Origin of the sequence: Microbulbifer elongatus, assembly GCF_020524885.1 — a bacterium.
Classification (GTDB): Bacteria; Pseudomonadota; Gammaproteobacteria; order Pseudomonadales; family Cellvibrionaceae; genus Microbulbifer; species Microbulbifer elongatus_A.
In genome coordinates this window covers 510,414-568,084 of record NZ_JAIVKJ010000003.1, presented here as the reverse complement: position 1 = coordinate 568,084, position 57,671 = coordinate 510,414, and the positions used below count along the sequence as shown (strand labels likewise).

Genomic DNA, 57,671 nt, shown 5'->3' with positions numbered 1-57,671 from the left:
GAAGAAATCGATCATATTGAGCTGTTCTCGCCGCCCAGCGACCCGGGTCACGCAGATAGCAAAAACTTTGTGCTCTGCCCGGGCAAGGCCTACGACCGCTCACCCTGTGGTACCGGTACCAGCGCAAAACTGGCATGTCTTTACGATGACGGCCTTATAGAAGCGGGCCAGGTTTGGCGACAGGAAAGTATTATCGGAAGTGTGTTCGAGGCTAAGCTTCAACCGGCCGCGACCGCCCGAGATGGCTGTGCTCGTATCATTCCCACAATCACCGGCAGCGCGTATATCAGTGCGGAATCCACAATCATTCTCGATCCAGAAGATCCATTTGCCCACGGCTTCTGATGGAAAAAAGGCTTGCCGGGAGTGGCAAGCCTTTTTCGTGCTGCGAGTAGTTGCCCAGATTTTGCGGGGCAATTACGCCGGTTTTTTCTGATTCAGGTATTCAATCATTCGCGACACCGCATCACGCTGATCCCTGATATGTGTACTCAGCGCCTTACGCGCGCCCTTCCAGTCCTTGGCCAGTAAGCACTCCACAATCTCGCAGTGCTCACGCGCCATTTCCCTTTTCACTTTCTCGTCGATCACCGCGTAGTTAAACAGTGCGTTGTAGAAAGGGCTGTAGCGCTTGAAGAACTCTGAAATGTACCGGTTGCCGCAGCGTTCTATCCAGTAATCATGCAGATCAAAATCCAACTCGGACTTTGCACTGCCCCTTCCCGGCTTGTTCGCTTTTAGCAGTTTCTGCAGTTCGTCATCCGTAAAGTGGCCGCGGGCCAGGTCCAGCGCTTTCAGTTCCAGCATCTCGCGGATATCCAGGTAGTCGTGCATATCCTGCTCGCTAAACGGATGCACCCGCCAACCGCAACGGGGTACATGCTCGATCAGCCCCGCGCCGGCCAAGCGGGAAAATATCTGCCGGACCACAGTGCGCCCGGCACCGTACTCCTCCGCCGTCGCCTGTTCACGAAGGTACTCGGTATCCTGGTTCAAACTGCGCGCAATCACATCCTGGCGAATAATGTCGTACAGTTTCTTTTCAGTGGCGTCCTCTTTTGGCGGCTCCAGCTTGACGCCTTTCAGGACCTCCGGCTTTGCCTCCAGCCGTCCGTTATCCTTCCGGTGGATTACCCCCTCGTCGACCAGCTCATCCACCGCATGCCTGACCGGCGTCAGGCTGACCTTGTAATGCTCAGACATGGCCCCCAAAGTCAGTTTGTACGGCAAGCGGCCCTCGGCCTGAAGGACAGCTTTTACATCGGATTTGATAAATTCAGTAATGGTCATTTAGCCAGCGCTTGCTATTATTTTCGGTCCGCCTCGCCACAAACGGGCATCGGCGGCGCAGTATTCAAGTAAAAATTTTACACAAGACAGGCAGTATCGCCCATGTTGGAAAAGTTGAGCAAGCTCCTCGATGTCGAGCAACTGGACACAAATCTGTTCCGTAGCCGGGAGCATGTCGAGAATTACCGCAAAGTGCTCTTTGGTGGACAGGTTCTCGGGCAGGCACTGATGGCTGCCGCCCGCACGGTGGAAGACCGCCTTCCTCACTCACTACACGCCTACTTTCTCCGCCCGGGAAGTAGCGAAAAGCCCGTCATCTATGATGTAGACCCGATCCGGGACGGCGGAAGCTTCACTACCCGGCGTGTGGTCGCCCGTCAGAATGGCAAAGCTATCTTTAATATGTCGGCATCCTTCCAGATCGAAGAGCCGGGATTTGACCACCAGGCAGAAATGCCGACGGAAGGCCTGGTTGAACCGGAAGACCTCAAAAACACCCAGCAGCTGGCAGAAGAAGCGGGTATGCAAGGTGCCGCACAGAACCAGCGCCGCTACATGGTCGATTTTCGTCCAGTGGACCCAATGAGCTACTTCGACAGCGCTGTGCGCGAACCCCGCTGCATGTTCTGGTTCAAAGTGGATGGCGAGCTGTCCGATAGCCCCATCGAACACCGTAGCGCCCTCTGCTACGCCTCCGACATGGCCCTGCTGGGTACCGCCCTGCAACCGCACCCAATCAGCCTGTTCGACCCGCACCTGATGCCGGCAAGCCTGGACCACGCCATGTGGTTCCACCGCCCCTTCCGCGCGGACGAATGGCTGCTTTACGTGACCGATAGTCCATCCGCCAGTGGCGCGCGCGGCTACTGCCGGGGGCAGATTTTTACCCGCGATGGCAGACTGGTCGCCTCCACCACACAGGAAGGTTTGATCCGTCAGATCAAGAACTGATCGACAAAAAGCCCCTGCGGAGCCCAACTGCTAAATTTAATGAAATCAGTGGTTTACAGAGGCGGAGCGGCTGTTATAATGCCGCCCGCTTCACAAGGAAGCCCAAGCAAATTCCGCAATGGAATTAACGCTGGATAAGTCGGTGAGTAGCGCAGCCTGGTAGCGCACTTCGTTCGGGACGAAGGGGTCGGAGGTTCGAATCCTCTCTCACCGACCATTTCTTAATCTAAGCTCATCCCCAAAAGCCCTACACCCCTCTAATTTCCTAGCTTTCGCCGTCGTTTTCCTCTCGTTTAGTCTAACCTTTACATTGCCAGCTATAGGCATTTGGGGGCTGACGTGGGGGCCGATGAAAAATCAGCTAAAAATCAGCCCCCAGTTACGCCGCAGCCCCCGGGATTATTGAGGATACGGGATGCCGCTAACAGAAATTCAAATCAGACAAGCCAAGCCACGAGACAAGGACTACAAGCTCACCGATGCAAAGGGCATGTATCTGCTGGTAACAAAAGCCGGTGGTAAGCATTGGAAACTCAAATATCGCCACCCTGTCACCAAGAAAGAGCGGAAACTGCCGCTCGGAGCGTATCCAGAAATCAGCCTCAAAAGGGCACGCCAGAAATGCGATGAAGCTCGGCGACTGTTAGAGGAAGGCGTTGATCCAATCGACCAGCGCAAAGCCCGGCTCGCCGATAGCCAGGAAGCCGCTGCTAACACTTTTCAGGCCGTCGCCGACGATTGGTTCAAAACCAAAATGGGCGGTAAATCAGAGAGCTACCGCGTCAGGACAAAGCGGATGCTGGAACGCGAACTCTACCCTTACATAGGTAGCCGCCCCATTGCCGAAATCACCTCACCCGAGCTGCTGGCCGTTCTGAAGAAGATCGAAGGGCGTGGAGTGCTGGAAACTGCCAAGCGGGCCAAGCAGGCTGCCAGCCTTGTATTCCGCTTTGGAATTGCCGGGGGCAAGTGCACAAGCGATCCCGCTGCCGTGGTGGGTGACCAATTGAAGCCGGGGCGCAAGCGGCACTTCGCGGCAATCACTGACCCGGTCGGTGCGGGCAAACTCCTGGCAGCTATCGACTTGTACGAAGGCACCCCGACGGTAAAGGTCGCATTGAAGCTGGCCCCGCTACTGTTCTGCCGCCCGGGTGAATTGCGCGCGCTGGAATGGTCGGAGGTCAACTGGGCCGAGCAACGGATAGAGATACCGGCGGAAAAAATGAAAATGCGCGAACCGCACATTATCCCGCTCTGTCAGCAGGCACTAGAAATAATCCGTGAGCTCCAACCGCTTACCGGACGCTACCGCTACTTGTTCCCTTCACCGCGAGGTGGAAGCCGCTGTATGTCAGAGAATGCCGTGCGTGTAGCCTTGCGCAATATGGGTTACAGCAATGAGCAGATGACAGGCCACGGCTTCCGCGCGATGGCCCGTACTCTTTTGGACGAACAGCTTAACGAGAGGGTGGAGCATATCGAGCACCAGCTGGCGCACTCCGTGAAGGACGCCAATGGCGCCGCATACAACCGCACCCGGCACCTGCCGCAGCGCACGGCAATGATGCAACGCTGGGCTGACTATCTCGACCACCTGAAGGCTCAAGCCACCGGCAAGAACGTGGTTCCCCTGTCCGCGAGAAAATCAGTAGAATCCGAGTTTGTCTAAGGAAATCTACTACCCCCAGCCCGGCGTCCTGCACTGGGGGCGCCACTGGGGGATTGGATGCCCGATACCACAACCGACTATTCCGCCGTCGCGCACTTCCTGCGCATGGATCACTGGCCGCCGGAAGATGCGGCGCTCCTGCTGCTCGGGCTTGATCCTCGATACACGCACATACCAACCTCGGAAGATGACGGGAAACTCTACTGGCTCGATGACCGCCCAACCCGCGATTGCCTTTATGCCGATGAGCCGGAAATGCTCCGTTACATCATGAAGCGCAATGACATTCTCGATGTATGGGAAAACACTACCCACTCAGACGATGCTATGCGAGACGGCAAGATGCGGGTGCCCTACTTCCTTCGTTGGGCCGAATCTAAGGGTTTCACACCGCCGTGGCGGCAGTGGGCCCTTGACCACGAACTATGGCCTGCCGAACCAGAGACTCCAGCGCCCCCCATCACTGCACCCGATGTTCCGGAAAGGGAACGGCACAGTATCCTCAACATAATTTGGGCGCTCAAAGAGGAGTTGCTTGACTGCACAGGGGGAAATCAAGAGGGACTGATACCCGAGCTAATTGAAAAATACGGTCACCTCACCGGCGTCAAGGACACCAAACTCAGGAAAATTTTTGGTGAAGCCAACACAGCGGCCAAGAAAAAAGTTTAGGTAAACTATTTAGCAGTTTACCTAAACTGACAGCCCCGCCCCCAAACCATATCTTTCGAGTCGCCCAATTACATCCGAGGACGACTCGAAAAAAGATGCGTACCAGATGGAATAGGTAGCCCCCGACTACCTTGGGCCTACCCTTTGCCGTCACCCTCCTCGCGCGCATATTTTTCCTGTCGTTCAAAGAAACCAAGGACGACCACAATGCCCACCACAGATACAGCCCCCTTCCCCACCGACCCCGACCAGTTTGTTCGCGCAAAGGAAGCCGCCCGCTATTTGGGCGTTGGACTCAGCTCGTTTTGGAAATTGGTTGCAGACGGCCGGATCGAGCGCCCGATTAAGCTGGCACCCAAAACTTCGGTCTGGCGCGTCTCTACTATCCGGCAGTTCCAGCAACAACTGATCGACAGCTCTGAGAATAAATGACCCGCGCCGGAGTCCGGGGCGGGTCACAGAATGATGCTCTGCACTGGGGGTGCAAGCATATTTTACCACCTACCGCTCCACTATACCGGTGCGCACGAAATGGAAAATGTGCGCATGAATTCACCCACTGAAGATTTTCGGCAGGCGATGCTCGCCGCTGGACTAGAGCCGCCCGACCACATCGACGCCGACGGCGAGCTTCACAGGTTCGGCATGAACGGCGATACAGACACGCCGTGCTGGTACTTGCTGCACCTAGACGATAACCCGGCTGGTGCCTTCGGTTGTCACAAGCGCGACATCGACGAGAGGTGGAGCTGTCGCAACCTCGAGGAGCTGCCCCGTGCAGAGCGCCGGAGGCTTAGCAAGCTGGCAGAGAAAGCCAAACAGCAAACCGCAACTGAGCGCCGCAAGAAGCAAGCACAGGCAGCCCAGAAGGCAGATAAATTCTGGCGAGAATCCAGCCCTGCCGATCCCGATCACCCCTACCTCAAGCGCAAAGGTATCCAGATCCACGTCGCACGGCAGATATACGATAACTTGCTTTTACCGCTGGTCGACGTGGACGACAGGCTTTGGAATATCCAATGGACCACCCCGGACGGCACAAAACGCTACCTACCCGGCGCGGCAAAACAAGGCTATTTCTGCCCGCTGGGGAATATCGATCCTGATGGCCGTGTGCTACTCGTCGAGGGCTTCGCCACTGGCGCCACAGTGCGGGAGGCCACCAACATAACAGTGATAGTTGCGTTTGATGCGGGGAACCTTCTTCTGGTAGCGCGAGCGCTGCGAGCCAAATATCCCAACCTTAGAATCGACGTCGCTGCCGATAACGACCACCAGCGACGTGACGGGAATATCGGCATAAAGAAAGCTGTCGAGGCCGCCCGTGCCGTTGGGGGTGCCGTGTTCTGGCCAGATTTTGCTGTCGATGACCCAGGTAGTGATTACAACGATATCCACTGTGCCCACGGTCTAGATGCCGTACGCCAGCAACTCGAATGTCCGCGCGCTAATACCCAGATTTGCGAAGTTCTCGGAATCCGAGCAATTGACACTGGCGGAAATGGCGGATTGGCGGATTCCCAGCAACCCCGCGGGCTTGAGGCGGCGGATGAGGTGGCGGACGAATGGCGGACTAGTCCCGAGCCTTTGATGGAAAGGCCGCGAGTGCCCGATTTTCCGACTGACTCACTAGGGCCAATACTAGGACCAGCCGCGCAAAGTATCGCCTATTTCGTGCAGGCTCCTCTAGCTATGTGCGGTGCGTCAGTACTGGCTGCTGCCGCACTATCTGTGCAGCAGTATATCAACGTGCGCCGTGGGGGTGTTGGCACAGGGCCGGTGAGCTTATTTGTCCTGACCGTCGCCGCGAGTGGCGACCGGAAAACTTCTGTCGATAAGCTCGCGCTCCGAGGTGTACGCGAAGTCGAAGCCGAGCGGATCGAGGCTCACAGGCAGGCGCAGTCGGATTACCGCGCCCAGCTCACCGCATGGCAGACGCGCCGGGATTCTATAGCGGCGACAGGCAAGGGCAAGATTCTGTCGCAGGACGCGCAGACACAGTTAGAGCAAGATTTAGAGGCTCACGAAGTCCAGCGACCGGAGCCACCCCAGCGCCCAAATCTCACATTTTCTGAGCCCACACCCGAAGGCATTTATCGGCATTTTGAGAACGGCAACCCGAGTGCGGGGCTGTTTTCCGATGAGGGAATAGGATTTTTCGGCGGCCACGGCATGACGCCGGAATCGCGGGGCCGGATGCTGGCCACATTATCCAGTTGCTGGGACGGCTCGCCGCTTACACGCACTCGCTCAACTGAGGGGCAATCCGGCATCCTCGCTAATCGCCGCCTGTCATGCCACTTGATGTGCCAGCCTGTTGTCGCCGCCCAAGTGCTTGCCGATCCGGTGATGGTCGGTCAGGGATTTTTGCCGAGATTCTTAATCACTCGCGTCGATAGTCTGGCGGGAAGCCGCTTTATTCAGCCGCGACCAATCGACGAAAATCCCGAGTACGACCCGAATTTGCAAAAAGTCTGGAGACGACAAAAAGCGCTAATCAGCGGCACACCCGAGGTGGACGACAACGGCGGGCTGAAGCTCAAGACGCTGGAAATTAAAGGTGAGGCACTGGCAACATGGCGAGCGCTCCACGACGGCATAGAGAGCGAGATGGGCGAGGACGGCGCATACCGCGATATTCGTTCCTTCGCATCCAAGGCTGCCGAAAACGCCGCCCGCATCGCTGCTGTACTCGCTTATTTCGAGCACGACCCGGAAAGCGGACACAACCCGGAAATTTCCGCTGCGCACGTTGAGCGCGCCGGGAAACTGATTGCCTACTACCTTGCCGTGATTTCCGTGCGCGAGCAGGAGGCCGAGCAGGACGCACAGGAAATCGCCTGCAGTGATTTACTGACGTGGATCAGGGATCACGGCGGCGAGTTGGCGTCAGTGGATTTCAAAAAGCTGCCTCGCGGTTTTCGCATGGCCCGGCAGTGCCGCCCTCTTCTCGGGATTCTGGTTGAGCGCGGCTATCTGAAAATCACCCAGACCAGCGACAACGATCATCCGCAAAAATGGCAGGTGATCGAAAATGCTTGATCTGATTTACCGAGGCCGAGATCTGGCGGATTCACTGTGGGTGAAAGGCTATCCGCCACCTATCCGCCAGCCGTCCGCCAGCCGTCCGCCAGCGCAGCCCCGCATGAGCCATCACTTTCCGCCAATCCGCCAAATCCGCCACCACCTGAGCCGGCATTCCGGATTTGGCAGATTATTTTACCTGATGGGCGGCAGGTGCGAATGACATGCCAGTCCTGTGACTATGTCGAGGCGTTGACAGCCGCCCGCTTTCACTGGCCGGGTGCAACGGTCGAACCTTACCAACCGGGCAAGGACGCCCGTGGTGTTTAAACAGCGCATGGAGGCGCACAAAAGTGAAAAAACCACTCAGCAAAGAGGCAAAACTTCACCTGGCACACCAGCACTATCAGCTAAAGGAAAACTTAACGATACGTGCCGACACATTGATGCAGGAATGGGCTGCGCTAAGAGCTTGCTACACAGATCACTCCCTTGCCGATCTGGAATATGGCGTGGAGGGTGCAATGGCGCTACTGAGAGCGGCAGGGGCCGATCTATGCGCACTGTCGGAAACCCTACTCGCCATGATCCCGGTAGATGAGTCTGAGCGCTACGCCCAGGACGACGTCCGCAATCTTTCCGTTCCTCGCCCCATATCCAGCGCCCTCTACCGTGGAGGGTTACGCACGCTCTCAGCGCTATTTGCGGCAACGGATAAGCGAATCTCAGCCTGCCCTGATATAGGGCCGCACCGCCTCAAAGTTATCAATGACGCCATCAGGAGCTACAAGGATGCCTGCTAAGATTATCCGCTTACCGATCAAGGCAGTGGTGGCGCTGGATTGTTATCTGGAGGACGGGGGAGCGCGAGGTCGAGTGCCGCTCAGGGCACGGGTTCACCAGTGTCGAGAATCGGTATGGAAGCGCTATCAGAAAGCCCGGACAAAAAGAACTGACGACAGGTTTTTACTCGCGCTGGATTTAGCCGCCAGCTTATGTAAACACTCAACCTGATGGCGTAGTGGTTGCTGTTAATTCTGCGAGGACTGGCGGCTTAATGTCGAATTTTACGAAGACGTAAACGCTGGCGCTCAAAAAAACCTCGAAAAGCTTTTCGCCGCCGGGGTAGAACGGCCTAAGAAAGAATTTTTGGGCGACAAATGAGTGTGGCGTATTTTTATGATTTTGGGGTTGGGATCGGACCTGTATCGAAATAAATACAGGCCAAAACCTGATGCCTCAGGATGCCCGTATAGCCGTGTAAATAGTGTTGCGACTCACACCATACTCTTTGGCTAGCCCTGCCACAGGCTCGCCCTCAGCGTGACGCTGGCGCAATTCTTCGACCTGCTCATCGGTCAGCTTTGCCTTCCTGCCGAACTGAACCCCGCGCTCTTGAGCAGCCTTAATACCATCGGCCTGACGTTCAGCACGAATGGACAGCTCGAATTCAGCAACACTCGCGAGAAGGCCAAAGGTGAGCTTTCCGGCTGCGGTCGAGGTGTCCAGGTTCAAGGCGAGAATCTTCAGCTCTACGCCCCGCTTTTCTAGTTGATCCCGAATCTCACACAAATGCGCTACAGAGCGCGCCAGTCTATCCAGACGGGTAACAACAAGGGTATCCCCCTTGCGGACGTGCCTCAGGCACTCAGCCAGAATAGGACGGGCCTTATCCGCACCGCTGCGCTTTTCCGTAAATAGATGATCTTCCGTTACTCCTGCCGCTTTCAGCTGGTCGATCTGGCTGTTCAGGTTCTGGCCGACAGATGAAACTCTGCAATATCCAACCAACATAACTATTCCCCCAAATGTTCAACAAAGTCTAAGACGTTAGATTAAAGGCATTGTTGAACACTTTTTAGGACAAGGCAATACGTGCGCCAGCATATTGCTCAAAAAAGTATACGTTGCAGAACACGCACAGCGAGTGCTCTCGTGGGTGTTCCTTACTCGCAAGTAGGTGGAACAGTTGACTTTGAGGCGGAATCTTGTACGAAACAATAGTGATAATAGAGAAGCAGGGATGTCGCAAACCGAAACGACAGCGCACATTAATGTTACGGTCAGGCTGGGAGTGGTGATGCTGAGATCGATACATTTCTAAATATCAGGTGGGTGGTCAAATAGCATCAAAAGGTTTGAGTGCATTGGTGGAAGGCCCCCGGCCTACCTTGAACTTGGCGGCTTTTGATCAGACCGAATCGATACGCACCTATGGCACCCCAAAAGTTTGGCACATCACTCTACAATATCGATCGCACTACAAGTGGTTAATAAACAAGCTTCCGGTAGCTTTCTGAGCACCGTTTGTCATGAATGCCTATCGAGCCCTCACCAAATGCTGACGAATCCTGACCAGGTACTAACCTGCGTTTCGCTCATGCCGACTACTATTTCGACAATAGCACCGCAGACATAAGAAAATGAATAAATTTCAATAAATTACTGGGGCGTTCTGAAATCGAGATAGTGGTCGCAGTGATCAGTTTGTAGTTCAATACGGGATGGAGATGACCAAGTTAAGTCAATAATCTGTATTGGAACCTCTATGTTTGAGCACTAAAAGGCTGTATGAATAGTATCCATAGAATAGTGCTGTTTAAGACTACGATTAAAATGTTATGCGTCAGAGGAATAGATGGATAGAACTGTTTTTAAATTACCCTTCACGAGAGGCGCAGCAACAAGATATCAATGCCCTTCATGCTCAAAAGGAGGACTTGTTATTGTTGAAGACTCGTTTAGCAGTAAGGAAACTAAAGCCTCTCGAGATATGCATGATCATCCAGCATGGGGCCCGGAATATTATGGTTCCATCTACAGTGGAATTTTGGAATGCTCAAATGCTGCGTGCAAAGAGGTTGTTTCTAGTTCTGGTTATGGCTGGGACGAGGAGGAACATTTTTATGATGAGGATGGTAATCCTGACTGCGATTATGTCTCCTATTTTCGGCCAGTAGTATTTCATCCGCACCTTAGGCCGTTCCCGCTTCCAAAAGGATTACCTGAGGATGTTGAGAAAGAAATAAATAAATCTTTCTCTCTCATATTTACTGATCCACCATCCTCCGCCAATCACATTCGTATAGCCTTAGAGCACCTATTGACCTACTTAAAGGTCAAGCGCTTTACTACAAATAATGGGAAAAGATACTATTTATCCTTGCATAAAAGAATTGATATTCTGCCGGCCAAGTACGACGGCATAAAGGATATATTTTTAGCTGTCAAATGGCTTGGCAATGCCGGAAGTCACAGTAATCACAATGTCACGCTAGATGACGTGCTTGATTCTTATGAGCTAACAATCGAACTTCTAGATGAAATTTTTTCGAAAAAGAGAAAGCAAGCCCAATCATTGGCGAAAAAAATAAACAAGAGAAAAGGACCAAAATAAATGCATAACAAGCGCAGCAAAGGAACGGCTTACTTTGCGCACTCTATATGCAGTCGCTTCGTTCCATGTGTGCACATTAAGTACGCAAAGTATGCCGCTCCTGAGCACGACGCTAAGTTACCGAGTTACCGAGTTACCGAGTTACCGAGTTACCGAGTTACCGAGTTACCGAGTTACCCACAGAGAATAGAGTATATATAAATGCCCTTTCATGATTTACTGATCGATATAGTGAGCGTATTAAAGAAAAACGGGGACGTAATTCCTAGCGTCAAGTCAAGCGTCCAAAAGAATAGAATATTTATTCAAAGATCCGATATCTTAATTGAAGCCGGTGACCTGATTCAGCGAAAAATGAGCAACGGCGCGGAAGAGACGTTTAGAGTAATAGACCCAGGCTTCCATGAAGCATTTCATGGTATTCCAGCTGGTTACCAAATGGATGTCACTAAACTCGGTGTATCTGAGGCAAAAGCGGAAATCCCGCATATCACATACAACATTTCTGGGACTAACAACCGAATTAATCAAAACTCAACGGATAATTCAGTTAATATCGCGAATGCAAATCCAGAGATCCAAGAACACATTGATTCTCTCCGGCGTGAAATTGATAGATTAAAACTTCCCAAAGAAGATACGGATGCATCATATGAAGTTATTGATGCAGTTGAAACTCAATTTGAAGCTGAAAAGCCAAGTAAAGCTGTTGTTAAGGCTCTTTTATCTAGCTTACCTCATGCGGGAAATATTGCCTCAATTGGTTCGCTTATTGTCTCTTTGTTGGTGTAAATAATGAAACTAGATGATTTTGTATCAGAAACACTAAAACAAATTATTAAGGGAGTGGTTGCCGCTCAAAAGTACGGCAATACCCAGGATGCAAAAGTAAACCCCATCACGGCGAGATTCAATAGCAACACGGAAGGTCATGCTTTCTGTCAAGAGACAGGTGTCCCGTTACAAAAAGTAGAGTTCAATGTGGCAGTTACTGTAACTGAAGAGCAGTCTTCTATGTCTGACGGAGGTTCTGTAGGCTCCATATCTGTGTCTCCCGCTAACACAAATGCCTCCCAAAATTCATCGGTCAGTAGAATCCAGTTTGAGGTTCCCGTGCTACTCCCAACAACCGGGAACCAAGTGGATTAGTAACCTAGCCAAGCGCAGAAGGCAAACAAACTTGTGCGCTTTATTCACGATAATGAGAGCGCATAAAGCTGACAAAAGGCACATATTTGTCCACGGGTGAGCGCGGTGTTAGCCATAATATACAGAGAAATAAATAATGGAAGAGATTGTAAAGAACATCAGCTCTATATCGTGGTGGTTTGGAGTGGTTTTCGTTGGAGTCGTCGTTAGCCTGATAGCGGGCTATTTGAAACCACGAATAGATAACTGGCTTGCAAATTATTCAAAATCAAGAAAAAACAGGAATGAGAAAGAAAAGCAAGAGTGGGCGAGTGAAGTTTCTAGGCTGCAATTAGACGATAACTATAGACCCCTCTTTGCCTCCAGAATCACTCACTTACATGGTAGGTCAAACTTTTTCATGCTTGCCGGAATGTCAATGTTCTTAATAAGTAGCGTATTCTCTCTGCTCTTTCAATTCCCTAATATGGGAGACCCAAAAGTCGCGAAGGAAATCGCCACCTTCATCTCCAGTCTCCCAGAAGACAAAATATTATTTTTCATAAGACTGCTCACTTCATTGATTGGATCTATCAGTTTATTGATCGGAATTAGCTATTTTAAAAGTTCCGAAAAGCTACAAAAGCAATTCGAGGACGCTGTAGAGGAAGTGGCTACTAGGTAAATGCAGGTTGACGCACAAATGCGCCACTGTTTTAGGCCTCAGCCAACGAATTCATTTTGATTGAATGTTGATTTAATCGGAGGTTATTAGTTGAGTCATATTGAGTGTTGGGATTGGCGGTACCGAATCGCCTTCGAGCAGACCCTTAGGTCGAAAGTAGACGTTGCCTCAAAAACAACCCGGCATAGTCTACCAAGCCGTATTATGGAAGAATTATTTGATTTTTTCGTAAACCATTTATCAGTTGGCCAGATGATTTCGTACTGTTGCGATGAAGCGGGCGATACTGATTCAGCCATAAATGCAGCCATTGACGTCGAGCCACTTTATACACCTGAATTTCTGGCGAGAAAATATTACTCAAGAGTAAGCAAAGCAAAAAGACTGAAATCTCAGCAAAAAGACGCACTGAATTCGATTATAAAAAAGTCCACCGAAACGAATTTCATCAACCATCATAGAGAAATCTTCGAACCGATATTTGGCGCAGACCTTGACAGATTACTTCGACATTCACAAGCAACGTTAAAACCACAAATTTCTGACAAAAGTATTTTAGATCGAAATCTACTAGAGCTGACGGAAGAAATAATTGATGAGCTGCTTAATACCACTCCAGCCCCGCTGCGTGGACTACCAGAAATTATACCGGACTTTGAAATAGTAATCGCGAAAGACCCAGGTTTTGCAGAATATTGGCCCAGATCGCTCACTGGCAATGATATGGACCAGCTAATTGTTTATGACAATCCGAATCAAATCGGCTATCAAAACCTCCGCGCAACAATTGGTCACGAGGTCTTGGGCCATGGTTTCTTTTACAACCTGATCGAGAGGATCAGACCTGAATTTTTTGATCATGGCGCCTTTGCCCTAGTGGAAGGCTGGGCAACTTGGTGCGAGTGGGCGACATGCGATGCTGATTTAAGAGACCACCTTAGAAGCGCCAAATGTCAAAGCCTCAAACTATTCGACTGCGTAAACCCAGACGAAATACAGGACCAGATTAAAGCGCGAACCTCAGGGTCTGGATATACGAAAGATGTATCTGAATCTAGCATTGAGAACTTTTTCCAATATCCCGGAATGGGTCTTTCTTATACATTAGGCGCCCTTTGGTTCGAAGATAGATTTAAGAGTTCTTCACCACGTGTTTTTTTTGAAGCCATGAGGCAAAGAGAATGGGGAGATTTTTTTTCGGCATGGTAAGAATTGAGCCCGGCTATTATTTTTGTCACACCTTTGACTTAGGAAATAGCCTAATGTCACTCGCAGATTGGAGCAAACGAGCCACACTTCCTCACGCACCAAAAAATCTTCGTTACAAAGAGTTCCAGATCGAATGCGGTACATTATTCGTAAATCAGATGGGATTTTGCGTTGTGCTTCAGAGAATTAATGGCGCCACTAGCCACCGCGAAGCGGTACGACACTACCAGCATAAATTCGATTTTCCGTACGCCAAGGTGGTGAATGAACTGCGGAAGCGCTTTGGGAGCCAACCAATCGGGGACACGTCTTTCCTCGTTAATGTTGGAAACCATGATATTAAGTTAGACTGGAAGGTTTCTCATATCCCTTCAACTTCAATTGCCATCTCGATATTGGTGGAGGCTCTCTTTATAGATGAGCTTTGCCGCGTTCTGGAAAGAAAAAGCGATACTTTGCTAGGCGGCTCGTCTCTAGCCAGTGATCTCTTGGTTGCAGAATATGCCGACAGCTTGTTTCCCCTCGGGCATCCTGCCGGTTTTCTGGTTGCAAGTGAAGAGATAACTCAAATGGAGAATTACTATGAAACTTGGCGCCTGGAAACCCGCGTGGCAACACTTCATCAGCGATTCACCGAAGCAATAATGAATCGTTCTCTCTATCAAGGTCATCTTGAACGGAATCGCCAAAACATCCTAAATGTTCTCTTGGCTACGATTGCCTTCCTATCACTTTCGCAGTCGAGCGAGCCTATCTCGAAAGCACTCTCAGTGATAAATATTTCCATCAGCGAAACTTCGCTAAGTTTTGCTTTTATAAATGCAGCTATCGTTTTTTTGGTATTTGGAAGCTGGAAAAGCCTGATCAAACCCTGGGTCGGGATGAAAATTAAAAACTCAAAAAGATATCGGATGACTAAAGTGATCTATGAGGCGAAAAGTGAAAATCGTCGAGAGAGACGGGAAATAAGTAAATACGGATAGAAACAAATTAACATCCACACCGCTAACAACACCAGCCACTGGGGCCGCCAAATTTTTGCTTCGCTCCGGCTTCGCGGCGCGTGCTGTCGGCGTTATGTGCCATAGAGCCCATGAGTTTGGATTTTTGTCCGGTTTGTAAAAGCAATGCTTACATTCGACCCCAAGAATGGAGTGGCGGTAGAATGCCCAAAGTGTGGAAACTTCAAAACTTCTCCCGAACTATATGCTGAGCTTCTTCCCTTATCTAAAACTGATCCTAAGATTGAACGGCTCTGCCTAGAGCTTTCGCAATCCGTTGAACCTCGAATGATTTGGAAGCCATCTAACACCATCCGAGAATTTGCGACCATCGGTGCTGACAAACCTACGAAACTTGAAAAGGGTTTTCTAAGAGCCAAGGCCGAAAGGAGAACTATAAATGTCGGAACTATCTTTCATCTGGGCGACGCGGACAATGAGTCCGACACATAGCCACGCTGCGCAAGGGAAACTAGGTTGCATAGGAGGCTCCCATTGTATGTCGACACTAGCGGCGATCGCCCCGACGAAATAGACCGATAAGCCACGTACCCCCACAGCTGACAGCAAACAGTTACAGGGACCGGCTAAACCTGAGCCTACGGTGATTAATTTCAGGTGACCGGACCAAATGGTTAATACGGATCAATGTCGATGGGCGAGCCCCCCCGGGCGCGTTATTAACTTCGGCAGGGCTGCGAGCCGATCGGCCCCCTCGCACAAATTCCCTCAAAACTTTGGGCCCCTATCTCGCTCATAAATGCGCCACATACAGGGATCATGGCGTATAATCGCGCGGGAGAGGAATCGTACCTCAGCCGGACGCAGGCAATCGGGGGCCGATTTGGGGGCCTATTAGTGCCGTGCATTGAGAGAGACTCAGGAAAAGCGGTGGTTTCAGAGGGGTATTCGAACTCTCTCTCACCATTTTCTTTCTAATCTATTTCAAATCCCCGCTGCCCAAGCACCCCTCCTTTTAAACACTACCGAGCAGGCTCCACCTACAAGTCCGTCAGCGCCCCCACTCTCATCTGCGCATGCTGGAATTCCATCATTGCGCCCAAAAACAATTATTGACATTGTCGGCAAAAGTAATATTTGCAGGCTGCACGGGACCGCAATGGAAGTAGATGCCCCACTAACCCCCCATTTACCGACGGAACTTACCGAGGGATGGACCAGCATCGATGCTATCGACATGCATACCGGCGGCGAGCCCCTGCGGATCATTTTGAATGGATTTCCTGCGCTGACCGCGTCAACGGTGCTTGGCTTTCTGTGCTAATACATCCATAAGTAAGAACAACCCTATGAATTTCATCTCCGCCGAAATTGTTCGCAAAACCATCCAGTACCCGCAATTAATTGCCGCGCTACGAAAGGCGTTTCGCAACCAGATGATTCAGGTACCCCGGCGCCACCACCATCACTACCAATACACACAAACGCACCACAATGAAAATACCCTGCTACTGATGCCGGCCTGGGAGGCAGACGGGTTTCTGGGTGTAAAGACCGTTGTCGTAGCCCCGGATAATCGGGAGCAGCCCTCCATACAGGGACAGTACACGTTGTTTGATGGGAGCACCGGGACACCACGGGCAATCATGGACGCCGCAAGTATTACGGCAATGCGCACGGCGGCAGCTTCGGCCCTGGCAGCGGACTACCTCGCACCCGCAAATGCACATACGCTACTGATGGTTGGCACAGGGACGCTCGCGCCGGAACTGATCCGAGCGCATTCGAGTGTACGCCCAATAAAGGAAGTGCTTGTATGGGGCCGCTCCACTCAAAAGGCCCAGCGCGTGATCGACAAGATTGCCGACCTGCCCTGCTCGGCCTCAATATGTAGCGACATTCAACAGGGTATGGCACGCGCTGACATTGTGAGTTGCGCCACACTCAGTAAAAACCCCCTACTCCATGGTAAATGGCTAAGACCAGAACAGCACATCGATCTGGTAGGAGCCTACCGACCGGACATGCGGGAAGCGGATGACCAGCTGATCAAACGGGTGGCACTGTTCACTGACGTTTTACCCCATGCACTTACGGAGACCGGCGACCTTCACATTCCCATTCAAAACGGCGTGATCAGGGAAGCCTCGGTACTGGGTGACTTGCCATCCCATTGCCAAGGACAAACGCCGATACACAGAAGTGGTGTGACCTGCTTCAAATCCGTTGGGCACGCCTTGGAAGATCTGGTGGCGGCCAGGCTGGTTTATTCCCAGCTCAAGCGGGCCTCAGAGGCAAAAACCGAGCCCTGCAACGCCTGAACCGAGAATATCCGCAAAGATTGCGCAGGCCAGGGTCGCCCCCCGGCCTGTTGGAGAGTACCCTCTGGCACTGTTACCGTTTTCCGCTGTCATACTGACAAGCGCAATTCACAAACCGGACTAGAAGCTATCCATGCATTATTTTTGGAAAGTCGAATTCTCCAGAATCTCCCTCCCCCACTGCGTGACCTCTGTCACAGTTGCCCTGCTGTTGAGCCTGTGCAGCGTCTTCGTATATGCGACGGAAGACTCGACCTACGACATCCGCTACCAGGTCGCCCTCGCCCCAGGCAATGACCTCGCAAAGGTTCAAATAGCGCTTGCCGGGGATTCCCTGCCAAACCAGCTGACTCTGCACCTGAACCCAGAGCGCCACCTGAAATTGAGTGGTAAAAACCTGACTCTGGAAGGCGATCGCGCGATCTGGACGCCCAGAGGCAAGTCAGCCCAAATCGAATACGAGTTCAAAATCGACGAGAAAAAATCATCCGGTCGTTACGATTCACTAATGACGGACAAGTGGACGATTCTCCGTACGGACAAACTGATTCCTCCGATTTCGGCACGAGCCCCAAAATCGCTCCAGTCTTCCGCTACTCTGCGGGTTGAGGTACCTGATGACTGGAACACTCTGGCACCCTACCTAAAAGACAATGACGGGGTCTTCCAATTGAAAGACCCCGGCCGCCGTTTTATCCGTCCCAAGGGCTGGATGATTGCAGGCCGCATTGGCAGTCGGCAGGACGTTATCGACGGGACCGACACGGTGATCGCAGCACCCCTTGGCAAAGGCGTACGCCGCCAGGACACACTGGCGTTCCTGAGCTGGACGCTTCCGGAGCTTAAAAAAGTATTCCCGGAATTCCCACAAAAGCTGTTGATCGTGATGGCCGGCGACCCCATGTGGCGCGGCGGGCTATCCGGGACACGCTCCCTGTTTATGCACGCGGACCGACCGCTGATTTCTGGCAATCGCACCAGCAGTATGCTGCACGAGCTGGTTCACGTGGGCACAGGCATCCGTGGCGATAAAGAAAGCGACTGGATTGTTGAGGGTATCGCCGAGTACTACTCACTGCAGACACTGCTAAGGACCGGAGGTATCAGCGAACGTCGTTATAACCAGGCGCTTGAGGATCTTGCCAAGTGGGGTAAAGAGTCGCCGAACCTGCTGGTAAAACGCTCTTCAGGACCGATTACCGCGCGAGCTACTGTTGTGCTGCACCAGATAGACCAGGCCATCCAGACATCCAGCAATGGTAAACGCAGCCTTGATGACGTGGTAGCCGCGTTGGCCGCTGAACGCGGCGAGGTGACACTGAAAAAGTTTCGCGGACTGGTTGAAGATGCAGCCGGCACTAGTGTGCCGCAACTGGAAAGGACATTTCTTACGGGCAAAAAAAAGCCCTGACGACGGGGGGGGGAGAGCGTCAGGGCCAAGACCATTAGGAGTGAAACTTGGAGGATTTCATCCTTACAACACACTGGGCACCCGTATGGAGGAAGGCGCCCGGCCGGCACTACTAAACAACACTTGGGGGGGGAGATGTGTGCTAGCCAGCTACTCTCAGTATTGGTCACCACCGGTGGATTACCAGCTTGATTCGCAAAAAGTTTAGAACAATTGGCAATACTAAAAGCTGTTCCATCTCCTCCAGTTATTAAGCGACGCGCAATCTAGCCAAAGATCACTATTTGACCAACTTGCGAGTCTTGGACAAATAGCCTTGACTAATCTCAGACAAACCATAGAATAGCGCCCTCTTACACGCCCTGCGGCACGTAAGTATCAGAAAACACTGGGATTTTTTGCGTTATTCCGCTAAAATCCGCGACGTTTTCAACACCTATGGCTAGGTGGCAGAGTGGTCATGCAGCGGACTGCAACTCCGTGTACGCCGGTTCGATTCCGACCCTAGCCTCCATTTTCTCCCTCCAGTCTCAGCATGAGGTTGGTCCAGTCGGCGGATAATCTACACACCCGTCGATCGCCCTATCCGCCCGGATGGTGGAATTGGTAGACACAGGAGACTTAAAATCTCCCGTCCTTTGGGACGTGCCGGTTCAAGTCCGGCTCTGGGCACCACTATCCTCACTCCCTACCCCCACTCCTCCAGACCTTTAGCCCCCTAACTCATGCGCTATAGCGGCACCAGGACACCCCCGGCATAAGCTTGGCTTGCTGGCTCCAGACAAGGCTACCATTTAGACAGGCACCAACAAGGCCTGGATATGGACAAGCAAGGTAACGGAAGCCCGACAAGTACCCTCGTCTCAATTCGGGAGACATCGGCCAGGCACGCCTTTCTATACGCGGATGTAGCGCGGAAATGAATGCGCCAATGCCCTTTCTGGTTCTGATTGCGCTACTGGGCTTGCTGATTGCGACAGCAACTTACCTGAAGCGCTGCGGCACGCTGAGAACCATGCTAAAGATGAGCGCCAAGCTTGCCTGCTCCGCGCACCATATTTCTGGGTTCTCACCTCGACGCATACATCGCGACCTGCGAAATTACTCGCCACTTTTCCGCCTGGTAACCATCCATCAGGACAGCAATGGGACCTCAGCAACCCTGGCAAATCTGGTTACTGTCCGCGCCTGTTACAACCCAGTGCTCGAAGACGGTTTCCCAGGTCAACACAAAAACGCAGGCTCCCCAACTCTACACGGGGTAGATTTGGCACCCGCGAAAAATACACTCCCTCACCGCCATCGAAAGCTCACCTCCCATCCGCTACAGGCCCTGCTCAAGGATCAGATGACACGGGACAACGCATTGGGGCTCGACACACGCGCTCTTGTGGTAATCCGGGGGAAAGATGTCCTCGGAGAAGCCTACGGTGCGGGTATCGTCGCCGATACGCGACTGCTGGGCTGGTCCATGACCAAAAGCCTACTGGCAATGCTGTACGGGCGTATGGAAGCCCTGGGACTTGCGGAGTCAACAGCCTCCGATCTTTTCCCCGAATGGTCCGCTGATGACCGCAGCGAGATCCAACTGCAAAACCTGCTGCAAATGTGTGATGGCCTTGCATTCGATGAAAGCTACCGCCCAGGGAGTGATGCGACAAAAATGTTGTTCGGTGAGCTATCGCCTTCGCGGTACGCCCTGCAGCGAGCCCTGCTGAACAAGCCCGGTACTCACTTTTCCTATTCCTCGGGCAGCACGAATTTGCTGGCCCGCTGGATACATCGCCGATTGGGTGGCACCGAGCCGACACTGACCTTCTGGCAGCGAGAGTTCTTGCGGCCCCTTGGCTTGACCAACACAGTGATGGAAGTGGATGACGATGGGGTATTCGTAGGCAGCTCATACGGCTACGCCACCGCGCGGGACTGGGCTCGACTGGGCAGCGTCTTTTTGAGTGGTGGGTCGATTTCAGCTATGGGCCGGTCAGCCACCTTACTGGAGAGGGATTGGATTGCGCGGGCAACGAAACCCAATAACAGTAAAAATGATCCTCGCTACGGCTACCAGCTCTGGCTGAACTACGGCGGTGAAATGGCACCGCCCTACCCGCGGCTGCCTGCGGACAGTTTCTTTATGCTTGGAAACCGTGAGCAGAAATTAATGGTAGCTCCTTCCCACAACGCCGTGATTGCCCGCCTCGGATGGTCCGCCTCACCCTACCCGATTGAAGAAAGATTTAGCGAAATCCTGGACACATTGGTGCAGTAACTACAGCGAGCACTGCACTCCCGACGCATCACGCACATTACCCTAACCTAGCCACGATGCGTGTCCAGCATTGCCAGAAATATCTGTGACTCGGATTCGCTGGTCTGCAATCCATATTTCTCCGCAATCGCCATGAAACGCCGCAAGTAGTATTGGCGTACCGGACCATAAGGCGGCATCCACTGGTCTGGACCTCGGTGCCCCTTGCTCTGGTTGCGACCATCATCCACCAGCCACAGATTCTCCGGGTCCTCGGCGAACAGCCGCTTTTTCTCGCGACTCCAGTTTGCGGCACCGTGGTCGTGCGCCCACTTGAGGGGGACTATGTGCTCCACATCGAGATCGGACGCTTTTTCAAAAAATTCGCCGGTGTAGGGATCCAACCACAAGCCGAAGGCGACTTTGCAGTTATCCCGAGTGGTGAAGACAACAGGCGCCAGGGAATAGCGAATCAACAGCTCGTGACGGGTATCCTGGCAGTCCCTGTCAGCGTCGGACCAGCGGGGCAACCACTCGCGCCGCTCATAGTCTTGCGCGTGGCACGCGGAAGATAAAATCGCAAAGAGAACTGCAAAGATTGAACCGAGGGAAAGCTTAAAAAAAGAACAGGTTGATGCAAGACCAGACTGCTGCACAGGTCGCTCCATTGTCGTGTTATTACTTCAATGGAACGATCGTACACAATTGGAGGCGGCGCGAAAATCGCCCTCAGCGCGAAATGCGAACCTGTCCTAGGGAGCGGCTTCTCGCCTTATTACGTTAGCCCTTACCGGTCGCGTCACCAGTAAGCGCAGGCCAGGCAGCGCGGAGGTAAACCACCATGGTGTAAAGGGTGAGCGCGGCGGCAATGTAAAGCAGGATGTAGCCAATAGTCTCCATCACCGGAAACTCTCGCACATCAAAAGCCAATAACACAATAATGGCCGCCATCTGGGCAGTTGTTTTGACCTTGCCGATAAAACTGACCGCAACGCTACTGCGCAAACCCAGCTCCGCCATCCACTCCCTGAGTGCGGAGACGGCAATCTCGCGACCAATAATGACCGCGGCGGCGATGGTGAAGAAGATATAGTTGTGGAGGTCCACCAAGAGCACAAGTGCCGTGGCAACCATAAGTTTATCGGCGACAGGATCGAGGAAAGCGCCAAATGGCGTGCTTTGATCCAGCTTGCGGGCAATATAGCCGTCGAGCCAATCGGTAGCCGCGGCAATGGAAAAAATGAGAGCAGATGCGATGTAGCTCCACTTGTAGGGGAGGTAAAACACCAGCACCAGAACAGGTATCAGCGCCACGCGCAGCAGGGTCAATTGATTGGCGAGATTCATGCTGGTCCTTCTACTTTCGCTGAACACACATCGTCGGCAGTGCGTAACTTAGCAATCTGAGGCAAAAAAATAAACGCCAGAGGCGCAATAAGGCAACTACGCTCTACTCATTGTGCAGGGTCGAGTATATATCCTGCGCGAGCTTGCGGCTCACACCTTCGACACTGGCAAGTTCGTTTACCGATGCGCGCAATATTTCCTGAAGTCCGCCGAAATGGCGCAGCAGTGCACGGCGCCTTGCGGGCCCAACGCCTGGAATACCTTCGAGCGGTGACTCCCTGCGCTTCTTATCCCGCCGCTGGCGGTGCCCGGTAATGGCGAAACGGTGAGCCTCATCCCTTATCTGCTGGATGAGATGCAACGCAGGCGAGTCTGATTCCAGCACCAGCTCTCGTCCCTCGGCGACGATATGCAGGGTCTCAAAACCCGCTTTACGCGTAGTACCCTTGGCCACACCGATGATCTGGACACCGGTCACTCCCAGCTCGTTGAGAGTGTCAACTGCCTGGGTCACCTGCCCCTTACCGCCGTCAATCAGCAGAATATTGGGGAAACGCCCCTCACCGTTGGACAACCGCGTATACCGGCGCTTAAGCGCCTGGCCCATCGCCGCGTAATCATCACCAGCGGTAATTCCCTCGATATTGAAGCGACGATAATCGGATTTAACCGGGCCACCGGTATCAAACACCACACAGGAGGCTACGGTTGCCTCCCCGCTGGAATGACTGATATCGAAACACTCAAGCCGCTCAGGCAGATCGCCGAGCCGGAGTACCTCCTGCAGGTTCTCGAAGCGGTCCTGCAGTTTTTGCTGTGAGGCGGTACGGCTCTGTAAGTTCTGGGCGGCGGCCTGCTGTGCCATCTCAACCCAGGTGGCGCGATTGCCCCGCAGACGGTTTGCGACTTGTATGTCTTTACCGGCCTGCTCTGTCAGCGCCTGCTGCAACGCTTCAAGGTCTTCTAGCGGCTCGGACACCAGTATCTGGCGGGGAAGCTCCCGGCTGGTGCCGAGGTAGAATTGCGGAATGAAAGCAGACAGCAGCGCGGCATCGTCCAGGCCGAGTTTTTCACTGGGGTAATAGCTGCGACTACCCAGAATTCTTCCCTGGCGGATAAACAGCACGTGCACGCAACAAAGGCCTCCAGCGGTGGCAACTCCCAGTACATCCACATCGGCGCCACCACTCTCGGCGACCTGATCAGACTGCAGCCTGCGCAAGGCTACGATCTGGTCCCGCAGGCGAGCCGCCCTCTCAAACTCCAGTGCAACCGATGCTTTTTCCATCTCGTCGGCGAGTTCGCGAATAATGCTGTCACTTTTCCCAGCCAGAAACATCTGCGCGTGGCGCACATCTGCCTGGTAATCCTCCGGGCTGATGAAATCCACACAGGGCGCTGTACAGCGCTCAATCTGGTACTGAAGGCAGGGTCGCGAGCGGTTGGCGAACACACTGTCTTCACATGATCGGATGCGGAAAGTTTTCTGTAGAAAATTGAGACTATCTCTTACCGAAGAGGCGTTGGGGAATGGACCGAAGTAGTCCCCCTTCTTTCTTTTGGCACCACGGTGGAATGCAATACGGGGGAAGATGTCTTTGCTGGAAAGGAAGATATAGGGGTAGCCCTTGTCGTCTTTCAGCATGACATTGTAGGGCGGCCGCTGTGACTTGATCAGGCTCTGCTCAAGCACGAGGGCTTCTGTTTCGCTGCGGGTAACGGTGACTTCGATATCGGCGATTTTCTCAACCAGCGCCATGGTTTTTGCAGTCAGCCCACTGGCACGAAAATAACTAGCCAGTCGGTTGCGCAGGTTCTTGGCTTTACCGACATACAATACCTTCCCATCGGCATCAAACATCTGGTAAACGCCCGGCTTGCGGGTGACCGTGGTGAGAAAGCGTTTGCTGTCGAACATTGCCTTTTACTAGTACCAGCAACAAAACAGGGGCCATATGGCCCCTGCTTCAAAAATCAATTCAGAACATTTATAGAGGATTGTGGAATTCTACACCTTCCTCCAACCAAACGGGTCAGACAGCCTCTTCCGGGTCCAGTATATTGTGCTTTACCGCAAGCAAAGTCAGCTCCACATCCGAGTGCAAACCCAGCTTTTCGAAAATTCGATATCGGTAGGTATTGACGGTTTTGGGGCTGACCGAAAGCGCGTTCGCGATTTCCGATACCTTGCTCCCGTTCACAATCATTACTGCGGTCTGGAGCTCGCGTTCGGAAAGGTCTTCGAACGGCGATGAACCACCACTGACACTGCGCAGTGCGAGTTTGGTAGCCATTGAGCTGCTGATGTAAGTTTCGCCAGCTACAACCGAGCGAATCGCACGCACCATTTCCTCGAGGTCCGCCCCTTTGGTGACGTAACCCGATGCACCAGCCTGGATCAGCCGGCTGGGGAAAAGGTCATCATCCAGTGCACTAACCGCAATTACTTTGGCCTGCGGGAAGCGAGGAATGAGCTTACGAGTCGCCTCAAGCCCACCCATGCCTGGCATCCTTACATCCATAAGAATGACGTCTACTTCTGACTCTCGAACGAAGGCAATGGCGTCTTCGCCACTTTTGGCTTCGCCAACTACCTCGATGTCGTCGACATCACCCAACATGCGCGAAATACCCATTCGCACCAGGTCGTGATCGTCTACCACTAAGACTTTTATCAATTTAGCCCCAACCACGGATTTCCAGACAGCCTTGAGCAAGAATTTCCTATTAAACCTCCCCTGCGCAAAACTGTGTTTTTTGTTATTGCTCAGCGGGATATTCCCGCAAAGATCCATCCACAGAGCCCTTGAAGAACATACCAGACTAGCGTCTTGGTGCAAAGCTCGTTTGCATCAAGTAACGGAAGATAAATGACAATTATTTTACGGCATTCACAGACTGTTGTAGCGCAAAGGGGTCACAAACTGGTGATTCATCCCGCCCATAAAAATCCCTTCACAACAAAAGGATTTATCCTGGGAAGTTCAAGCGTATACAGAAGCGTAAGCAGCGCATTAACTGAATAGGTATCGTTATCATTTTATCCCGCCCACTGGGAAATAGTCCCACGGGGCTAATGCGGGACAAGCCACTAAGCTACCGCTTACGGATAAAAGCGCGGCTCCGGCTCCAGCGTTACACCGAACTTGCGCTTTACATCACTGGCAATGTCCCGTGCCAGGTTTACCACCTCGCTACCGCAGCGGTGCCCGGGATTGACCAGCACCAGGGCCTGACGGTCGTGCACCCCTACCCCATTATTGCGAAAACCCTTCCAGCCCGCCTGGTCGATCAACCAGCCTGCGGCGAGCTTCCAGCCCTCGCCTGCCTCGAACGCAACGAGCTCGGGGTGAGCCTCCTTGAGGGTTTGATACTGGTCGTCCGCGACAACCGGATTTTTGAAAAAACTACCCGCGTTGGGAATTTCTACCGGGTTGGGCAGTTTGCTGTTGCGGATATCAATAACGGCATTGGCAATCTTGGCGGGCGTCAATAATTCTCGCGCAAGTCCGTGCTGTGCGAAGTATTGCTCCAGTGCGGGGTAAGAGATCCGTGGTGCCCAGGTGCTCGATAACTTCAGCACCACCTCACAGATCAAATAGCGATCTTTCGCCGGGCCCTTAAAAATACTGTCGCGATAGCCGAACTGACACGCCTCCGCATCGAAGGTAATCAGCTCACCACTCGAAATTTCCATCGCGGTGAGCTGCTCAAAAGCATCTTTCAGTTCAACCCCATAGGCCCCAATATTCTGAATCGGCGCCGCGCCGATATTGCCCGGGATCAGCGCGAGGTTTTCCAGCCCGCCGTACCCCTGCTCGACACTGCGCATTACCAGCTGGTGCCAGTTCTCCCCTGCCGCCGCGCGGATCCTGACACCATCATCAAGCGCCTCAAATTCAAGGCCACGCATACCGAGATGCAGTGCCAGCCCGGGGAAATCCCCGGTAAGCACAATATTGCTACCGCCGCCAAGAGGCAGAATGGGTAACTGCTGCGCACGTGCAAAGCGCAGGGCCTCGCGTACCTCCTGCAGAGTAGTAGCAGTACAAAAGTGCTTGGCCCGCGCCGCGATCGTCATGGTGTTATAGGGCTGCAGGTCTACGTCAGACTGAATCATGCAATATCGGTCTCAAGGCCACCGCCCGATAGAGCTACCGGCCTACCCATAAGGTCAAAGTTATGCGAAATACGCGCGCATCCGTTCAAGATCCTGCGCCGTGTCCACCCCACCCGGCACCTCTTCGCAGGCGTCCGCTACATGAATGGCATGTCCGTTGTACAGGAATCGAAGTTGCTCAAGCGCCTCGAACTGCTCGATCGGAGCCATCGGCCAGCTGACAAACAGGTTCAGCAGGCCCGCCCGGTAAGCATAGATGCCAATATGGCGCCGGGGATTGAGCCCGGCAGGCAATGACTGCTGGTCCAGGGCAAAAGCGTCTCGCGGCCAGGGAATCGGGGCGCGGGAGAAATAGCGAGCCAGACCGGACTCTTCTGCTACCAGTTTGACGATATTGGGATTCAGGAAGTCTTCCGCTGAGACAATGGGCTCTGCCAGGGTAGCCACCCCGGCAGCCGTATTTTCCGCCAGATTATGTGCCACCTGATTGATCACCGCTGGCGGGATCAGCGGTTCGTCTCCCTGCACATTGACCAGGATGCGGTCTTCGGCCACACCGAGATTAACCGCCACCTCCTGCAAACGGTCAGTGCCCGACGCGTGATCCGGGCTGGTCATACACACCTCACCACCGAAACCCTGCACCACTTGCGCCACGCGCATGTCGTCGGTCGCCACGATCACCCTTTGCGCGGCACTTTCGCGGGCGCGCTCAAACACCCGCTGCACCATCGGCTTGCCGGCGATCTCCGCCAGGGGCTTGCCCGGCAGACGACTGGAGGCATAACGGGCGGGAATGATTACGTCAAATGCGCAGTTGCTGGTATCGCTCATGCCGGCTGGAAACTCTCGAGGTGTTGATGGATACGCTGGTAAAAAATGTCCGGGAGTTGCGCCTGGACCTCCATGGCCCACCAGTGGCTCTGCCAGAAGTCGCGACACTTGACCGCGTCTTTCATGGTCATGATTACCGGTGTCTCACCGTCGAGTTGCAATTCGTGCTGAGTGAACTGGTGATGATCGGGAAACGGCATCTCCATCACGGTGTAGCCGAGATTTCGGAGGGCATTAAAAAAACGCTGGGGATTGCCAATGGCTGCAACCGCGTGACAGGGACCGGCCTCTGGGCCGGACTCCAGTTTCAGTGTCGAGGTCTGATCCAGGTTGAACTGATGCCAGAGAGACGGCGCCAGCTCCATGACAAAGTCAGCCTGATCGCCACACTGACTCTCTACCAGAGCGTTCGGTTCGCCATTCACAACCACCATATCAACGCTGCCCAGACGTTCCGGGGATTCACGCAGTGGGCCCCGAGGCAACAGGTGCTCATTTCCCAATCCCCGCTGCCCATCGACCACGCAGATTTCCATACTGCGCCACAGCCCGTAATGCTGGAGCCCGTCGTCTGAAATAATGACGTCGCAACCGTGCTCGGCAATTAGAGCCTCGGCGGCTTCAGCGCGCTTGGGCGACACCATTACCGGTAAACCGGTCATCAGGTGCAGCATGAGCGGTTCATCGCCGGACTCCAGGGGGTGTGACTGCGCGGATACGCTGTATGGGTAGTGCTTGGCGCGACCGCCATAACCGCGACTGATTATGCCCGGCTTGCGCCCTCGCTCCTGAAGCCACCGGCCAAGCTCCGCAACCAGGGGCGTCTTGCCGGCTCCGCCCACGGTAATATTGCCCACCACAATAACCGGCACGGGCAGTGGTTCAGGCGAATTGCGCAGCTTGCGCAGACGGCTGCCCTGCCGGAAAGCCAATTCCAGCGGAGCCAACAATGGCAATGGCATACTGGAATCGATTCCGCCCTCGGCGGCCGGATACCAGCGTTTGTTTAACCAGTCTTCAAGCGACATTGCGCGATGCGCTCCTATCCCTGTTATCAAATGTTCTCGTTAACTGAGTGTTCCACCAGCCTGCTGCTGGAGCAGCAGCGCATAGCGCCCACCCATCGCCAGCAGTTCGCTGTGGGTACCACTTTCCGCGATACGCCCCTGGTCCATCACCAGAATGCAATCGGCGTTCTCGATTGTGCTGAGACGGTGTGCAATGACAAAAGTAGTGCGATTCTTCATTACTTCGGCCAACGCGGCCTGGATGTGGCGCTCGGACTCGTTGTCCAGCGCCGAAGTGGCCTCGTCGAGAATCAGCAGCGGAGAATCTTTTAGCAGAGCCCGCGCAATTGCCAGGCGCTGGCGCTGACCGCCGGAAAGTATCTGCGCGTTGTCTCCCAGTACCGTGTTCAGGCCATCCGGCAGCTCGTCGATAAAATGACGGGCGTGGGCCAGATCCACTGCACGCTGAACCTCCGCTTCCGATTTACTCTCAAGCTCTCCGTAAGCGATATTGCGATACACGGTATCGTTGAACAGCACGATATTCTGGGAAACCAGACTGATCTGCTCACGTAGCTCCGCAACCGGTACCTCGGTGATATCCACCCCATCCAGCAGAATACGCCCGGATGTGGGCTCGTAAAACCGCGACAGCAGACTGACCAGCGTGCTCTTACCAGAACCTGAGGCTCCCACCAATGCCACCGTCTGTCCTGCTTTGACGTCAAAGTCGATATCGCTCAGCACGTTCGGACCATCTTCACTGTAACGAAAGCCGAGATGATCAAAGGTTACCGCGCCGGTCACCGGGCTCGGTAGCGCCAGCGTGCCACCGGTAGGCTCTTTGGGCGAATCGAATACCTCGAAGATACTCTCCGCCGCGGCAATCCCTTTCTGGATCTCGGCGTAGACTTCGGACAGATTGCGGATTGGTTTTGCCAGCGATGCCGCGGCACCAATGTAGGAGGCAAACACGCCTGCGGTCATGGATTCGACCATTCCCGGGGCCAGGGCGAACCAGACAAGCACTGCAGTAGCCAGGCCCACCAGGGTCTGTATCACCGACACGCTGGCATTGTCTGCGACGACCAGCTTCATAAACTGCTGCCGATTCGCATTGCTTGCCGCCTGGAAGCGTGCATTCTCGTATTTTCGCCCACCGTACATCCGCACCACCTCATAGCCATTGATGGCTTCCTGAGTTACGTGGGTCACGTCCCCCATGGTGTTCTGGATTCGATGACTAAGCTTGCGAAAACGGCGGCCAACAATGCCGACAATAATCGCGATGATCGGCACAAACAGGAAGAAGGTCAGGGTCAGCTTCCAGTTCACCAGCAACAGGTAGGTCAGCAGACCGATCGCGGTAAACGAAGAGCGGATCATGGTCCGCAAGGCCTTGGTGATGGAATTGGTGACCTGCTCCACGTTGTAGGCGACCTTGGAGATCAGGAAGGCCCCGGTGTAGCGGTCAAAGTAGCTGCTGGGCAGCTGCCCGATATGCGCGAACAGTTCCGAGCGCAATTGATGAATCACCGCACGCGCTACGTAGGCAAGCCCGTAGCTGCCGACAAAGTTGCCGATAGCACGCAGTATGATAATAACCAGCATCGCTGCCGGCACCAGCCAGCGCGCGGTTTCCTGGGGCATGATGCCACCGGGGAAAAAGCCAGCCACATACTGGGACAGGAAACCCCTGCCCTGCTCAATACCCGCCCCAACCGCATCCAGCAGCAACTCGGTGACCGCAATGAGCACGACTTCCATACTGGAAAACAGGAGGAAACCGAGCACGGCGACAACAAACAGCGGCCACTGGGGAACCGCGTAAGAAAGGAGACGGCGGTAGGTCTTGGCACCGTGACGGGGCTTAAGCACCGGCTGGGAGGATTTATCCATAACTATCTTGGCAGCGTGTTGTCCGCGAAATGCAGCTTCCAGGGGACTCGTTGCCCCCGGAAGCACGGCACAGATGCGGCATCGGCCACACCCGGCGGCTAAACACTTTATAGATTACTGTTCGTCCGGCTGCCGGGTGGTGATGCTGAGATGTACAAATCCCAGCTGCCCCGCGGCATCCATGGCACGAACCACCGCCTGGTGTTGTGCGGTGGCATCTGCGGTAATGATCAGCGGGCGATTGTACTCGCCGCCGGACACTTCCGACAGTGCAGATTTCAGAGTGACCAGTTTCTTGTTGATCAGCGCCCGGCCATCCACGGAATAGGAGCCGTCGGCGTTGATCAGCACTTCGATGGTCGAGGGCGGACTGTCAGCCTGCGGGCCGGCGGCCTCCGGCAGGTTCAGCTTGAGATGGCTCTCTTTGGTGAAGGTGGTAGACACCATAAAAAAGATCAGCAGCAGAAACACCACGTCAATCAGTGGCGTGAGGTTTACCCCATCCTGCTCGGTATTCTGGCGACGAAATTGCATTGCGCGCTCCTGAGTCTGTGGTTGCGCGCTCAGGCTGCAGCTTCAATACGGCGGTCGCTGTGCAGGGCATCCACCAGTTTGACGGCCTCCTGCTCCATGGTCACCACGATGGAATCCACTCGGCGCTGGAAGTAACGATGCGCCATCAACGCCGGGATAGCTACGCTAAGACCTGCAGCAGTGGTAATCAGCGCCTGGGAGATGCCGCCCGCCAGAACACCGGCGTTGCCGGTACCTTCCAGCATGATGGCGGTAAATACCTGGATCATGCCCACCACAGTACCCAGAAGGCCAATCAGCGGCGCAACAGCGGCGATGGTGCCGAGCACATTCAGAAAGCGCTCCAGCTCGTGAACCACCTGGCTGGCAGCCTCTTCGATACTGTCTTTCATCACTTCGCGGCCGTGCTTGGAGTTGGCCAGGCCCGCGGCAAAGATACGGCCCAACGGACTGGAATCACGCAGTTCCTTGATCTTCTCGGTGGTCAACTGATTGCCCTTCAAACTGGACCAGACCTGCCCCAGCAGGGCGCGGGGTGCGATCTTGCGCTCATTCAGCGTCCACAGGCGCTCGATGAAAATGGCAATAACAGCTACGGAACAGAGCAGGATTGGCAGCATCAGCCAGCCGCCGGACTTGATTATTTCTAACACTTTTTATTGGCCCCAGACTGCGGAAGGGTTTTGTTATTGGGTCGCGTCGTTTGTATCGACTTCAAATTAAGTCAGAGACTCTATCACAGCTCATCGGGTTGGCTAAGTCCTTGAGTGGTATGAATTTTATCTCTGTGACCAAAGTTACATACGAATTCAGGCGAGACCTGTCGCGGGTATTCCCACGAGCCCGGATCAGGGAGTCACGGTGATCCGCCCCCATTTTGCGCCTCCAAAAACGGAAACAGCCACCAGATGGTGGCTGTCGCACAATGCATACAACGGGGCGGAGGCTTGGCACCCGCCGCCGCTTATCGTCCCGGGCGCTCAGGGCGCTGGGGCTTCTCCGGACGCTCGGGCTTTTCCGGACGTTCCGCTTTCATTGGACGCTCGGGTCGATCAAGCTTGGCAACCTTTTCCGGCTTGCCCGCCTTGTCCATGCGCTCAGCACGGGATGCTGCACGCTCTTCCTTACGCACCAGCTTTTCAGTCATATCAGGGCGGTTTGAACGGATACCGCTCATTACCTCACCGAGATTAACACCGAGGCTACGGGCAATTTGGCCCCAGCCCATGCCATCTTCCTGGCGCATACGCAGAATTTCGTTCAGGGACTCATTGGCGGTCATGCCCTCTTCCCCTTCAAGAGCTTCCGCCTGGGAAATCCCAGCCAGCTGCTCGGCGAGCGCCATGCTGATGACCACGTTACCCCAACCCATACCGGCGGCGGAATCAGCGCCGTCTTCTACTTCTTCCGGGTCATCCACGGAGGTATGGGAGTCGGTGTCACCGTGGGTTGTATCCGTCTCAGCTTCCGTCTCTGTGTCAGTCCCTGCGTCCTCTACCGGTGCAACGTACTGGATACTGCCATCGCGCAGGCCTGCAGCAACGGTCTCGGTGTCTTCACCAAAGAACTCACTGAAATAACCAATGATGCGGTCACTGGGAACAGTGTTTGCTACTTCCACCACTTCAGTGTCGGCAGTATCGGTCTCCGGCATATCGTCATCTGCCCAGGCCAGCGGCAGAGCGGCCATAGCAGCAACCGCCGCGGCCAATGCAGTGGATTTAAATGGAATTCGCATCACTTATGTCTCCTGTTTAACATTCTTGTCACGCAGTCTGGATAATCACCCTGTGATCACACCTTACCCGCTAATCGCTCCGTACTGCCCGTCAGTCCATCGGGCGGTAACTGATCTGAAAGCCAAAGCCCTGGTCCGGGCTACCATCGGCCAAGCCGAGATAGCCATAGACCATGCCCGTCCATTGCGCGCTGAGTCTGTGACTGTAATAACCGAATAGCTCCGTCTGCCGATCGCTTTGAGACGTCGCGGCCTGCTGGTAATCCAGAGACGCGCCGACACTCGCCACCTCGCTCAACTTATAACCACTGCCGATGGAGGTGTACCAGACATCCCGCAGTTCCGTTTCGGGAAGATCGCCCTTGAACTTCCTGGCGACGGTCACAAACGGCGTATAATTATCGATCACCGTAAACATCTCGGCCTGCAGCGTGTAGTCCACTTCACCGGTGCCGAGGCCTTTGTCTTCATCCCCCACCGGTAACTTGTACTTGGCGGAGAGGTCAAAAAAGTACTGTTCGGCGATCGGTTGCAGGCTGTATGTACCGGTCAACCACAGGTCTCCCAGACCTGACTCCTCAGTTAACACGATTTCATCGCCGGTTTGGTTCCCACCATTTCCATTTCCGCGTCCGTTACCCGGACCAACAACGATTCCGCCATCGCCGCCGGGAATGACCCCGCCGGGACCTTCAATACTGGTCCATGGCATTGAGGCCTTGAACGTCCAGCTTGCGTTGGGGGAATAACTGACGGTAAAGGGCGTGGCGACGATCTCGGTTTCTTCGGTGTCCCCGTATTTACCGCTGCTGATATCGGTACCGATGGAGTACTTCCACTCGTCGGCTGCAGTCGCGCCGCAGAATGACAGGCCGGCAACCATCAGGATGGCGCCGGATATGTGATTCTTTTTCATACAATGCAAAACATCTAGCTGCTGAAATTGTGCGTGACAGTACCACTTAGGCAGTCCCATATACTTGAACCACTTCGCACCTCCCATGTGTTTTCCCCGCCGGCCTATGAATGTGAACACCCTCGCGCCGCGAACGTGCTCGACTCGCCCGATGGTGGCTATCGCGCCCTCACATTCAATCGCACTCAGCTAAAGGCCCGGTTGTCCGCCAGAACTTGCCGGTTTCGCGGCCACAATACACATGGGGCGACATTGCGCCTGGCAACCAGTTGAAGCGCACCGCACCGGTGTCCGCGGTGTTAAACAGGGCCACTCCCTGACTCGATAGCCTTTGCACAACGGACGGATGCGGGTGCCCGAAGTGATGGCGATAGCCCGCACTGAAGGCAACACGCTCCGGCGCCGCCCACTGAATCAAAGCCATGGAAGTTGAAGTACGCGAGCCGTGATGCGGCGCAATCAGCAGGTCGACAGAGGAGAAATCCGGGTTTTCAGCAGCGAGCTGATACTCAACGTCGGCGGAAATGTCGCCGGTCAGCAGCACGCGCACACCCCGCCACTGCAGTAGGGCCACACAGCTGTGGTCATTTTCCTCGCCACTGATCGTGTCCGAGCGCGGCCACAGCCATTCCACCGACAGTTCACCCAGATCAATATGCTGTCCGGCCATACAGCGGCTGGTCGCGTGTATGGGTTCCTCCCCTCTGAACCGTTCCACAAACCGCCCCGGAGCCGCGATCGCAGCGACTTCAAGCTCCGCCAGTACACCCTCGGCACCGCCCGAGTGGTCGAGATCTCCATGACTGATTGCCAGTAGATCCAGATGTTGCCCGGAGCTGTTCAGTACATACGGGGAGACAATGCTCACCCCCGAGCTCCAGCCACTGGCGCTGCTCGGACCGGTATCGAACACCATCGTATGGGTTTCCGTGGAAGCGACCACCGCCAGCCCCTGCCCTACATCCAGAACCGTGAGCTCAAAACCCGGCTCCCGCGCGCGCTGCCAGGGCAAAGCCGCACTTAGCAAGGCAGGCAGCAGACACCAGCCCAGAGCCCTTCCCGGCACCCCGCTCGGCAACAGCAACACCGCACCACAAATACAGACGGCGAGAATCATCAGACCCGAGCGGACTGCGGGAAGCGGCTGCCACCCGGGTACATAGGAGTCTGCAGTCGCGAGGAACGTGAGCAACCAATCGAGATTCACGTCCGCCACACTCAACAGGATTCCTCCAATAGGTTCGGGAGCTACCGCCCCCAACGAAATCGAAGGCAAAATCACCAGTCCTACCCAGGGGATAGCAACCAGGTTCAGGAACAGCCCGCTAAGACTTATACCGGCAAATAGCAGAGTGGATGGCAGTAACAGTGCGATCAAAATTGCCCACTGCCCCTGAATCGCCGTACGCAAGCTTTCCGCCATACGTCCGGGCATTCCCGATATACCGGCAGCGTTCAACGATTGGCTCGTGGGCGCGCTTTGGACATGCCGCCCCTGGAAGCGGATGAGTAACGCCCCAACGGCAATAAATGAAAGCCAAAAGCCCGCGCTCAGTACAGCCAGTGGTTGCCATAGCAGCACCCCACAGAGTGCCGCGGCAAATGCCAGCTGACCGCCTACCCGGCGCCTGAATAACAGCGCGCAGATTCCGATTCCCGTCATGAATAGTGCGCGCTGAGCCGACAGCGGTGCACCACTGACGAGGGTATAAGCCGCCGCACCAAGTAGCGCTGTCAGTCCCGCTAAGAACAGAGGATGGCCGCGAGCCCCCATCCGCAACAGGCGTGCAGCGCTGCCTACCCACGCACTGGCCCGGAGCGCACCGATGGTCCGAGAAAGAACGCTGCCGATCAGGAAAAAGAAGCCCGCAATCATCCCCACATGCAGCCCGGAGATCGCCAGCAGATGGGCTGTGCCGGTGCGCTGCAGCAACAACCGAGTGTCCCCATCGACGCCGCCGCGGTCCCCCAGCAGCAGCGCGCGAAACAGGCCCGAATGCCGGTATGCCTCCCCACCGCCCCCTGCAGTCGACATGGAACCCAGCCGATCCCTGATTCGCTCTCTCAGCGCGGAAAGGCCGCGCCCCGGCGCAATAAATTCAGGCGGCCTGTCTCTTTCCCGGACATAACCCGTGGCAAATATCCCCTGCTCCAGCAGCCATGCTTCGTAATCAAACGTGTATGGATTAACGCTGCCCCTTGGTTGTTTCAGGCGCACTCGCATTTGCCAGCGACTTCCTGCCCGCAGACGCGCCGCGTCCCTGTGCGCCATACGGTACCAGCCGAGCTCCAGGTCGCGGTGCAGGAAACGGGGGTCTGACGCATCTACTACCCGCGCGCGAAACTTGGCGTCCAGGTATCCGGAAGAAGATGAAGACGAACGACCGAAATAGGAGACCGCCGGGCCACTCTGAGGCAGGGAAACCACTTGCAGGGTCACATCGTGATCGGTCCCGTGGAGATCCGCAGGCAGTCGCTGCTCCAGTGATTGATGGTTGAACGTCAAGGCCCAGCAGCTACCCAGCGCAAATGGGAGCAGCAAACGAATCAGCAGTGGCCGCCAATGCCGAACTGTACTGGCCCCTCCTCCAGCCAACACCGCTAACAGCGACAGGGCCAGCAACACCCACAGGGCAACACTGGCGAGATCAGCGCTGCCAGGCAGCCGCGGCCACCAGGCAACTTGCCCAATACCCAGCGCGCAGGCCCACAGACTGACGGTCCAACGACAAGATCCAGTCGGACCGAGAGGGGCCCCATATCCCGCAACCCCCGTCATTCCTGACCTTCCATACCAATACGTTCGAAATCCATTCCGAAACCTTCTTCTGATACGCCTCTGTCATGCGCTCCTTTAGTGCGTTCTCTAATGCACCTTCGCACACCCCATTTCCACCAGTCGTGACTATCCTCCCGCCTTTTCGTCACAAAAGATTCAAATAATTTTCATGTTTCACATGTTTGTAACATTCCTGCAGCAAACTGCGCCGCAACTTGATAACACACAGCGTTTTTCCGAAATCAACACATCTTTACGAGACCACCGATGAAAAAGACTGCTATGACTCTGGCGCTGGCCGCGGCTCTTCCCACCTTTGCCAATGCAGAAGAAGTGTTCAACTTCTACGGTAAAGCGAATGCCTCTTTCCAGTCCAATGACGAGGGCGACGGCGCGACCACCGATGTACAGAGCAACGCTTCTCGCCTGGGTGTCAAAGGGGAGCTGCCGCTGGATAACGGCATCAAAGGCATCTACAAGATGGAATACCAGGTGAACATGGATGGCGAAGGCGATACTTTCAGCCAGCGCAACATCTATGCGGGCCTGGAAGGTGGCTTCGGTCAGGTGATCGGTGGCAAGTTCGACACCCCGCTCAAGGTCGCGCAGAAAAAAGTAGACCTGTTCAATGACCTCGAGGGCGATATCAAGAGCCTGGTCACCAAGAGCGACAACCGCGAATCCAATAACCTGCAGTACACCACCCCGTCCTTCGCCGGTTTCAAAGTGGCTGCAGCTTACATCAGCAACAAAGAAGAAGCCCTGTTTGACGACGAGGGCAATGAGATTGACACCCGCGACAACGGCACCTCAATCTCCTTCGCCTACGACCAGAACGGTGCCTACATTGCTTACGCTTACGACATGGGCGTAGAAGCAAATGACTGGAATGTATCCCGAGTAGTTGGCCAGTACAACTTCGGCAACCTGCAGGTCGGTGCCCTGTTCGAAGAACAGGAAAAAGCAGACAAAAGCAAGCAGGACGGCTGGATGACTTCTGTCGCGTACAAGATCAACAACTGGACCGCCAAAGCCCAGTACGGCAAGTCCGACATCGTAAAAACCGACGGCGAAACCTTCAGCCTCGGCCTGGATTACAAACTGTCCAAAGCCGCCAAGTTATTCACCTTCTACACCGATGAAACTGCGGCGGACGATTACGACCGCAGCTACTTTGGCGTAGGCACTGAATTCAAGTTCTAAGTTTTAGAACTCGAATACATAAAAGCTCGAACACATAGAAAAGGGGCGCAACATTCGTTGTGCCCCTTTTTTATTTGTGTTGTTTGGCCATGGCGTTGTAACGCACGCCAAGTGAACCCTGCCGGTCAGACGACCGCACCGCGCAGCGACAGCTGTGCTAGCATCGGAGGTTCCGACCAATAACAATGAAGGTCTACCGCCACATGCTTCGCAACAAGATCGCACTGGTTTTTGTCTCTGCACTTCTGTTTGCCTGCAGCAAGGGTTCAGAACAGGCACCCACCGACTCCTCCCCTGACGCACCCATCGATACCAGCAGCACATCCAGCAACCTCCCACAGGGTGTCACGCTGGTTGAAACCTTTGATGGCAATGGGGCCGAAATCGCCATTCCCTACAGCAAATACAAGCTTGCCAACGGCCTGACGGTTGTCCTGCACGAGGATGATTCCGATCCTCTGGTACACGTGGACGTTACTTATCATGTGGGCTCAAATCGTGAAGATCCGGGCCGCTCTGGCTTCGCTCACTTCTTCGAGCACATGATGTTCCAGGGTTCGGTCAATGTGGCGGATGAAGAGCACTTCCGCATTATTACCGAAGCCGGTGGCACCATGAACGGTACCACCAATACCGACCGTACCAACTATTACCAGACGGTGCCGGCAAACCAGCTGGAAACCGTTCTGTGGTTGGAAGCCGACCGCATGGGGGTGTTCCTGGACGCTGTGACCCAGGAAAAATTCGAGGTCCAGCGTGAAACCGTCAAAAACGAACGCGGGCAGCGCGTTGACAACCGCCCTTACGGCCGCGCCTTGGAAACCATGCTTGCGTCGACCTACCCCGACGGGCACCCCTACTCCTGGCCTACTATCGGCTGGCTCGAAGATCTGGATCGCGCCGACCTGAACGACCTGAAGCGTTTCTTCCTGCGCTGGTACGGCCCCAATAATGCGGTTATCAGCATCGGTGGTGACATCGACAAGGCCAAGACCCTCGAATGGGTGACCAAGTATTTCGGCCCGATTCCCGCGGGCCCCGAAGTCCAGAACCTGCCCAAGCAGCCAGCCAAGCTGGAAAAAGACCGCTATGTCACGCTGGAGGACAATATCCACCTGCCCGCCCTGGCGATGATGGTACCCACAGTCTATTACAACCATCCGGATGAACCCGCGCTGGACGCCGCCGCGGAGATTCTCGGGCAGGGTCAGGACTCCATGCTCTATCAGCGCCTGGTGCAAACAGGACGCGCGGTTTCAGCGAGCGTATCCCACTCGTGCAAGGAACTCGCCTGTGAAATGTGGTTTATCGTGATCCAGAATCCCGCCTCTGGTGAAACACTGGCAGAGATGGAACTGGCGGTGCGCGATACCCTGAGCGAATTTGCCAAGCGCGGTGTTACCGAAGATGACCTGGTGAAATTCAAGGCTGGCTATGAGTCCGGTCGTGTATTTGGGCTGCAGTCTGTTTCCGGCAAGGTTTCTACTCTCGCCGCATTTGAGACCTTCACCGGCAGTCCCAAAGGCATCGACCACGAGATCAATGCATACCTTTCGGTAAAAACCGACGACGTAACGCGCGTGTTTGACCAGTACATCGCCGCCAAACCCGCGTTACTGCTGAGTGTGGTTCCCAATAGCAAGCCAGAACTGGCCGCGGCGGAACAGAACTATGAATGGAAACGCACCATTCCAGATAGCTACGGCGATGACGACGAAGCACTGGCACTGCGCCCGGTAACAGATAACTTCGACCGCAGTGTGCAGCCCACACCCGGGGTAAACCCGCAGGTTGAACTGCCGAGTATCGAGGACGGCAAACTGAAAAATGGCGTGCGCCTGCTGGCCGTGCAGAACGACGAGACCCCCACGGTTACCGTGCAGGCCGTATTCGGCGTGGGCCAACGGGATGAGCCGCGCGGCAAAGCCGGACTGACCTCACTGATGACCTCACTGATGACCGAGGCCACCAGCAAGCGCAGCGCTGCAGAATTTGCCGAGGAACTCAAACGACTGGGCGCATCCATCAGTGTCAGCGCTGGTGACTACGACACCACGGTAACGCTCAATGTGCTGGCCAAGCACCTGGATAAAGCCGTACCCCTAATGATGGAGCGCATCCTGGAGCCGGCCTTCAGTGAGGAAGACTTCGCGCGCATCAAGCAACAAACGATTGAAGGCCTTCAGCAGGCCCGCAAAACGCCACAAGGCCTCGCGAGCCGCGCGGTCGGTGCCGTGATGCGTGGACCCGAGCACCCGCTGAGTTTCCCCAATGGCGGCCTGCCAGATACCGTTGCCAATATCACCTTGGAAGACGTCAAAGCGTATTACAACGCGCACTTTCCGGCGCACTTCGGTGGTGTCACGGTCAGCACCAGTGTGCCGCATGAGAAAATCGTCAAGGCGCTGGACGGCCTCGCGAAGCTGAAAGTCTCCCAGCCCGCGCGCCCCGCCATCGCGCTGCAACAACCGGAAATCAAGGGCCGCACCGTATACCTGGTGAACAAGGAAGGTGCTGCGCAGTCGAGCCTGCGGGTAAGCCAGCACGCCCTGCCCTACGATGCCCTGGGCGACTACTACCTGGCCTACCTTGGCAACTTTCCACTCGGTGGCAACTTCAACAGCCGCATCAACCTGAACCTGCGCGAAGACAAGGGCTACACCTACGGCGCCCGCACTTACCTGATGGGCGAACCGCAGTATGGCAGCTATATGATGAGCTCAGAGGTGAAGAAAGAAGCTACCGCAGACGCGCTCAACGAAGTGCTGACCGAGCTGGCGACGTTCGACAAGGAAGGCATGACCGAAAGCGAGTTCAATTACCTGCGCTCCGCCATCGGCCAACAGGAAGCCCGCAGCTACGAAACCCCCTCCGCCAAGCTGGGCCTGCTCAATCGGATCCTGCGCTACGACCTGCCGCTGGATTACCGCTCCCAGCAGGGCACTCTCCTGCAGGAGACCGATCGCAAGACCCTCAACAAGGCAATTACCGGCCTGCTTGAGCCAGACAATATGGCAATTGTGGTGGTTGGAGATTCCGCATCCATCCGCGAGGATATCGAAGCACTGGGAATGCCGATCGTCGAGCTGGATGAAGACGGGTACGTTATCGAGACAGAAGACGCACCGGCAGCACCGGAGTCCGCCAGCCGCTGATTCCCCAGGGTACCAGCGATTTAAAAGCCCACCTTTTGGTGGGCTTTTTGTTTTAGTCGCCGAAGGTCAGGACACTGCCAAAATAAACGCCATCAGGCATAATAAAGGCCGTATTTTTGGCGGTAGCTAAGGCGAATGCAGGTAAATATTGAGTATGTGGGTGCCGAGCGCACCCCGGCAGTGATCATTGATGACCTGTTTCCAAGCCCTGAGGAATTACTCAGGGCAGCAGAGCAGAGTCAATGGATTCGGGAAAACCCGAATTACCCGGGCATCCGCGCACAGGTTCCCGCGGATTACCTGAACCGCACACTGCAGCTCGCTGCCGGACCACTGCGACAAGCCTTTTCACTGGATACAGGTAAGGGGCTCTCCAGCGACGTCATACACAATGCCTTCTGCTGCTTTTCCATGGTCACCAGACCACCCGAAACGCTGAAGCCAATCCAGTCCCTACCCCATTTCGACGCCGTAAGCGGCCGGCAATTGGCGATGCTGCACTACCTGTGCGATACGCCCTTTCGCGGTACGCGATTCTTCAGGCACATAGAGAGCGGATACGAGAACGTTCTACAAGACCGGGTTTCCACCTACCAGGAACAGGCCGGCAAACTGGTGAAAGCGGTGCAACCGGGTTATGCGAGTCAATGTACCCCGTGGTACGAGGCCATAGGCGAGGTAGTGGCAAAGTTTAATCGAGTCGCATTCTACCCCGCCAGCCTGCTCCATTCCGGCATCGTTGAAAGCGGCGAAACGCTTTCGGACAATGCCCGCGAAGGCAGATTGACGATTACCGGCTTCATCGATATCACCTCTAAGCTCAGCTGGTAAACGCAAGGCAAAAGTAAGCGCCAGAAAACATTAATCATACATTGCGCAAGTGACGCCTCAGAAAACGCAGCACCCGGCACCCGTCCTACACTTATTCCTACAGGATGTGTTTTTCGAACGAGCTTCGCAGTATGAAACTACCTTCGATGATGCAGTATGTAGCACTGAGCTGCGCACTGTTGGTTTCAACGTCCGCCAGCAGCAATGGGCTCCCCCGCTGGCAAACACCCTGGCTACTGCCTTTCGATATCAATCATCCCGCCTACCCTGCAGATCCGGACAACTACCAAACCCCGCCCGTAAGTCAGCAGGATACCTACGACTTTGCCTGGCAATCATTTATTGCGCTGAACTGGCCCTGGGAAGAGGGTGGACCCGGAGGAAAACCGGACGCGCAAGCAGTGCTCGCCGGTATCGCAAACACCACCGAGCCACACCCCATCGTCGTCTGGGAATCTTATATGGATCCCCAGACCGCGTTTACACCGCCCCAGTATTGGCCAGTGGACTGGGGAAATCCGGAGTTTACCGAGCTCGAACGCCAGCCATCACCGCCCTGCTATTCCAACAGTTACGTATATGGGCGCCCGTTTGCTCCAGGTATTAATCAGCCATACACAAATTCGAATGTGCCAACCGGCCCACTGGTGGATCAGAACAAAGAGTATGTTCGTGTTGAAGTCACGCTAAGCCAGCCGTATTTTCGGTATATCAAAGAGTTCAAATACTACGATGCCGATAATCAGGTGATTGCGGTAAACAATTTTATCGACCACGCCAACCAGCACGGTACCGCCCCGAAGCCCGCACAGGCGCCGTATGAAGACAGCAGCAAGTTCCAGCCTCTTCCCACCGGACTGGAATATTACTTACGCGACCTGCCGCACTATGCACGCCAGGGCATTACAGAAGTCAAAGCCGCATGGAAAGTTTTGAAAACAGAGGGGCCGGACGCTGATATTCCGGGACGCTACTTCCGGCGAATTCTTCAGTTCCCGCAACCTGACGGCAGCCTGAGTGCACCGACCCTGATGGGCCTGGTCGGCTTTCACATCCACCGGGTGACGCCCTTTGGACACTTGCCATCAACTTTTGAGCACGTGGACAATGTACGCCTGCAAAAGCGCTTTAACGACCCACTACCGCTCCCCGCCCACCCCGCGCTAAACCCCGGAAATGACGGCGGCTACACGTCGGGCGGTGCGCCCAGCTACCCCAACGGCTACGAAGTGGGTGGCAAGTCCGGCGAAGCCGGTCTCATTCCCGCCACGTTTAAACTCGGCGACGCACTGCCGCCAAAAACAGATATCGATTCGGTAAACGTTTCTCGAGTGACGCCAATACCCCTGGATGTGCAGCTCACCAACAGAAAGTACCAGTGGCTATTGCGGGATTCGGTCTGGTCTTACTACCAGTTGATCGGCACCCAGAACAAGAATCTGGTGGAGCCCAATCCTCATCTCGGGCCGGGCATCCCGGGCGCACAGCATTCGAGCGTACAGAACCTCGTCAATACCACGCTGGAAACCTACACACAAAAGGGGTTCAGCTGCGCCCGGTGTCACCTCAATGCCTTCCCGCACGGAGTCACATCCTATCCTCCATACGAGAAGCGGTTTGAACCTCTGCATGTCATGAGCTTTTTGTTACTCAATGCGAAATCTGGGCAGGAAGAAAACCCACAAATGGGATGTTCAATGCCCTGAGCAAGAGCCGTGTCAGGTGTTCCGGGCACACGCAGCCCGGGCCGCGTGCAGTTTCTTGTAGCTCTCGATCAACCGCAGATGCTTGTCCAGTCCCTCCAGCTGCATATTCGTCGGCGTCAGCCCGGCAAAACGCACGGAACCATCCACTGAGCCCACGACAGCATCCATCACTGCATCGCCATACATGCGGCGAAGGTTGAAAACAAAGTCTTCCAGTGCCAGGTCGTCGTCCAGTTCGATCTCCAGCACGGCCTGCACGGCGCGGTAGAAGAGCCCGCGCTCTACGGTGTTGTCGTTGTACTGCAGGAAGGCCTCCACCAGCTCCAACGCCTCGTCGTGGCGCTGTAGTGCGAGGTAAATCAAGATCTTCAATTCCAGCACCGTCAACTGCCCCCAAACCGTATTCTCATCGAACTCGACACCGATCAGGGTGATGATGGTTTCATAATTGTCGATCTGGCTTTCTTCAAGGCGCTCCACCAGGTCTTCCAGTTGCCCGTCCTCCAGACGGTGCAGGTTGAGAATATCCTCGCGGTAATCGAGCGCCTTGTTGGTGTTATCCCAGATCAGATCCTCGACCGGGTACACTTCGGAATACCCCGGCACCAGAATCCGGCAGGCCGGCGCGCCCAGTTCATCGTAGGTCGCCATGTAAGCCTCTTTACCCATCTCCTCGAGAATACGGAACAGGCGGTCGGTTTCGGTCTCGTTGGTATCGTGATGGTTTCCGGAGAAATCCCATTCGACAAATTCGTAGTCGGACTTCGCGCTGAAGAAACGCCAGGAGACTACGCCTGTAGAGTCGATGAAATGCTCGACAAAATTATTGGGCTCGGACACTTCCAGGCTGTTGAATGTGGGCGGCGGCACATCATTCAGGCCCTCGAAGCTGCGCCCCTGCATCAATTCCGTGAGGCTTCGCTCCAGCGCCACGTGGAAGCTTGGGTGTGCACCAAACGATGCGAAAACACCGCCATTGCGCGGATTCATCAGCGTCACGCACATAACCGGGAACTGGCCTCCGAGGGAAGCGTCTTTCACCAGAATCGGGAACCCCTGCTTCTCAAGCTCCTCGATTCCCTCAACAATATCCGGATACTTTGCCAGCACCTCTTTCGGCACATCCGGCAGTGCGATTTCCTGCTCAAGGATCTCTTTTTTAACTGCGCGCTCAAAGATTTCCGACAGGCATTGGACTTGGGCTTCCGGCAGCGTATTGCCCGCGCTCATGCCGTTGCTGAGAAACAGGTTCTCGATCAGGTTGGAAGGAAAGTACACCACCTCACCATCCGACTTGCGCACAAACGGCAGCGAGCAGATGCCGCGATCAGCGCGACCGGAATTGGTGTCGATCAGATTTGAGCCGCCCAACTCGCCCTCGGGGTTATAGATCGCCCGTGTGTGATCATCGAGAATCCCTGTCGGTAGCGAGTCATCCTCTTCCAGTTCAAACCACTTTTCATTGGGGTAATGCACGAACGGCGCGGTGGCGATCTCTTCACCAAAGTACTGATCGTTGTAGAAGAAATTGCAATTGAGGCGCTCGATGAATTCACCCAGCGCCGAACACAGGGCACTCTCTTTGGTCGCGCCCTTGCCATTGGTGAAGCACATGGGAGATGCCGCGTCGCGAATATGCAGCGACCACACGTGGGGCACGATGTTGCGCCAGGAAGAGATCTCAATCTTCATCCCCAGATCCGCGAGGATTTTGGTCATATTGGCAATGGTCTGCTCCAGCGGCAGATCCTTGCCTTCAATCATGGTACGGTGCTCCGCATCCGGCTCGACCATCAGAAGCGCCTGGGCGTCTTCCGCGAGATTCTCCACCGTCTCGATCTGGAAGTCCGGACCGGTCTGGATCACTTTCTTCACGGTGCAGCGGTCAATAGAACGCAGGATACCGGCGCGATCCTTTTCCGAAATATCCTCCGGCAGCTCCACCTGGATCTTGAAGATCTGGTTGTAACGGTCCTCTGGGTCAACGATGTTGTTCTGCGACAGGCGGATATTGTCCGTCGGTATATCCCGCGCCAGGCAATAGACCCGCACAAAATACGCGGCACACAACGCCGACGATGCCAAGAAGTAATCAAACGGACTCGGCGCCGAGCCATCGCCCTTGTAGCGGATCGGCTGGTCAGTAATGACCGTAAAGTCGTCAAACTTGGCTTCAAGTCGCAGGTTATCGAGGAAGTTGACGTTGATTTCCATGGAAACTACCGGATTAGGAGAATGTGTGGCGGCCTGCCATCTGGGTCAGGCGACGGCGCGGCATTATGCAGAATTTAGGGTAGCTCGTCTGCCGCTAACGCGATCATCTGTGCTCGCGGGCGTGTTTTCACGACACCGCCCTTCGTCGCACCGAATGTCCCTGTGGTGAAGATCTGTTATAGGATATCGCCAGTCGCGGTATAACGATAAACATCACCCGGAGCTGCCATGAAGCCTCATATTGCCTTCCTTGCTTTGACCATCTTTGCCACAGGCTGCGGCAAACCAGCCGACGAGAATAACCCCACCTCGCCAGACAGCAGCGCACTGGCGCCTAAAGTGGCCCCTCCCGTGGCCAAGAAAGTCCCGCACAAGATGGAAATACACGGCCACGAGCGCATCGACCCCTATTACTGGATGCGTGACGATTCCCGTAGCGACCCTGAAATGCTCGCGCACCTGGAGGCAGAGAACCACTATGTCGACCAGATCATGGCTCACACTAAGTCGCTGCAGGATGCCTTGTACGAAGAAATGGTCGGGCGGCTGGAGAAAGATAAAGCTTCGGTCCCGGTAAAAGTACGTGGCTACTGGTATTACACACGCTACGAGTCCGATGGTGAGTACCCGATTCATGCGCGTAAAAAAGGTAACCTTGAGGCAGCAGAAGAAGTCTTACTGGATGTCAATGCGCTCGCAGAAGACCACGCCTACTACAATGTGGCACGTACTGCGGTGTCACCGGACAACAAGCTACTCGCTTATCCCGAGGACAAAATTGGGCGCCGAATTTACAGTATTCGCTTCAAGGATCTGAGCACTGGAGAGCTGCTGCAGGACACACTGGAGAATGCCGAGGGCACTGTGGTCTGGGCGAATGATAACCAGACGGTGTTCTACATCAACAAGGACCCGCAAACCCTGCTCGGCTTTCAGGTGATGCGACACAAACTGGGCACTCCGCAAAGCGAGGACCAGATTGTCTACGAAGAAAAAGACAGTAGCTTTTACACCTTTATCTCCAAGTCACGTGATGATGCGATGATCTACATCCATCATTACTCGACGTTGGTGAAAGGTGTTTCCGTACTGAACGCCGATACGCCGAATGGTGAATTCCAGCCACTGCATGCACTCGAGCCCAAGCATGAGTATTTTGTGCAAAAACTCAACGATGAATATTTCATCCAGACAAACTGGCAGGCGGAGAACTTCCGCCTGATGAAGGCAAGTGCTGACGCGGTCAACGACAAATCCCAGTGGCAGGAAGTCATTCCACATCGGGAAGACGTATTGCTGGAAGACTTCGTGACATTCGATGACCGACTGGCGGTTGTCGAACGGGCCAATGGCCAGTCCGCGCTGCGGATCATCGGACTGGCAAACGAAGATGATTTCGAAGTCGGCTTCAACGACCCGGTCTACCAGCTGTCCCTCAGTAATAATCCAGACGTATCGTCCGGTGCCGTCCGAATTTCCTACTCCAGTCTGACCACGCCAAACACCATCTATGACGCGGACCTGCGCTCTGGCGATCTCAAATTGATGAAGCAGGACAAGGTCCTGGGGGATTTCGACCGCACCCGCTACAAGGCTGAGGGCATTCGTGTTACCGCCCGAGACGGCAAGCAAATCCCAGTGTCACTGGTTTACCGTCAAGACCTGTTCAAGAAGGACGGCTCCCATCCGCTCTTGCAATACGGCTATGGATCTTACGGCAATACCATCGACCCGGTGTTTATTCCCAGTGTCTTTTCACTTCTGGACAGGGGCTTCGTGTTCGCCATTGCCCACATTCGCGGTGGTCAGAAACTGGGGCGGGCCTGGTATGAAGACGGAAAGATGTTCAATAAGAAGAACACCTTTACTGACTTTATCGATGTAACTAAGGGACTGGTCAAGCACAACTACGCCGCGCCCGACAAGGTTTTCGCTTCCGGCGGCAGCGCGGGAGGCCTGTTGATGGGTGCCGTGATAAACATGGAACCGGATCTTTACCGCGGCATTACCGCCAAAGTTCCTTTCGTGGATGTGGTCACAACCATGCTGGATGAATCCATTCCGCTGACCGTGAACGAGTACGACGAGTGGGGTAATCCCAACAACAAGGATAGCTATGACTACATGCTTTCCTACTCTCCTTACGATCAGGTAAAAGCGCAGGACTACCCGAGTATTCTTGTGACCACCGGACTTCACGACTCGCAGGTACAGTATTTCGAGCCGATGAAATGGGTGGCAAAACTGCGCGAACTCAAAACCGACCAGAACCAACTTCTGTTCCACACCAATATGGAGGCGGGTCATGGAGGAGCCTCCGGTCGCTTCCGCCGGAATAAAGAGCGGGCCCTGGAATACGCCTTCTACCTCGATCTACTCGGCAAGGGGCATTTGGAAAATACCAATCAGTGAACGCACTGACTTGGCAGACAAACTCTTAAATTTGCGAAGAGACGTTGGCATCGGGCACCACCCGGATGCCAGCGGATGAGATACAGACTCCATAAATACGGGCGCAAAACCTGCGCCCTTTGACACTTTCTTCCAACTGTGACCTAGCGCAAAGCACCGCATACACGCCTATCTATACTCGCCCCTCGTCCTGATTCACTGAGAGGTACCCATGAAGAAGCTGTCTACAAAACTCAACAAGTTTGCCCTCGCCGTACTGGTCGCCGCATGCAGCGCGCCGACACTCGCCAAAAGTAACAACGGCGTGGGTCTCGGCCTTGCCTACGATCTGGGTGTCGGCGTAACCGCCCAGTTTCGCGGCACCTCGGTGTTCGTCAACAGCGATGCACTGGCCGTGGATATGCGAATTCAGAACTTCAGCAACGACCTGGGAACCATGCACGCATATATCGACGCGGGCGGCTTTTATGAAGATGGCGGCAACAACAGCGACAACGACAAGGCGGGTGTGCGCCTGCCGGTAGGCCTTACCTTCGGCATCGCCCCGAGTCTTCAGGCCTACATCCAGGCAGTGCCCAATTTTGCCTTCAGTGACAACGAGAACGAGGAAGGCTTTGGCGTAGATGGCGCCCTCGGTGTTCGCCTGCGCTTCTGAAGCGCAGGGCAAACCTTCCCCTGAAATGAATGGCGATAGCGGAACCCTCACTGTCGCCGTTTAAGTCAGGGTCTCCTTCCTGCTCATTTCAATCCCCGTACCCGGTCATCTCCAGGTACCCCTCTCCGGTGTGGCTCCCGCTCACCTCGACGGGGCCCTCCCAGTAGCGCAGCGCACCGGGGTTCCAGTAGTCCCCGGGCCAGGATCGGACCTGCACGTTTATGTCGGCCAATGGCACACTTAGCTGCCAGGTGGTTGGCACACTGCCAAATCGGCTGTTGCGAAATTCGAGTGGCGTCAGCGTGAATTCACGATCCGTGAGGGTACGTGCTTTGCCGGACTTGCCCACCACCGTTGCAGAATAAAAATCGTCAGCACCGCGCACGCGGAACAGCATCAGGTGACGACCATCATCCAGGTGCAGGGCCATCCAGTCCCAGCCCACCTGATCGGATTTCAGGTACTGGCTACTCCATTCCCGATCGAACCACCCCTGCCCGCTTACGGCGAATTTCTCACCTCCAACCTCTAGCTCACCATCGATTATTCGCAATGGATAGCTGAAATACATTGAGCCACCGCCGGCAGCGGATTTGGCGCTGAAGCCGCGATCGCCGTTCAGCACCGCAGGCTGTTGCGGCTGGATTTTCAGGCGATAACGAAAGTCCTCGCCTTCCACCGAGATTTCCCAGGTGCTGGCATCCAGGCTCCTCAGCTCCCAGTGATCGATCCAGGCCTTGAATGGCTGCTCCATGACCCCGGCCTGGCCCGTGCCACCGCGGGCAGCGCGGTCGGCAAAGTGGTGCTCGTCGGGGCGACTCAGGGCCGCATGGGCAAGCCAGATTTCATCGCGCTGCCATCCTGGCTCAACACTGGTAAACGGTCCCGGCCTGACACCATTGCGAAACAAGGTCCACTGGACGCCAAATCGTTTGCCATCGGCACTTTTCAGATTGGCGGTGAGGTACCACCACTCCAGTCGGTATTCGGGGTGCGCTCCCATATCCTCCGGCAAATTGACCCTCATACCCGGTGCCGCCTGACGAAAGCCCGCAGGAGGGTCGGTCAAGGCCCCAACAGAGGAATCCCGACCGACCTCTTCCGTACAGCCAGCGAGCATAGCGACAAGGAGGGCCAAAAGTATCCAGCCCGCCCTACTCATTCTTTAATGTCCCCAGTCGTACCGGGTTGCCCACCAGTAACGCCACAAGCGCACCGATCAGCAGACAGGCGGCCCATACCAGCAGCCAGAAGCCGGGATACAGGTGCAAGGGCAGCGCCCAACCAAACGCCACAGGGTTGACCCGTGCCACCAGCACCCAGCCCAGGAAAACGCCCAGCGGTATCGCCAGCAAGCCGAGCAAGCCGGTTACCAGCATGCTGTGGGCAATGAGACGCCGGCGCAGGTTGCGCCTCTGTACGCCGTACACGTGCAGCAAGGTATAACTGCCCTGGCGCATGCGGAATATCACCAGCCCCATCAGCGCCAGCGCCGTTCCCGCCAGCACCAGGGTGAGAGTGTTCAGCCTTCGGGTCATCTGAAAGGTTCGATCAAACGCCGCATTGGCCGCCTGCTTCAGTCCCGCCTGATCACGCAGGCGGCTTTCGGCCAGCCAGTGAAACTGTTCGGGCCATTCCCGCCAGCCAGACTCACCCAGGGAAGTAACGCCCAGTACAAACGCAGCGTAACTGCCGGGCAAGGCATCGGTGACCGCCGAGATTGGCAACATCATCTCTCCGTCTGGCCTGCCGTAATCTGCGTAGATGCCAACCACGCTGCGCGACTGCACCTGGCCGCCTACCTGGACCTTGACCGCATCACTGACATCGAGAGATCGCCTGCGCGCAAGCTGCTCGTTGATCAGCACCCCACCTGTTACGAGGGCTGACCAATGGTCGGGCACCGCCACCAGAAAAGGCCATTCCTGCAGCAATGGCGACGCCGGGTCCACGGCAAAAACATCCACGGGCACCCCGTCAAGCAACCCGCGACCACGCACCATGGGCAACACGCTGGTTACCCCCGGCAGGCGCTGTAAACGTTTCTCCCACTCTACGGCATCGACTTGCCGGCCGGGATCCAGATAGAGGTCACCTTGCAGGCGCTGGTCGAGCCAGCGGCCGAAGGTGGTTTCAAATCCCGTCACCATGGCATGCACACCAATCGCAGTGGCAATGGCAAACGCCAGTGCGGTGAGGGGTAACTGCAACAGGCTGCACAAGACCCGCATCTCAGAGAATGACCATTCCAGAAGCGGTTGCCGACAATACCGTTCGGCAAGGGCAAAAAGCCGGTTAAGCAATTCAGGGAGCAGCAGCCCTGCCCCGATCAGGCAGCCGAGCGCCGAAAGAAACACCAACCAGAGCTTGTCGGTTATCAGCAAAACGGCCAAAGACACCGCAACCAACACGGGGGCCGCAAGCCACCGCCAGGTTTTTACCTCTGCCCTTCCCTGCTTTTCCACGCGCAGCAGCAGTAAATCCGCACAGGCCCAGGCAACTACGACCGCTAATATGAGCACCATACCCAGCCAGGTTTCGAGTGTGGGGCCGGCCATGGTCAGGCTATCGACATTGAACATTCCCCGCAGCGTTCCCTCGAACCCTTCTGCCATTGCCGACGCCAGCTGCCCCCCGAGCCACATCCCCAAAGTGCCACCGACCAGCGCCACCAGTACTACCTCTGCAATCAGCGCAAGCCGCAAATGCGTATTCGGAACACCGAGGCGCAGGAGAATTTCGAGACTTCGACGGCGCTGCTCCAGCGCAAAGCGATAGACACTGCGCACCAGCAGTGCGGCAACCAGCAGCGCCAGGGCGCCGAGCGCGTCCAGGCTTAACAGAAAGGCATTCACCAGCGGGTCAGGCTCCACGCCGTAGTCCTGTATCTGGCTGCGGTAACCCACAGGAAGCGGCAGTCGGTCCAGTTCCGTCGCCGGTAAAAAAATTTGCAGCCGACTGCGGCCATCCGCTGACAGCTCGGCGGCTACGGATATATCGGCAAGCAACTCACCGCTGGATAATCCCTCTACTGCCTCCCACTGAATTGACGCGGAGTGCGGCAGAGACAATTGCTTCCAGCGCAGCAGGTCTTTCGCACTCCCCATTAACAGTGGTCGATCAAATTGGGTAACCAGCTTGCCCACGAGCGCAGCACTTTCGCCCTCTTGCTGCTGCTCGCGGTACTGCCGCAAACACCCAGCACTGAAAGGATCGATACCGATGATCGCCGGAGCAGCCGACTGGGAAAATGTCACCGTCATTCGCGGTGACGCACACAATCCCGCACGACGCAGTCGCACAAAATCCTGGATGTCGAGCGCGGCACCATCTTCCCGCACAATACTGAGTAACGGTTCAAGAGCCGCCTGTGAACGGGCCACGGCATTCTCTGCAGAACCAGTGAGCGAGCGAACCCCACTCCACAACATCGCAGCACACAGCAGAATCAGCACCAGCCCAGCCAACTGGCCGGGATGCCGCTGGTAATGACTCAGGAAGACATGGCCGAGTCCCATGGATGTAGGGCTCCTTCCCGCAGTTCAAGGACCCGGTCGCAGCGTTTGGCCAATTCCGGATTATGGGTAACGATCAATGCGCCTACGCCGCGCTCTCGAATAGCATCAAAGAAGAGCGGCGCCACCTTTTGTGCGGTGGCATAGTCGAGGCTTCCCGTGGGTTCATCGGCGAGTATTACCTGCGGCTGCATTACAAAAGCGCAGGTCAGCGCTGCGCGCTGCCGCTGGCCTCCGGAGAGTTGGTCAGGATAGCGATTGGCCGTATCGGCGATATCGAGCTGCGCAAGCAACGCCTCTCCATCGTGCTCATGCAATCCCGCAAGTCCGGCGCGGAACGCAACATTGCGCGCCACGGTGAGGGTCGGAATCAGGTTGCCATCCTGGAACAGCGTGGCAATACGCATGCGGCGCAATTCTGCCCAATCCTTTTCAGTCAGCTCAGAACTAGGCACACCAAAAACGTTCAGCGCACCGCCATCGGGTATTAGCAGACCATTGAGCAGGTTGAGCAATGTGCTTTTCCCGGAACCCGACGGCCCAACGATTGCGACCGCCTCACCGCTTTGCAGCGTGAAGGATAGTCCGCTCAGCACATTGATATGTTCGCGACCATTGTCGTAAGACTTGCGGAGCGCGCTCGCTGTTATCAGGGGTATACCCATATTCCTCAGCAGTTCATTGCAACTAGTCTGGTTCGCAGAGCGTAAAACGCCTACGACTTAGGGATGTAATACGAAGGTATCAGGGTAAAGAAGATTAGCAAGATTATAATGGCGCCGCCGATAGTGAGAGTATTCACGTGCCTCAAAAAGGGAAGCGAGATGGTAATACAGCAACTCTGAAGCACACCAATCCCAAGCAATTGTCATCTATAAGGGAGTATGACATGAGATTGCCGGCCGCGTTATGCCTTACCATAGTCCTTCTGAGTTCACCGTTTCACCAAACCACCGCTACCGAAGCGGAAACAGCGTCCAACCTTACCCTACCACTACCTACAACCAACGTTTCACAACTCGCCAGCAGACAATTACTGGTGAAGTTTCGCGAAGGTTCCACCTACAACCTATGGAACCAGCTATTACAGCCGTATACCTTTACATCGATGCAGACGCTGTATTCTCCAGCCAACTATTTGCAATCCTTTAGCCAGCAACTTGCACCGTGGCAACTCGTCACCTTTAACAATGCCACGAGCGCGGGCGAGAGTTTCGAAGCTCTCAGAAAATCACCAGAGGTGGAATACGTAGCACCCAACTGGAAATTCCAACTTCAAACACTGCCCAATGATCTCGCGCCCGAATTATGGGGGCTGCGCAACGACGGGAGCGAAAGCGGAACTGCTGGTGCCGACATCGATGCAGAGCTTGGCTGGTCAATTCGCACCGCCACGGATGATGTGGTCGTCGCAGTGATCGATAGCGGCATCGACTACACACACCCGGATCTCGCGGAAAACATGTGGGTCAACCCCGGAGAAATACCAGGCAACAACATCGACGACGATGGTAATGGCTTTATCGACGATGTACACGGCTATGATTTCGCCGATAAAGACGGCGACACGATGGATACCAATAGCCATGGCACCCATGTAGCCGGGATCATCGGTGCCGTCGGCGACAACAATACAGGAATTACCGGTGTTGCCTGGAACACAAAATTGATGGCCATCAAGGTGTTTGCCGATGAGTCTAATTTTGCTTACACGTCCGATATCGTTAAGGGCATACTTTACGCGGCCGACATGGGCGCGAGGGTTTCCAACAACTCTTATGGCGCCGTGTTTACCGATGCCGTAGCTGAGGGAATTTTTAATCGTCCAATAGCCGACGCGATTGGTTATGCCAACGAGGCAGGCATGCTATTTGTCGCGGCTGCCGGCAACGATCGCATCAACGCTGATACCTCGATGAACGTCACCTCCCCCGCAACCATCGACCATCCGAATGTGATTTCGGTGGCAGCCAGCACCCGCAGTGACAAACGCGCCTCCTTTTCCAACCATGGAGAAACCGGTGCGGATATCGCTGCTCCCGGTTCGGATATCCTTTCCACAATACCCGGTGGCGGCTATGACAGTTATAGCGGCACCTCCATGGCCTCTCCATTTGTTGCCGGTGCCGCAGCGTTGGTCGCTGCCGAACACCCCGACATCACGGTTGAAGAGCTACGCGCGGTGCTGATCGAAAGCGCTGAACCGGTAACCGATCTCGCCGGAGTGACACTCAATGGCGGAAGACTCAACCTGTACCGGGCTTTGACCCATATACCATCCGGCGACTGCCCGAGCTTCTCGGCTACACCAATGAACCATTACCTGGCAGGGCGCGCGGGCTATTGTTCAGGAAGCTATGTGAATTTTTGTGCCCTTGGCAGTAACGAATTTATCGGCACCAACTACGTGACCCAGCAAATTGTGCTGTTCAATTCGGACCCCGGGTTTTACAGCACGGCGAACAATTGCCCGGCCTCCAACACCCCACCCACCATTACCAGCGAAACCTCACAGCAAGTTTACCTGCGCAAAGGTGAGACCACCCTGCTGCCGATGCTGTCAGCGAATGACCGCCAGGATGGCGACATCTCACAAACTCTGGCAGACAGTGGCGCCCCAAGCACACAGCAAGCCGGCCATTATCTGCGTCATTTTTCAGTCACCGATAGCGGCAATATGAGTGCCGTATCATGGGTGCAAAAAATCACCGTGCTTGAGAGCGATGAACCACCGCGGCTCGCACTGCTCGGCCCCGCGTGTAACTTTTGGTGGTGCGATGCATTTCTGCACCCCTTGGCTCAGCCCTGGCAAGATCCGGGATACGTAGGCTGGGATGTATTGGATGGGGACATTACCGACGATGTCACCTATACCCCCGTCGATGTGAACACACCCGGAATTCAGGGCATTTACTACCGTGTAGAGGATAGCGTGGGCAACCAATCACAAAGTGATGTATTTCGCCTGGTTGGGGTCGTAGGTCCTGAATTGCCCGTCATTGAATTTGAGGGCAGCCCCAATGGCAATTACCTGCACACCTCAACCTCCGCTGAGCGCCGCAGCATACGCACTTACCGCCGTGATGACTGGATCTTCAATCCAAGCGCTTACGTGCTGGATATGAAAGATGGTTTCCAGTACCTGCCGCAAGAGAACTTCACGCACAATGTGGATGCGTCTCAAGACGGTCAGTATCTTGTTACTGCAACCTTTACCGATAGCGACGGCAATACCGTAACCGGCGTACAGCAGGTCGAAATTGTAACGGACACGCTAGCACCTACACTGACCCTCACAGGACCAACTGCGCTCCAGATCGAGATTGGCGACAACTTCATCGAAACAGGATATCAAGTGGAAGATGACCTGGATCACCACCCCTGGGTAAGACGCGGCGCGGACCCGGACACCTATACAGAAGGCTCCTATGTAAAAACCTACCAGGCATTCGATGGCAGCAACAACGCCAGCCCCATTCTGTCGCGCAACATTGAGGTCGTTCGAAGTCACTGGAATCACCCACCCAGCAGACGTACGAGTGGCTGGAGTCGGATAGAGCCAAACATTGCGCAGATCAACGCGAAGTTCTTTGACATTGATGACGACATTGCGACGATCGAGGTCGAATATAACGGGAGCAACACACTAGAGCCCGATGGCCCCATCGCATTCGACCCCGAGAGCCATACCTTCGCTGCCACGTTCACGCTAACCGGCGCTCCGGGAGAATACACTTTCTTCGCACGGGCCCGGGATGCGAACGGCAATGAAGCGACCTCCAGGCCCTTTAGCGTCTTCCTGCTTCCGGCATCCGAGCCTCCGATGATCGACACACTCGAACTTGCGGTTTCAGGCTATGAAGTGCTGGTCTCCGGCAATATCAGCGATAGTGACGGTGACGCGGCAGAAATCCGGGTTGATTCTGAACTGAACTTCACTTGCACGGGCATTGAGACGTTTGAGTGTGTAGCAAGCGCACCAGGTGCGGGCACCTACGAAATAAAGGTTCAGGCATTGGATGAGGCCGGCAATGCCAGTGCGCTCAGGATTCTTGAAGCGCAGGTAAGCGCAGCATGTGAAACAGCGACGAACACGGCACATATCAGCGCGGGCCGCGCAGTGGAATGTGGAACCTTGTTCAGCGCAACAGCCTGTGCCGTGGGGTCGGGTGACGCGCTTGGGTCAAGCTCACTGTGGTTCCCTGCATCCAGCACCCTGCTGGAAACAGGTCCTGGCTACTGGGAAAAAGTGAGCATTTGTCCATAGACAGCTATTTTGTTGCTTTCAAATTAAGCGGTGGCCCACCCAGGGCCACCGCTTAATGTTTAATGGTCAACCTCTACTCACACACCCACTATCCGCGCACGAAATTTCCTGCCCTTGATCTTGCCATCGGCAAGCTTCTTCAGGGCTTTCTTGGCAACCGGGCGTTCCACCGCAACAAAGGTGGAGAAATCGAACAGCTGGATCTTGCCGATCTGTTTGCCATCGATACCGCCGTCACCGGTTAACGCTCCCACCACGTCGCCGGCGCGAACTTTCTGCTTCTTGCCGCCATCAATCTGAAGGGTGGACATTACCGGCCTTGTGGGTGTGAACGCTCGCGGCAGCTCCGGCACGTCCTGGAGGGTGATTTCCTGCTGCATGAGTTCTTCCAGCCGCTCGAGCTTGTAGATCTCTTTCTTGCTCACCATCGACAGTGCCACGCCCTTCTGCCCTGCCCGCCCGGTACGACCAACACGGTGTACATGTACTTCCGGGTCACGGGAGAGATGGTAGTTCACCACCACCGGCAGCTCTTCGATATCCAGCCCGCGTGCGGCCACATCGGTCGCCACCAGAATCGAGGCACTGCCGTTGGCAAATAGCGCCAGGGTGCGATCCCGGTCCTTTTGCTCCATATCGCCATGAAGAGCAAGCGCGGCAAAGCCGGACTGCTTCAGGGCCTGCGCCGCCTCCTCGGTTTCTTTCTTGGTATTGCAGAACACCAGCGCCGAAGTTGGGTCTAAGTTGGCGAGCAGCTGATACAGCGCGCCGGGACGCGCCTCATTGTTTTCTACCCGGTAGTAATTCTGCTCGATGGTACTCTTGGTGTGTGCAGCAGCCACTTCGACCTTCACCGGGTCGCGCAGCACACGCGCAGCGAGGGCGTCGATGGTCTTGGGGTAAGTAGCGGAGAACAGCAGGGTCTGGCGATCCTTCGGCAGCTCGGCCAGGATCTGGTCCAGTACCGCCTGGAAGCCCATATCCAGCATACGATCGGCTTCATCCAGCACCAGTGTATCGACATGGCTCAGGTCGAGGTTGCCTTTGCGCAGGTGGTCTTCGATACGCCCGGGTGTCCCAACCACGATGTGGGCACCATGCTTGAGCGATCCGATCTGCGGCCCAAACGGCATGCCGCCGCACAGGGTCAGGATCTTGATATTGTGGACGGCCCGCGCCAGCTTGCGCAGCTCCCGCGCCACCTGATCCGCCAGCTCACGGGTGGGACACAGCACCAGCGACTGCACCCGGAAACGCTCTACCCTAAGCTTATGCAACAGGCCCAAACCAAACGCCACCGTCTTGCCGGAGCCGGTCTTGGCCTGGCCGATGACATCCCTGCCCTCCACAATCGCCGGCAGCGCAGCAGCCTGGATCTCTGTCAGGCGGGAATAGCCGAGGTCCTCCAGGTTCTTCAAGAGGGCCTTTTGCAGTGGCAGGGACTGGAAATCGCGGGGGTGAATGGTATCAGCGGTGGTCACAACAGAGACTCGGTTAGGGAAATAGCCGCTTATTGTAGGGAAGCCGGGAGCGGTTTCCTATTGGAAACGATATCAACCAATACTAAACCGC

General features: G+C 55.1%; 44 protein-coding genes and 3 tRNA genes (1 of these 47 only partly in view). 27 read left to right on the top strand and 20 right to left on the bottom strand.

Annotated features, from left to right (window positions below; all coding sequences use genetic code 11):
• Positions 1–345: the final stretch of a proline racemase family protein gene (locus tag LC059_RS14460; protein WP_226704570.1), read on the top strand. 624 nt of this gene lie to the left of the window's left edge; 345 of the gene's 969 nt are visible here — the last part of the coding sequence; its start codon lies beyond the left edge, outside the window; the stop codon is at positions 343–345.
• Positions 346–417: 72 nt separating this feature from the next.
• Here LC059_RS14460 and LC059_RS14455 read toward each other — a convergent pair whose 3' ends face one another.
• The gene (locus tag LC059_RS14455; protein WP_226704569.1) at positions 418–1,290 is read right to left on the bottom strand and encodes a GntR family transcriptional regulator; all 873 of its coding nucleotides are present in this window, start codon (positions 1,288–1,290) and stop codon (positions 418–420) included.
• Between the two features lie 102 nt (positions 1,291–1,392).
• Between LC059_RS14455 and LC059_RS14450 the strand changes: the two genes are divergently transcribed.
• From LC059_RS14450 to LC059_RS14420, 7 genes are all read left to right on the top strand, one after another.
• Positions 1,393–2,241 (top strand): acyl-CoA thioesterase, encoded by an 849-nt coding sequence (locus LC059_RS14450; protein WP_226704568.1) that lies wholly within the window; start codon positions 1,393–1,395, stop codon positions 2,239–2,241.
• A gap of 140 nt (positions 2,242–2,381) precedes the next feature.
• Positions 2,382–2,458: transfer RNA gene (locus LC059_RS14445), tRNA-Pro, on the top strand.
• 198 nt (positions 2,459–2,656) lie between these two features.
• Entirely contained in the window at positions 2,657–3,910 is a 1,254-nt protein-coding gene (locus LC059_RS14440; protein WP_226704567.1) for a tyrosine-type recombinase/integrase, read from the top strand.
• A 57-nt stretch (positions 3,911–3,967) separates the two neighbouring features.
• Positions 3,968–4,582, top strand: a complete 615-nt coding sequence (locus tag LC059_RS14435; RefSeq protein WP_226704566.1) for a hypothetical protein — start codon at positions 3,968–3,970, stop codon at positions 4,580–4,582.
• Positions 4,583–4,789: 207 nt separating this feature from the next.
• Positions 4,790–5,014, top strand: coding sequence for a helix-turn-helix transcriptional regulator (locus LC059_RS14430; protein WP_226704565.1), 225 nt, complete (start codon positions 4,790–4,792; stop codon positions 5,012–5,014).
• Positions 5,015–5,113: 99 nt separating this feature from the next.
• Positions 5,114–7,624 (top strand): DUF3987 domain-containing protein, encoded by a 2,511-nt coding sequence (locus LC059_RS14425; protein WP_226704564.1) that lies wholly within the window; start codon positions 5,114–5,116, stop codon positions 7,622–7,624.
• 335 nt (positions 7,625–7,959) lie between these two features.
• Positions 7,960–8,409 carry a hypothetical protein gene (locus LC059_RS14420; RefSeq protein WP_226704563.1) on the top strand — a complete coding sequence of 150 codons (450 nt, stop codon included), beginning with the start codon at positions 7,960–7,962 and terminating at the stop codon, positions 8,407–8,409.
• A 436-nt stretch (positions 8,410–8,845) separates the two neighbouring features.
• On the opposite strand, the gene LC059_RS14415 is transcribed toward LC059_RS14420, so the two are convergent.
• Positions 8,846–9,400, bottom strand: coding sequence for a recombinase family protein (locus LC059_RS14415; protein WP_226704562.1), 555 nt, complete (start codon positions 9,398–9,400; stop codon positions 8,846–8,848).
• Between the two features lie 844 nt (positions 9,401–10,244).
• On the opposite strand from LC059_RS14415, the gene LC059_RS14410 reads away from it, so the two are divergent.
• The 12 genes from LC059_RS14410 to LC059_RS14355 all read left to right on the top strand — a co-directional run bounded on the left by LC059_RS14410 (position 10,245) and on the right by LC059_RS14355 (position 20,988).
• Positions 10,245–11,003: a DUF4145 domain-containing protein gene (locus LC059_RS14410; RefSeq protein WP_226704561.1), complete on the top strand. Its 759-nt coding sequence runs from the start codon at positions 10,245–10,247 to the stop codon at positions 11,001–11,003.
• A gap of 201 nt (positions 11,004–11,204) precedes the next feature.
• Positions 11,205–11,795: a hypothetical protein gene (locus tag LC059_RS14405; protein ID WP_226704560.1), complete on the top strand. Its 591-nt coding sequence runs from the start codon at positions 11,205–11,207 to the stop codon at positions 11,793–11,795.
• Between the two features lie 3 nt (positions 11,796–11,798).
• Positions 11,799–12,152 (top strand): hypothetical protein, encoded by a 354-nt coding sequence (locus LC059_RS14400; RefSeq protein ID WP_226704559.1) that lies wholly within the window; start codon positions 11,799–11,801, stop codon positions 12,150–12,152.
• Between the two features lie 136 nt (positions 12,153–12,288).
• Positions 12,289–12,816, top strand: coding sequence for a hypothetical protein (locus LC059_RS14395; RefSeq protein ID WP_226704558.1), 528 nt, complete (start codon positions 12,289–12,291; stop codon positions 12,814–12,816).
• Positions 12,817–13,020: 204 nt separating this feature from the next.
• On the top strand, positions 13,021–14,025 hold the full coding sequence (locus tag LC059_RS14390) for a hypothetical protein (protein ID WP_226704557.1): 1,005 nt from the start codon (positions 13,021–13,023) through the stop codon (positions 14,023–14,025).
• Positions 14,026–14,078: 53 nt separating this feature from the next.
• Positions 14,079–15,008 carry a hypothetical protein gene (locus LC059_RS14385; protein ID WP_226704556.1) on the top strand — a complete coding sequence of 310 codons (930 nt, stop codon included), beginning with the start codon at positions 14,079–14,081 and terminating at the stop codon, positions 15,006–15,008.
• Positions 15,009–16,146: 1,138 nt separating this feature from the next.
• On the top strand, positions 16,147–16,311 hold the full coding sequence (locus LC059_RS14380; RefSeq protein ID WP_226704555.1) for a hypothetical protein: 165 nt from the start codon (positions 16,147–16,149) through the stop codon (positions 16,309–16,311).
• A gap of 25 nt (positions 16,312–16,336) precedes the next feature.
• A complete protein-coding gene (locus tag LC059_RS14375; protein ID WP_226704554.1) occupies positions 16,337–17,308 on the top strand; it encodes an ornithine cyclodeaminase family protein in 972 nt (323 codons plus the stop codon).
• Between the two features lie 133 nt (positions 17,309–17,441).
• The gene (locus tag LC059_RS14370) at positions 17,442–18,719 is read left to right on the top strand and encodes a hypothetical protein (RefSeq protein WP_226704553.1); all 1,278 of its coding nucleotides are present in this window, start codon (positions 17,442–17,444) and stop codon (positions 18,717–18,719) included.
• A gap of 440 nt (positions 18,720–19,159) precedes the next feature.
• Positions 19,160–19,233 (top strand) — tRNA-Cys (locus LC059_RS14365).
• 74 nt (positions 19,234–19,307) lie between these two features.
• Positions 19,308–19,394: transfer RNA gene (locus LC059_RS14360), tRNA-Leu, on the top strand.
• A 256-nt stretch (positions 19,395–19,650) separates the two neighbouring features.
• Complete coding sequence (locus LC059_RS14355; protein WP_226704552.1) at positions 19,651–20,988, top strand: serine hydrolase domain-containing protein; 1,338 nt, start codon at positions 19,651–19,653, stop codon at positions 20,986–20,988.
• A 47-nt stretch (positions 20,989–21,035) separates the two neighbouring features.
• On the opposite strand, the gene LC059_RS14350 is transcribed toward LC059_RS14355, so the two are convergent.
• The 13 genes from LC059_RS14350 to LC059_RS14290 form a co-directional block, all read right to left on the bottom strand.
• Positions 21,036–21,497 carry an HNH endonuclease family protein gene (locus LC059_RS14350; RefSeq protein ID WP_226704551.1) on the bottom strand — a complete coding sequence of 154 codons (462 nt, stop codon included), beginning with the start codon at positions 21,495–21,497 and terminating at the stop codon, positions 21,036–21,038.
• A 250-nt stretch (positions 21,498–21,747) separates the two neighbouring features.
• Entirely contained in the window at positions 21,748–22,314 is a 567-nt protein-coding gene (pgsA, locus tag LC059_RS14345; protein ID WP_226704550.1) for a CDP-diacylglycerol--glycerol-3-phosphate 3-phosphatidyltransferase, read from the bottom strand.
• A 103-nt stretch (positions 22,315–22,417) separates the two neighbouring features.
• Positions 22,418–24,232, bottom strand: a complete 1,815-nt coding sequence (uvrC, locus tag LC059_RS14340; RefSeq protein ID WP_226704549.1) for an excinuclease ABC subunit UvrC — start codon at positions 24,230–24,232, stop codon at positions 22,418–22,420.
• A gap of 115 nt (positions 24,233–24,347) precedes the next feature.
• Positions 24,348–24,992 carry a response regulator gene (locus LC059_RS14335; RefSeq protein ID WP_226704548.1) on the bottom strand — a complete coding sequence of 215 codons (645 nt, stop codon included), beginning with the start codon at positions 24,990–24,992 and terminating at the stop codon, positions 24,348–24,350.
• A gap of 425 nt (positions 24,993–25,417) precedes the next feature.
• Positions 25,418–26,434, bottom strand: coding sequence for a UDP-N-acetylmuramate dehydrogenase (gene murB / locus LC059_RS14330; protein ID WP_226704547.1), 1,017 nt, complete (start codon positions 26,432–26,434; stop codon positions 25,418–25,420).
• A gap of 60 nt (positions 26,435–26,494) precedes the next feature.
• On the bottom strand, positions 26,495–27,268 hold the full coding sequence (gene kdsB, locus LC059_RS14325) for a 3-deoxy-manno-octulosonate cytidylyltransferase (RefSeq protein WP_226704546.1): 774 nt from the start codon (positions 27,266–27,268) through the stop codon (positions 26,495–26,497).
• On the bottom strand, positions 27,265–28,296 hold the full coding sequence (gene lpxK / locus LC059_RS14320) for a tetraacyldisaccharide 4'-kinase (RefSeq protein WP_226704545.1): 1,032 nt from the start codon (positions 28,294–28,296) through the stop codon (positions 27,265–27,267). Before lpxK ends, kdsB begins: the two co-directional genes overlap by 4 nt.
• 39 nt (positions 28,297–28,335) lie before the next feature.
• The gene (msbA, locus tag LC059_RS14315; protein ID WP_226704544.1) at positions 28,336–30,174 is read right to left on the bottom strand and encodes a lipid A export permease/ATP-binding protein MsbA; all 1,839 of its coding nucleotides are present in this window, start codon (positions 30,172–30,174) and stop codon (positions 28,336–28,338) included.
• A gap of 114 nt (positions 30,175–30,288) precedes the next feature.
• Complete coding sequence (locus tag LC059_RS14310; protein ID WP_226704543.1) at positions 30,289–30,708, bottom strand: ExbD/TolR family protein; 420 nt, start codon at positions 30,706–30,708, stop codon at positions 30,289–30,291.
• 29 nt (positions 30,709–30,737) lie between these two features.
• Positions 30,738–31,361 (bottom strand): MotA/TolQ/ExbB proton channel family protein, encoded by a 624-nt coding sequence (locus LC059_RS14305; RefSeq protein ID WP_226704542.1) that lies wholly within the window; start codon positions 31,359–31,361, stop codon positions 30,738–30,740.
• Between the two features lie 311 nt (positions 31,362–31,672).
• Positions 31,673–32,446 carry a hypothetical protein gene (locus tag LC059_RS14300; protein WP_226704541.1) on the bottom strand — a complete coding sequence of 258 codons (774 nt, stop codon included), beginning with the start codon at positions 32,444–32,446 and terminating at the stop codon, positions 31,673–31,675.
• Positions 32,447–32,537: 91 nt separating this feature from the next.
• Entirely contained in the window at positions 32,538–33,362 is an 825-nt protein-coding gene (locus LC059_RS14295; protein WP_226704540.1) for a hypothetical protein, read from the bottom strand.
• 175 nt (positions 33,363–33,537) lie between these two features.
• Positions 33,538–36,141 carry a DNA internalization-related competence protein ComEC/Rec2 gene (locus tag LC059_RS14290; protein WP_226704539.1) on the bottom strand — a complete coding sequence of 868 codons (2,604 nt, stop codon included), beginning with the start codon at positions 36,139–36,141 and terminating at the stop codon, positions 33,538–33,540.
• A gap of 267 nt (positions 36,142–36,408) precedes the next feature.
• On the opposite strand from LC059_RS14290, the gene LC059_RS14285 reads away from it, so the two are divergent.
• The 4 genes from LC059_RS14285 to LC059_RS14270 all read left to right on the top strand — a co-directional run bounded on the left by LC059_RS14285 (position 36,409) and on the right by LC059_RS14270 (position 43,036).
• Positions 36,409–37,344 (top strand): porin, encoded by a 936-nt coding sequence (locus LC059_RS14285; RefSeq protein ID WP_226704538.1) that lies wholly within the window; start codon positions 36,409–36,411, stop codon positions 37,342–37,344.
• Between the two features lie 203 nt (positions 37,345–37,547).
• Positions 37,548–40,499 carry a M16 family metallopeptidase gene (locus tag LC059_RS14280; protein ID WP_226704537.1) on the top strand — a complete coding sequence of 984 codons (2,952 nt, stop codon included), beginning with the start codon at positions 37,548–37,550 and terminating at the stop codon, positions 40,497–40,499.
• A 135-nt stretch (positions 40,500–40,634) separates the two neighbouring features.
• Positions 40,635–41,330 (top strand): DUF6445 family protein, encoded by a 696-nt coding sequence (locus tag LC059_RS14275; RefSeq protein ID WP_226704536.1) that lies wholly within the window; start codon positions 40,635–40,637, stop codon positions 41,328–41,330.
• Between the two features lie 131 nt (positions 41,331–41,461).
• The gene (locus LC059_RS14270; RefSeq protein WP_226704535.1) at positions 41,462–43,036 is read left to right on the top strand and encodes a hypothetical protein; all 1,575 of its coding nucleotides are present in this window, start codon (positions 41,462–41,464) and stop codon (positions 43,034–43,036) included.
• 12 nt (positions 43,037–43,048) lie between these two features.
• Here the strand turns inward: LC059_RS14270 and LC059_RS14265 are convergent, their stop codons facing one another.
• Entirely contained in the window at positions 43,049–45,250 is a 2,202-nt protein-coding gene (locus LC059_RS14265) for an OsmC domain/YcaO domain-containing protein (protein WP_226704534.1), read from the bottom strand.
• A 228-nt stretch (positions 45,251–45,478) separates the two neighbouring features.
• Here LC059_RS14265 and LC059_RS14260 point away from each other — a divergent pair, with 228 nt between their 5' ends.
• Both LC059_RS14260 and LC059_RS14255 read left to right on the top strand, forming a co-directional pair.
• Entirely contained in the window at positions 45,479–47,662 is a 2,184-nt protein-coding gene (locus LC059_RS14260) for a S9 family peptidase (protein WP_226704533.1), read from the top strand.
• Positions 47,663–47,873: 211 nt separating this feature from the next.
• On the top strand, positions 47,874–48,317 hold the full coding sequence (locus LC059_RS14255) for a hypothetical protein (protein ID WP_226704532.1): 444 nt from the start codon (positions 47,874–47,876) through the stop codon (positions 48,315–48,317).
• Positions 48,318–48,405: 88 nt separating this feature from the next.
• On the opposite strand, the gene LC059_RS14250 is transcribed toward LC059_RS14255, so the two are convergent.
• The 3 genes from LC059_RS14250 to LC059_RS14240 are packed head-to-tail and all read right to left on the bottom strand — an operon-like array spanning position 48,406 to position 52,497.
• On the bottom strand, positions 48,406–49,455 hold the full coding sequence (locus LC059_RS14250; RefSeq protein ID WP_226704531.1) for a lipocalin-like domain-containing protein: 1,050 nt from the start codon (positions 49,453–49,455) through the stop codon (positions 48,406–48,408).
• Positions 49,456–49,471: 16 nt separating this feature from the next.
• On the bottom strand, positions 49,472–51,835 hold the full coding sequence (locus LC059_RS14245) for an FtsX-like permease family protein (RefSeq protein WP_226704530.1): 2,364 nt from the start codon (positions 51,833–51,835) through the stop codon (positions 49,472–49,474).
• A complete protein-coding gene (locus LC059_RS14240) occupies positions 51,811–52,497 on the bottom strand; it encodes an ABC transporter ATP-binding protein (protein WP_226704529.1) in 687 nt (228 codons plus the stop codon). Before LC059_RS14240 ends, LC059_RS14245 begins: the two co-directional genes overlap by 25 nt.
• Before the next feature lie 137 nt (positions 52,498–52,634).
• On the opposite strand from LC059_RS14240, the gene LC059_RS14235 reads away from it, so the two are divergent.
• The gene (locus LC059_RS14235; RefSeq protein WP_226704528.1) at positions 52,635–56,099 is read left to right on the top strand and encodes a S8 family serine peptidase; all 3,465 of its coding nucleotides are present in this window, start codon (positions 52,635–52,637) and stop codon (positions 56,097–56,099) included.
• A 77-nt stretch (positions 56,100–56,176) separates the two neighbouring features.
• Here the strand turns inward: LC059_RS14235 and dbpA are convergent, their stop codons facing one another.
• Complete coding sequence (dbpA, locus tag LC059_RS14230) at positions 56,177–57,580, bottom strand: ATP-dependent RNA helicase DbpA (protein WP_226704527.1); 1,404 nt, start codon at positions 57,578–57,580, stop codon at positions 56,177–56,179.
• Positions 57,581–57,671 lie beyond the last annotated feature (91 nt).

What these genes read in the sequence shown, in the direction of transcription:
- LC059_RS14455 (WP_226704569.1), bottom strand. Translation starts at nt 1,290, where the DNA reads ATGACCATTACTGAATTTATCAAATCCGATGTAAAAGCTGTCCTTCAG.
- LC059_RS14450 (WP_226704568.1), top strand. Translation starts at nt 1,393, where the DNA reads ATGTTGGAAAAGTTGAGCAAGCTCCTCGATGTCGAGCAACTGGACACA.
- LC059_RS14440 (WP_226704567.1), top strand. Translation starts at nt 2,657, where the DNA reads ATGCCGCTAACAGAAATTCAAATCAGACAAGCCAAGCCACGAGACAAG.
- LC059_RS14435 (WP_226704566.1), top strand. Translation starts at nt 3,968, where the DNA reads ATGCCCGATACCACAACCGACTATTCCGCCGTCGCGCACTTCCTGCGC.
- LC059_RS14430 (WP_226704565.1), top strand. Translation starts at nt 4,790, where the DNA reads ATGCCCACCACAGATACAGCCCCCTTCCCCACCGACCCCGACCAGTTT.
- LC059_RS14425 (WP_226704564.1), top strand. Translation starts at nt 5,114, where the DNA reads ATGGAAAATGTGCGCATGAATTCACCCACTGAAGATTTTCGGCAGGCG.
- LC059_RS14415 (WP_226704562.1), bottom strand. Translation starts at nt 9,400, where the DNA reads ATGTTGGTTGGATATTGCAGAGTTTCATCTGTCGGCCAGAACCTGAAC.
- LC059_RS14410 (WP_226704561.1), top strand. Translation starts at nt 10,245, where the DNA reads ATGGATAGAACTGTTTTTAAATTACCCTTCACGAGAGGCGCAGCAACA.
- LC059_RS14405 (WP_226704560.1), top strand. Translation starts at nt 11,205, where the DNA reads ATGCCCTTTCATGATTTACTGATCGATATAGTGAGCGTATTAAAGAAA.
- LC059_RS14400 (WP_226704559.1), top strand. Translation starts at nt 11,799, where the DNA reads ATGAAACTAGATGATTTTGTATCAGAAACACTAAAACAAATTATTAAG.
- LC059_RS14395 (WP_226704558.1), top strand. Translation starts at nt 12,289, where the DNA reads ATGGAAGAGATTGTAAAGAACATCAGCTCTATATCGTGGTGGTTTGGA.
- LC059_RS14390 (WP_226704557.1), top strand. Translation starts at nt 13,021, where the DNA reads ATGGAAGAATTATTTGATTTTTTCGTAAACCATTTATCAGTTGGCCAG.
- LC059_RS14385 (WP_226704556.1), top strand. Translation starts at nt 14,079, where the DNA reads ATGTCACTCGCAGATTGGAGCAAACGAGCCACACTTCCTCACGCACCA.
- LC059_RS14380 (WP_226704555.1), top strand. Translation starts at nt 16,147, where the DNA reads ATGGAAGTAGATGCCCCACTAACCCCCCATTTACCGACGGAACTTACC.
- LC059_RS14375 (WP_226704554.1), top strand. Translation starts at nt 16,337, where the DNA reads ATGAATTTCATCTCCGCCGAAATTGTTCGCAAAACCATCCAGTACCCG.
- LC059_RS14370 (WP_226704553.1), top strand. Translation starts at nt 17,442, where the DNA reads ATGCATTATTTTTGGAAAGTCGAATTCTCCAGAATCTCCCTCCCCCAC.
- LC059_RS14355 (WP_226704552.1), top strand. Translation starts at nt 19,651, where the DNA reads ATGCCCTTTCTGGTTCTGATTGCGCTACTGGGCTTGCTGATTGCGACA.
- pgsA (WP_226704550.1), bottom strand. Translation starts at nt 22,314, where the DNA reads ATGAATCTCGCCAATCAATTGACCCTGCTGCGCGTGGCGCTGATACCT.
- uvrC (WP_226704549.1), bottom strand. Translation starts at nt 24,232, where the DNA reads ATGTTCGACAGCAAACGCTTTCTCACCACGGTCACCCGCAAGCCGGGC.
- murB (WP_226704547.1), bottom strand. Translation starts at nt 26,434, where the DNA reads ATGATTCAGTCTGACGTAGACCTGCAGCCCTATAACACCATGACGATC.
- kdsB (WP_226704546.1), bottom strand. Translation starts at nt 27,268, where the DNA reads ATGAGCGATACCAGCAACTGCGCATTTGACGTAATCATTCCCGCCCGT.
- lpxK (WP_226704545.1), bottom strand. Translation starts at nt 28,296, where the DNA reads ATGTCGCTTGAAGACTGGTTAAACAAACGCTGGTATCCGGCCGCCGAG.
- msbA (WP_226704544.1), bottom strand. Translation starts at nt 30,174, where the DNA reads ATGGATAAATCCTCCCAGCCGGTGCTTAAGCCCCGTCACGGTGCCAAG.
- LC059_RS14310 (WP_226704543.1), bottom strand. Translation starts at nt 30,708, where the DNA reads ATGCAATTTCGTCGCCAGAATACCGAGCAGGATGGGGTAAACCTCACG.
- LC059_RS14300 (WP_226704541.1), bottom strand. Translation starts at nt 32,446, where the DNA reads ATGCGAATTCCATTTAAATCCACTGCATTGGCCGCGGCGGTTGCTGCT.
- LC059_RS14295 (WP_226704540.1), bottom strand. Translation starts at nt 33,362, where the DNA reads ATGAAAAAGAATCACATATCCGGCGCCATCCTGATGGTTGCCGGCCTG.
- LC059_RS14290 (WP_226704539.1), bottom strand. Translation starts at nt 36,141, where the DNA reads ATGACGGGGGTTGCGGGATATGGGGCCCCTCTCGGTCCGACTGGATCT.
- LC059_RS14285 (WP_226704538.1), top strand. Translation starts at nt 36,409, where the DNA reads ATGAAAAAGACTGCTATGACTCTGGCGCTGGCCGCGGCTCTTCCCACC.
- LC059_RS14280 (WP_226704537.1), top strand. Translation starts at nt 37,548, where the DNA reads ATGCTTCGCAACAAGATCGCACTGGTTTTTGTCTCTGCACTTCTGTTT.
- LC059_RS14275 (WP_226704536.1), top strand. Translation starts at nt 40,635, where the DNA reads ATGCAGGTAAATATTGAGTATGTGGGTGCCGAGCGCACCCCGGCAGTG.
- LC059_RS14270 (WP_226704535.1), top strand. Translation starts at nt 41,462, where the DNA reads ATGAAACTACCTTCGATGATGCAGTATGTAGCACTGAGCTGCGCACTG.
- LC059_RS14265 (WP_226704534.1), bottom strand. Translation starts at nt 45,250, where the DNA reads ATGGAAATCAACGTCAACTTCCTCGATAACCTGCGACTTGAAGCCAAG.
- LC059_RS14260 (WP_226704533.1), top strand. Translation starts at nt 45,479, where the DNA reads ATGAAGCCTCATATTGCCTTCCTTGCTTTGACCATCTTTGCCACAGGC.
- LC059_RS14255 (WP_226704532.1), top strand. Translation starts at nt 47,874, where the DNA reads ATGAAGAAGCTGTCTACAAAACTCAACAAGTTTGCCCTCGCCGTACTG.
- LC059_RS14245 (WP_226704530.1), bottom strand. Translation starts at nt 51,835, where the DNA reads ATGGGACTCGGCCATGTCTTCCTGAGTCATTACCAGCGGCATCCCGGC.
- LC059_RS14240 (WP_226704529.1), bottom strand. Translation starts at nt 52,497, where the DNA reads ATGGGTATACCCCTGATAACAGCGAGCGCGCTCCGCAAGTCTTACGAC.